Origin of the sequence: Nodosilinea sp. AN01ver1 (assembly GCF_050565655.1) — a bacterium.
GTDB lineage: Bacteria > Cyanobacteriota > Cyanobacteriia > Phormidesmidales > Phormidesmidaceae > Nodosilinea.
In genome coordinates this window covers 1-57,671 of the sequence record NZ_JBNXVS010000011.1, presented here as the reverse complement: position 1 = coordinate 57,671, position 57,671 = coordinate 1, and the positions used below count along the sequence as shown (strand labels likewise).

The following is a 57,671-nucleotide window of genomic DNA, read 5'->3' as shown; positions in this document are numbered from 1 at the left end:
ACTGACTATGCGCCTCAATCGCTCTCTAGCTACGGTTTTTGCCCTTGCTGCGCTGGTGCCGCTGACGGCTTGCGGCAGCAGCACAATGGACGCTATGCACACCGGTCACTCAGCCGGAGACGTGGCCGACAGCGACAGCATGCACGTCGACCACAGTGCAGGGCACCAGATGGATCTTGGCCCCGCCGATGCCACCTACGATCTGCGCTTTATCGACGGCATGATTCCCCACCACGAGGGGGCGCTGGTGATGGCCGAAGCAGCCCTGGCCCACTCGCAGCGGCCTGAAATTCGCCAGCTGGCCGAAAACATTATCGCGGCTCAGCAGGTCGAAATTGCTCAAATGCAGGAATGGCGGGCGGCCTGGTACCCCGATGCCCCTACTGTGCCCATGATGTACCACGCCGAAATGAACCACGACATGCCCATGAGCGAAGACATGCTTGCCGCCATGCGCATGGATATAGATCTGGGTAAGGCCGATGACGAGTTTGATCAGCGCTTTATCGACGCCATGATTCCTCACCATGAGGGGGCGGTGAAGATGGCGGAGGATTTGAGGGTCAAGACCACTCGCCCCGAACTGCTGACCTTAGCCGACGAAATTATCGCTTCCCAACAGGCCGAAATCGACCAGATGAAGCAGTGGCGACAGTCCTGGTACGGGCAGTAGTTGAGAGTGAGAAACCGGGTTTCTGCTGCGCTAGTTCACTGCTAGCCAGCGATCGCAACCAAGAAACCCGGTTTCTGCGGCACCACCCTACTCCAGCCACTGCTTGACGCGGGCCAGACTCTTCCAGTCGGGTTTGCGGGTGAGACCGTCGTCGATGCTGTCCATGACTTCTTTTTTGAGATCGTCGGCGACAGTCATCACCTGCCCGGCAATTTCAACATGCTCGCGCACGCCGGGCTTACCGGCATCGAGCATGGCTACCGCCAAATTGACCCGGCCCTGAGGGTCTTGGGGGTTGAGCTTGACGGCTTTTTGGGCGGCTTTGAGGCCGGCGTTGGGCTTGTCGGTGAGCAGGTAGAGCCAGGCCAGGCAGGCCCAGGCAGCCGCACTCTTAGGGGCGCGATCGCACACCTCTTTGAACACCGGAATTAGCTCAGCCGGGTCTTCGCCTTTTTTGTAGCGCTCGATGCCCTCATCAAACAGGGCTTCTACGGTTTGAGTCATGGTCGATCAATGTCATGGCCGAGATCTAGCTAACCACGAATGGTCGCTAGACGGGATACGAATGGGGAAGAGGGTCTGCGATCTACGGCGAACCGTGCACCATACACCGCGCACCGCAAACCGCAACTACGCCCCGAAGGATTTGCCGCAGCCGCAGGTTTGCACCGCATTGGGATTGGTGAACTGAAAGCCACCGCCAATCAGCGCGTCGCTGTAGTCGAGCATGAGGCCGTAGAGGTACAGCAGGCTCTTTTTATCGCAGATCACGCGAAAGCCGTCGTAGTCGTAGACTTCGTCGTGTTCGTTAATGTTGGCCGGGTCTTCAAAATCCATGGTGTAGGACATGCCAGAACAGCCCCCCTGGCGCACCCCCACCCGCAGGCAAAGCTCTTTGTTGCCCTGCTGCTGCTGAAGTGCCTGGACGTGCCGCAGGGCCGTCTCTGACATTAAGATTCCTCGGGTTTGTTCAGTGGCTTGGGCCATTGCAACCTTGTAGTTTTAGTGCGACAACATACCCTCATGATAAGCAGACTCGCCCCTAACCAGAGCAGGACCGCCCAAATTGTTTTGAAATCTAACACTTTCGCCGTCTGGGCTTAGTCGTTATCGCCCAGAATTTCTATAGTTTATAGCAGCCGTTGAGGACTTTGCCGAACCAGCGAATGGCCCTCAAACCGCTAATCCTCGGGTCAAGGATCGTCACGTCGAACCTGCGATCGCCTAAAAGCCCACGGGCAACGCAGGCGTTTGGCGATTAAACTTGTCTATGCTGACCACAGCTGCGCTCTAGCGTTAGCCAACTCCCCAAAGTCAGTCGGCAACAGCTCACCGCCTGTTTCTACTATTCTGGTTTCGCGACCCCTGTTTTACTACGACCTGGTTACCCTTAGCCCATGACCCGACTGAACCGCATCACCCTAGATCGCCTGAAGCGGCTGCCTCGCGTGGCCAGCGTGTGGGAGGGCGATCGCCGTTCGGTGGGCGGATTGATGGATGACGAGGGCGGCCTCAGACAGCGCCATACCGAAAGCAGCGACTGTATTCTCTGGGTCGATAGCAGCCACGGCGCGGTGCGGGGGCTGACCATTGTGCCCACCACCTGCGGCTACGAGCCTGTGGTGCGCACGCTGCTGCAGGCGATCGAGTCGCCCCAGGGCAACCTGGCCCCGGCCAGGCCGCAAAAGATTGTGGTCAGCGATCGCGAGATTCAGTTTTACCTGCGCGGTGCCCTGCAAGGGCTCGACATTGCGATCGACTACGCCCCCGAGCTCCCCCTGATCGACGAGCTGTTCAACGCCCTGCAGCAGTCCGCCGAGATGACCGAGGCCGAGCTGCCCCCCCGCTACGCCGAGGCCATGATTGACAAGGCGATGGAAATCTGGGAGCTGGCCCCCTGGAATAGTCTCAATGAGCAGCAGGTGCTGGCGGTCGAACTCAACGCCTGGGATATCGACACCCTCTACGTGTCGATGCTGGGCATGGGCGGCGTGGAGTACGGCCTGCTGATGTATCGCTCGCTCGACTCGCTAAAGCAGTTTCGCCAGCGGGTGCTGATGGGGCAGCAGTCGCCCAAGCAAATGCAGGAAGCGTTCTTAGAGCAGGACTGCCTGTTTCTCAACTTTGAACTGTTTGACGATGAACCCTTTGATACCGGGTTTCAGCCTGCGAGCTGGCTCGGGACGGCTCCAGAGGCTGTGCAGCCCGACTTTGGCAGCATTCACCCCCTGGAGGGCATGCGCAGCCAGCTGGCCGACGAAGAGGGGGCAACTTTTTTGGTGGCGATGGAGGCCATTGGGCGCTTTGTCACCCGCTACCGCGCCCAGCTCGAAAAGCCCTCCCTCAAAGCCCTCAAAAGCAGCTACAAAATTCCTAATCCGCAGAAAAATAGCGGCGGGTCGGTGCTGAAAGTGACCGTGCAAACCCTGCCTGAGGTCACGGAGGAACTGGCCGCCGAAACCGACGAGGCCCTGGACGAAGCGATCGGCCCCACCGGCCTGGTCAACTTTCCGGTGCTGCGCGACGACTACGTGCCCGAAGGGGCCATCATCATCCTCACTCAGTTTCAGCGGCAGATGCTCGACGCCCTGCACCGCGACCCCACCGTGACGTTTCATGCCCAGGAGTGGCCAAAGGCTCTGAATGGGGCCGCTGCTGCTTCCGATTTGCCGGTGGTGCTGATTCAAACCTCGCGGCCCAAGGCCAAGATCCTAATTCAGCAGCTGCAGCAGGCCCAGGGCGTGCGGGCGGTGTGCTTTAACCCCGGCAGCGACCCCTTTAGCGGCGAGGCCTTTGAGCTGGGTCTGCTGCAGACCGGCGATAGCGAACTGCATCTGTTTGCTGAGTACGAAACCAACGGCAGCGCCGATCGCCACCTGCTGGAGCGCTGGAACCAGTGGCAAAGCGACTGCAGCGGGGCCTGCGCCGTGGTCATTGCCAGCGGCATTACCGGCAACAGCAAGGGCAACCCTGGGGTAAAAGACATTTTGGCGGTCTTTGAGGCTCGCTGTAAAACGCCCAAAGAGCTGCACCTGCCGCCGCTGATGCTGCAGTATGCGGCGGAGTGGGAGATGGATTAGGGGAGTGGATGGGTGGATGGGTAAGTGGGTGGATGGGTGGATGGGTGAGTGAGTGAATGGGTGGATGGCAGCGTAGGGTGGGCAATGCCCACCATCACACCTTGTCCATAAATCGATCGCCTAGTGGCAGAGATTGCTTTGACAAACGGCTCCCTGAATTGCACCAGTGCCTTCATTACCCTGGCCAGTGAACGGTTTGAAGATTTAGTCGCCTTTTACGGTGCCCTGCTGGGTCAGGGGGCAGAGCTTTACCAGCGCGATCGCTATGCTGAGTTTCGGCTACCGGGGCTGCGGCTGGCGATTTTTAGGCCCAGGGCTGACCAGGCCGATCGCTTTAAGGCCTCTACCAGCGGGGCGATGAGCCTGTGTCTGGAGGTGGTGGATCTGACGGCGGCGATCGCGCACCTGACCAATCTTGGCTATCCGCCTCCCGGTCCGGTGCTGACGGCTTCCCACGGTCGCGAGGTCTACGTCTGCGACCCCGACGGCAATCGCCTGATTTTGCACCAGAGTTCTACCCTAAGATTTTGAGGAAACGTGGCAGTATTGAGAGGGATAGGCCCCCAGGGGCTGTTCCGCAGCGTATCGGCAGCCGTGGCTAGGTGGGCTAACCCATGAGACCCCAAGACCCCAACTTTCCTCCCGAAATTCCGCCCATTCCGCCCCCGCGTGACTCCGGTGGGGCAGAGGATGAACCCACGCTATCGCCGCCAGCGACTGGGTCTGAAGCGGCTGGGGAAGCCGTTGACGCAACCGATGGGGCTGTGGTTAGGGGGGATGGAGACGCGCCTGGCGAGCTGGAGCCGATAGTGGACTACCGCACCTCAGGCAAGGCGAGGGGTGGCCCTGGGCGCGAGCCTGAGGCCCAAAGCGGCGTTGGCGCAGCCTCTCCGCAGGAGAATCGCCCCGACACCTCCAACGCTGAGCCCTGGACCGACAGCGACCTGCAGGATGTGGAAGATCCGCTGCCGGTGCCAACGCCTGAGCCCGAGCCCACCTACATCGACCGGGGCCGCCGACCCGACCCGGCTACCAGCGGCCAACCCCCGCGCCCGATCGCCCCAGCCGAAGATGTTTGGGCCGATACCGGCATTCCCTACCAGCCAAAAGAACTGGGTGTGGTCGATCAACTGCTGCTGGTGCTGGCCGACGGCGTCAGGCTGTGGAAGAAAGGCTTGCGGTGGGTGCGATCGCAGCTGCCCCCCGACCTGCAGCGCCAGCTCTCCGACGGCGTGCTCACCGCCATTGCCCTGGGTCTGCTGATGCTGTTTTTGGCCCTGTGGAACCCGCTGGGCGCGGGTCGGGGCGACCAGGTAGCCGCAGAGCCCGGTACTGCGGCAGAAGCACCGGCCTCACCGATTGAACCCTACTTCCCTGAAGAGCCAGCGGTGGATTCAGGCTTGGACTCGGCGGCTGAACCCGCGCCTGTGGTCGAACCCACCCCCGAGCAAAACCTGATTGCCGACATTCAAAGCCGGGTCAGCCGCATCAGCCGCTCCTATGGGGCGGGGCTGATTCAGTCGGTAGAGGTGAACCTGCCGGAGAATACGCTAGACGTGAACGTGGCCGAAGCCTGGTACGGCCTGCTGGCCACCCAGCAAAACGAGATTGCCCAAGATATCTTTGCCCAGGCCCAGGGGCTCAACTTTGGTACCCTGCAGCTGCGCGACCCCGAGGGCCTGGTGGTGGCTCGTAACCCGGTGGTCGGCCCAAATATGGTGGTTTTGCACCGGCTGCGGTCGTTAGATGCCGACTGGCGGACTCAGTAGATGAGTGGATGGGTGGATGGGTGGGTGATGGTCCCTGAGCGGAGTCGAAGGGGGTGGGCGTGTTCTAGTCCCTTTCTCTCTACAGGAGATGCTAGCGCGTTGGCGAAGCTTGTCCACAGGACAAACGACTTCGTTCAGGGAGCGGAGGGGAAATTTTTTAGGGTGATGGTATGACCTGGCAAGGGGTAGGGCGGCAGGCACTGGCACTGGGCGGACTCAGTCTGGGAGCGACGCTGCTGGTGGGGCTGCCGGTACAGGCGGCGGAGGCGATTTTTTTTCGCTACGGTCTGGCTGAGCGATCGGTGAGCACGCGATCGCTGGAGACGCTGGTTGAAACCGGGCAGCTCACTGACGACCTGGCCTCCTATGTCAATCTGGTTGGTCTCACCGAGGCCGAGGTTGAGCAGCTGCGCCAAAACCTCGATCGCCCCCTGGAGGTCGATGGGGTGCTGCTGTCGCGCTTTCTCTACAGCAACCTGGGCGAAGAGCTGCTGGAGCAGGTGGGGGCCATTCTGCAAACGCGGGTGGGCGACAACGGCAAGCTGGCCCTGCGGGCGGCGCTGATTCAGGCGGCTACTTCGCCGGAGGGGCTGTCGGCCATTAACGTGGTGCGATCGCTGCCCACCGACATGCAGATCAACGTCAGGGATGCTCTGGCTGTGGCCGACGCCGTGGAGGGCGTTGTCAAAGCCACCAACGACTCCATCATTCAGCTGGCCGAGCTAACGACCCAGGCGTCGGCTCAAGAGTCGCCCATCGACTACGCCAATCTAGCCGACCTCACGGCTCCCGGCCCGGCCCAGGTGCAGATTCAGCGCTTCAACCTGACCGATACCCAGCGCCAGCGCCAGCTCTATATGGATGTGGTGCGCCCGCGTCAGTGGCGCGGACAGGCCCCGGTGATGGTGTTTTCCCACGGGCTATCGTCTAGCCCTGAGGCGCGGCACCAGTGGGCTAGCCACCTGGCGTCTCACGGCATTGTGGTGGTGCTGCCGCAGCACCCCGGCAGCGACACCCAGCAGGTAGCTGAGTTTCAGATGGGCCTGAGCGCTAACGTGTTTGAGCTACAAGAATTTATCGATCGCCCCCTCGACATTACCTTTGTGCTCGACGAGCTGGAGCGGCTTAACTCCACCGAGTTTGACGGTCGCCTCAACCTGGAGCAGGTCGGTGTGGGGGGCCACTCATTTGGGGGCTACACAGCGCTGGCCGTAGCCGGGGCCGAGCTTAACTTCGACTACCTGCAGGAGGTGTGCAGCCGCAGTTTTATCTATCTCAATACATCGCTGCTGCTGCAGTGTCAGGCGCTAGAGCTGCCCCGGCAGCCCTACAGCTTTCGCGACCCGCGCATTAACTCAGTGCTGCTGGTCAACCCGGTCAACAGCAGTGTCTTTGGGCCTGAGGGGTTGGCGGCGGTCAAGGTCCCAGTCATGGTGATCGCGGGCAGCCACGACCCCGCAACTCCGGCAGTGTTTGAGCAGTTTCGCACCTTTCCCTGGTACACCACCGAGAGCCGATCGCTGGCGCTAATCGAAGGACAGGCCCACGTAGACCTCTCCGCCCTCGACGCTGGGCTGTCAAACCTTCTGCTCTCTCTGCCGGGGCTAACCCTGGCCGCTCCCGAAGTGGTTGACCGCTACCTGAATGCCCTGAGTCTGGCCTTTGTGGGGCGCTACGTGGCTCGCCGCCCCGAGTACAGCCTCTACCTGCGATCGGGCTACGCCGCATATCTTAGCCAGAACGAGCCTTTTAAACTGTTTATGGTGAATGCGGGCATCGAAGTTGACCAGGAGCTAGTGGAACCCTTGGAGAATCAGCTCCAAGAGCTGGTTTTACCCAACGGTTCATCGCCAGTTCCAGCTGTCGAGCAACCGGGAGAGTAGTCAAGGCAGGGCGATCGCCGCCAATCCGCCATCAACAACTCAGGCAGGCGCTACCGCCAACCACAACCCATTATCATCGCGATGATGCCCCACCATGACGCCCTGCACACCGACCTGAGACCGCTCTAGGGTGCGAGTCGGGTGAGCCAAGTTGGCGGGTTCGAGCGTGACCTGGTTGTCGCCTTCGCTGTAGTAAACGCGCTTGAGAGTAGTCCCTTCGCCCTCAATCCAAATCACACTAATCCGACCGTGGGAAATGGCCCAAGCATCCTCAGTAAGCTGCATGACGACGATGTCGCCATCAAAAATTTGAGCATCCACCATGCTATCGCCACTGATTTTTAGAGCATAGTCACCCTCTTTATAACGCTTGCCCTCCAAGCGCACCTGCTCAAATCTTTCGGGATGCTCAGTGAGATAGCCTGCTTGAACGACGCCCTTTAATGGCAGTTCAAAAGATGTGATGCGAATAGCCCTTGCCTTACCGTACTGCTTCTCGATGTATCCCTTTTTTTCTAATCTGGCTAGCAAACTTTGAACCAAAGATCTGGAAGAAATTTTCAGATCCTCCTCAATTTCGCGAATGGTTGGATAAAACCCATTAAGAGCGTGCCATCGTCTCAGGCAATCGTAGACCAAACGTTCTGAGCAACAGAGACTCATAGCCAAAACCAAAGTAGTTCATTTGTATTAATTTACCACTCGGTAGTGGATGTATCAATAGGTCCATCTGTACGGAGAGCGCGTGATTCAAAAAGCCCGGTTGAGACAACTCAACCGGGCCTATGGGCTAATGCATTGCTGTGGTCAATCGCCGGGGCAAACCACAGGCAGGGCTAAATCTCGGCGACGGCACGCTCGATCAGGCGGCGGGCCAGGGTTTGGGTGCCGGTGTGCTCGTAGTACTTCACCGACATGTCGAGAAACGCGCCCAGGTAGTCGAGCTTGCTCTTAGAGCCTTCGATAAAGCCGCCCAGGTTATCGACCAGTTTGCTCTGGGTAACGTTGTGGTCGCTGACAAAGCGATCCATCCAGCCCTTGGTCGACTCAAAGCTCTCGGTGATGAAAGAGAGTTTGGCCTTGTCGTTACCGCCCGGAATTTCGGCCTTGACCCCCTTAAAGGTCTGGTTGTCGTCGAGATCGCTCGGCCCCATGCCCTTGATAGCACTAAGTGCCTTGCTCGAAAAGTCGGCCCCCAGGGGAATGATGCCGTCGAAGCTGACCAGCGCCGCCATCCGCACCAGCGACTCACTGCTGTAGTCGCCCAGGGCGGCGAGAAAGTCGCCCAGGCTGTCGCCGGGGATGCCGCTGATTTTGCAGAAGGCCACCACTTCGGTCACTAGCTTAACGGCCAGGTCGATAGTCTGAGCTTTTTCGGGCTTGGGGGAAAGGTTTTTAAGAAAGCCCAAAAAGGTATCCTGGCCGATGCGGTTGGCCAGCGCCGCCGCCCCCAGCAAGCCCGAGGCCGAATCGACGGTGTGGTAGAGCCAGAGGGCGCTCTGGTAGCCCTGCTTTTTGTCGTTAAAAAGGGCGATCGCGCGTTCGCCGATCGCCTGCACCATCGCCTCGTCGGTTTCGCCGGTCACGGTTTTGATCGTGTTGTCAAAGCCCACCAGGTTATTCCACTGGCCAGGGACAAAGGTATCGAGGGTTTTAAGCGCCCGCACGGTCAGGCCCCCGGTGGGGAGCTTGTCCACAATTTCGTAGATTTTTTTGCTCACAATTTACTCCTTATGTCTGCCCTAGGATCTGCTGTTGCCGTCATTGCTGCTGTGCCGACTCGCTAGGAGGCGGGTTGCAGAGTGGGATCGAGGCGCGGTAGCTTCACCCTGGGCAGCTTAAAGCCATCCTTAGGGCGGGCGGCGGTGGGGGCTTCGGGCAGGGCCACCGTGGGTTTGGTAACAGGGTTAATCGCCCCTTTGAGCTGAGCTAACCCTTCAAGGTCAAACTTTTGTAGCCAGGCCACCCGGTCTTCTCTAGTAAAGGCAGGGTCGCGGGAGAGCACCTTGACCTGGTAGCGGTCATTCACCAGTACCCCAGTGGCGGTAGTGCCCTGGTCTACCGCTGGAAAGCCGCTAACGGCTTCGGTGGCGGCGCTGTACTTCTCAGCCGAGCCCGGAATACTGGTGGTATCGCTGATGGTGAGCATGGCCAGGGTCTTGCCGTCCTGTTCGAGCTTGTACTCGGCGAAGCCCTTCTTCTCCTGATAGGGAATCACCTTATAGCCGTCCTGCTCGTCGGGAAAGAAGGCGTTGAAGGTACCGCCCTTTTCGGCTTTTTTATCGACCGCTGCCGGGGAACCAAAACCAGTGGTGTCTTTTTGCACCTGGTCGTACTTGGAGGGGCCGGACGAACAGGCGGTGACCAGCAACACCAGACAGACCATCAGGGGCGCTAGTCGCCGCAACCAGCGGGTAAAACTCATAACACTCTCCTTCACAGGCAAATTTGTAAGCAAACGATGACACGAGCCGGGGAATTGCCACGGTCTAGGTTGAGACCCTAATCTCGACCGTGGCACAGAAACATAAAGCTTTCGTAAGCAGCCATTATCCTTTACAGAATAGTAATCAAACGTAAGCGTCCCTGATTCTATGCTGACCGAGCGCAGGCCGGTGGCTGAGCGCAGGCCGGCGGCTGAGCGCAGTCGAAGCCCATGCACCGCAGCGTTCCAGGCCCTACAGCTAGCCTAAATTCCCAGGGCTGCTTTGAACTTGGCCAGGGCGGCGGCTTCCGATGCGCTGACTTTGTTGCTGCCCGTCCCAAATAGCCCTTCGCCAGCGGCTTCGGCCACGGCGGTACCACAGTCGTAGATGAACTGCTTATACTCGGCCACCTCGGCATCGCTGGCTTTGCCCGCCACCACGGCCAGGGCGGCATTGATGTCTGCGATCGCCTGATCGATCATGGCCCCAGACTTGACGTCTTCGGGCTTGATATCGGGCTTATCAAGCTTGAGGTCGCGACTCTTGAGGGTGGCCTCTGAAAAAGCCGCCTGAATCACGGAGTTGGTGGGGTACTTTTCGGCGGCCCCGGCAATTTGCTTTGACATGGCCGCTGCCTCGATCGCCGTAGACACAATGCCCATATCGACCATGGCCACCGAAAGCCCGGTCATCATTGGGGCTTTGACCAGGGTTTGCAGCTCTGTGGGAGTGTAGTTGCTCATGACTTACCTCAGGGAAACGAAAGGGTGTGCATCAACTCCTTAGCAGTCTAAAGGCTAAGCCACACCGCTAAGAAATCCATAAGGACGCGCCACAGAGACTCCGAGGCGTCAAGTCCCCCTAGGGGGGCTTGCTTACAGCGCTAATCCTCTGTAGGGTCTATATGACTTTCGGCCAGGGCCTATCCCCATCAGCCCTCAGATTGAGGATTTCTATGACTCAGCCCAGCAGTCCGCCCCCGAACCCGGATCCGCGCCAGCGCCAGATTTTGCCGGTTCTGCTCAAGGTCGGTGCAGGCCTGGGGGGGCTAGCCCTGATAGGCAGCGCGGCGGTACTGGTCTGGGGCGATGAGTTGCTGAACGATCGCCTGATTCCCTGGGTCGAGTCCGCCCTGGAAGAAAGCCTCGATCGACCCTTTGAGCTGGGCAATTTTGAGCGGCTGACCTGGAACGGGGTGCGCCTGGGGCCATCCCGGCTGCCTCCCACCGAGGCGGTGGCCACCGGGGCAACGGCGGAGGCGGTCGATGTTACCTTTAGCTGGCCCGACCTGCTGTTTAGCCGCACCCTGCGCTACAGCCTGACCTTCATTGAACCCGATATTGCCCTGGTGCAGGCGGCGGATGGCCGCTGGGTTGACCTCACCCTGCCCGACCCGGAAGAAGACAAAACCCGTGGCCCCATCGAGCTAGAGCTGGTAGAGATCCGGGCTCGGGACGGGCGCGCCTCTGTGTTTAGAGATTTGTCCCGCGACCAGGCGGTGGTCGAGGCCAAGGCCATTTTAATCACCGACCTGAACGCCAGCGCTGAGTTTATCAGCCCCGCCGAGCAAGACCTGCAGGAGATTTTATTTGAGGCCAGTGGCCGCATTGACGAGGGCGAGTTTGCCGTCGATGGGGAATGGCTGCTGCCGGAGCGGGCCTACAATATCGCCCTGCAGTCCAACAATTTGCCCACTGAAGGGTTTAACCTGTTTCTGCCGCCGTCGGTCGGCATTGTCGGCGGCACCCTGGACAGCAATTTGACGCTGGAGCTGCGATCGCAATCCGAGAGCTTTCTCACCGAGGCTCGGGGCACCGCCCGCCTGCGCAACGGCGAGGTGCTGGTGGCCCAGCTGCCCGCCCCCATTACCGATATCGACGCGGCGCTGCGCTTTCGGGGCGAGCAGGTGATGGTAGACAGGGCGCAGCTGCAATTGGGCAATGAAATTCCCCTGACCGCCGCTGGCACGCTCGACCTGGACGAAGGCTACGACCTGGCGGTTGAGATTCCGGCGGTGGCGATCGCCACCGTGACCGACCTGCTGGAGGTCGATCTCCCCATTGCAGCGGCGGGCGAGTTTGGCTTTGACGGCACCCTGACCGGCGACATTGACCAGCCCCAGCTGGCCGGACAGCTGCAAAACCAGGGCCTGGTACAGCTCGACGAGGTCACCCTCGAAACCCTGACCGCCAGCTTTACCGCCACGCCCCAGCAGGTCGACCTGCAAACCCTGCGACTGGTGCCCGTCGAGGGGGGCTTTGTTACCGGAACGGGCCAGGTCGATTTAGACGCCGAGGGCAGCCCCGCCTTTGACGTTGACCTCCAGGCCGACCTGCCGGGAGATGCTCTGGCCAGCAAGTATGGGCTGTCGCTGCCCAACCAGGCGGTCCTGGGCTCGGTTCTGGCCGAGGGCAATATCCAGGGCACATTCGAAAACCCGCTGGCGACGCTGCAGTTTCGGCTGCCCCAGGCCACCTACCCCGGCAGCGGCGAGCTGACCTACCGCAACAACACCCTGGTAGTTGACAACGCCCGGTTCCAGGTCGAGCAGGGCACCGTGGACGCGATCGCTACCGCCCGCCTCGATCGCGGCACCTGGACGGCCCAGATCAACACCACCGATCTGCCGGTGAATCGGTTCACCGACCGGGTGCAGGGGCTGCTGACCGCCGACCTGACCGCCGCTGGCCGCCTGGACAATCTATCGCTGGCCGCGCTACAGGCTAGCGGCACGGCCCAGATCGCCAATGCCCGGCTCACCACCTCCCCCGGTGCCCCCTCTCTTCTGGAGCCGGGCGACTGGACGACTGCCTTTCGCTGGGCGGGCAACGGCATTCAGGTGGAGCGGTTTTCGGCCCCTGGGGTTTCAGCCAGCGGGTTTGTGGCAACCAACTTTGGCGAGGCCAACCCGATTGGCCCGGTCGATTTAGATGTGCAGGTGAATCGCTATCGGCTCAGTCGCCTGGCTCAGCTAGCGCCAGCAGCGGTGCGCGATCGCCTCGACCCGTCGGGTTTGCTCAGCTTTGACGGCCAGCTGCGCGGCCCGCTCACCAACCTGCGCCTGGTCGGCAATGCCCAGGTGAACGACCTGGCCCTAGATACTACAGCCTTTGAGTCTCAGCTGTCGGGGCCAGTGAATATTGCTCTGGCCGAAGGGGGCACGATCGCGCTGCGGGGCGGGCAAGACCAGATTCTCGCCACCCTGGATGAGGATTTGCGGCCCAGCCAGTTCGACATTCGCCTGGGCGACACCGTTGCCGTGGGCCGGGTAGTCAACCAGCAGCTCACCGCCACCGTCGAAAACGTCCCCATTGATGCCTTTGGAGTCGCCCCCGTCGCCAATCTCGGCCCCCTGGGCGGCACCCTCAACGGCACTATCACCGCTGACCTGAGCGACTTAGACAACCTCTCGGTACAGGGCACCGCCAGCATTCTCAACCCCGCTCTCGATACCCTGGTCGCCGAGAGCTTAGAGGCCCAGTTTACCTACGACGATGGCCGCGTCGAGCTGGCCAATGCCGCCCTGGTCTTTGACGACAGCCGCTACCTGATCAGCGGGTGGCTAGACGATCTGGGCACCCCCACCCCCGAGTACTACGCTCAGATCGACATCGTATCGGGCAATTTTCAGGACCTGCTGGCCACTCTCAACTGGGAAACCTTTGCCGACATCGGCCTGCCCCGCGAGGCCGACACCGGGTTTGGGGCCGAGGTGCTCGACTTAAATGACGCCAGCTTACCTCCGGCTCCTTTTCTGGAGCAGCTGGAGGCCTTTGCCCTGTTTTTGGTCCGCTACGAAGAGCAGACCGACGACACCGAGCTGGCCCTACCCGCCCTGGCCGACCTGCGGGGGACGTTTAGCGGTACCGTCACCCTGCAGGGCGATGGTTTCTCCGCTGAAGCCCTTGAGGCTGAGGCCGATATTCAGGGCCAAAACTGGACCTGGGGCAACCTGATTACCTGCGACTTGGCGGGGGCAGCGGGCGCAGAAGAGCCGAGTGCCGTGGTCGAAACGATTGAGTTTGGCGAACCCCTCGACGCGGCGGGTGAATCGGGCGACCTGTGCAACCGCTTTACCCTGGCGGCCAGCTACGACCAGGGCAGCTTCGCCATCGACCCGCTGCTGTTTGAGGCCGACGACACGCGCCTTAGCTTTGTGGGCGACGGCAGCCCGCAAAATCTCAGCGGTCAGCTAGAGGCGAGCGGGGTGCCGGTGGAGCTGGCGGAGCTGTTTGTCGATATTCCAGTGGAGGCCGACGGCGACCTGGCGCTGACGGCTACCCTCGACGGCAGCTTGGCGAACCCAACCGCCGTCGGAGAGCTGGCAGTGGTCAATCCCAGCCTAAACGAACAACCCCTGGAGTCGGTAGCCTTTGACTTTGCCTACAACAACGCCCGACTGAGCTTTGACGGGGCGGCTGTGGTGGCTGCCCCAGCCGAAGTCACCGTTGAGGGAGAGATTCCTTACGCCCTGCCGTTTATGGACGTTGAGCCGGAGAGCGAGCAAATTAGCGTGCTGGTGAATCTAGAGGACGAGGGCCTGGAGCTGCTGAATGTAGTCACCGACGAGCGGCTGGGCTGGCAGGGTGGGCAGGGCCAGGTTAGCCTGCAAATTGGCGGTACTCTAGACGATCCGGCAGTGGCGGGACAGGCCGAGTTTCAGAATGGCACGCTGGTCAGTACGGAACTTTCAGAGCCGGTAACTGACCTGACCGGACGCATTCGCTTCAACCTTGAGCAGGTGCTGGTTGAGCAGCTACAGGCCAACTACGGCGGCGGCGAGATTGTGGTGACGGGGCGCTTGCCCGTTGGGGCACCTACTACCGCTCTGACGGCGACGAAGCAAGCGCCTGCGGCAGAGGGGCTGGCTGTTGCCCTCAACCAGGTCGAGGTTGACTACGAAGGTTTTGTGGAAGCGGAGCTGGACGGTAGCCTCTTGGTGGGCGGATCGTTGCTGAACCCGATTGTTACCGGGGCGGTGCAGGTGGGCGATGGCGTGCTGAGAGCTAACGACCTGCTGGGGCGGTTTGACTCTGTAGCAGAGGCCGATCTAGAGGTGCCGGAAGACGAGGAGGCAGAGCTGCTGGTCGCAGAACCACTGCCTGAGTATGTGGAGGAGTACCGAGCTGAGATCGACGGGTTTGACCTGCCAGAGGTAGATGAGGCCAGTCTGGATGGTCCCTTGAGCCGGGTCAGGCTGAGCGGCCTGAACCTGAACCTGAGCAATGATCTGGCGATTGTGGGGCAGCCTTTTTACTACATCACCGCTACGGGCAGTCTTGAGGTCAACGGTACGCTGACCGACCTGCGGCCCAGCGGGGTGATCACCCTCGATCGCGGCTGGATTAACCTGTTCTCGACCCAGTTTCGCCTGGTGCAGGATGCCGAAAATACCGCCACGTTTTTCCCCGAAGACGGGCTTGATCCATTCTTAGACGTACAGATGCGGGCCAGGGTACAGGATACTGACGTGGCCCAAATCACCGAGCTAAACCCGTTTAACAGCGCCGAAATTACCGATCCATCGGGCATTGCGGCCTTTGGCGAAGTGGAGTTTGTCTCGGTTTTTGCCACCGCCTATGGCTACGTCAGCGACCTGCAGGATAGCGCCACCCCCGGTCAGGCGGGCGAGCTGCTGACGCTGACCAGTCGCCCCTCCCGCAGCCAGGAAGATCTGCTCGCCCTGCTGGGCAGCAGCGTGGTCACCAATGTCTATGGCGCATCTTTAACGCAGCTGGCCGGGTTTGTGGGGGCAGGGTCGATCGCTACCTTTGGCGATCGCATTGCCGATGCCGTTGGCCTGCGAACGTTCAGCATCTTTCCGACCACCGACACGGCCACCGAAAGCACCGTGGGCATTGGCATTGGGGTCGAGGCCTCCTTTGCCCTGGGCGAAGACGCCAGTGTGGACGTGTTGGAAATTCTCAACAACAGCAAACCGCCTCAGTATGGGTTGTCGTACCAGCTGACCGACCAGATTCGGGCCAGAGGCACCACTAACTTTGCCGGAGACAACATTTTCACGGTTGAGTATGAGTCGCGGTTTTAGTCGGTGGTTGTGTCGGTTAGGGCCGCCAAAGCAGAAATAAGCCTACTTTTCAGGAAACTTGAAACCCTGACCGAGCTGTCATTTTGAACTTTGCATTTTGAACTCCGCGCGGCGGTACTAAGGCAGCCAATCAACGGCGTAGCGATCGCCCCGCTCAGCCAAAAACATCTCCAGCTGGTGCAGGGTCAGCGGTTCCGGCAGAGGATTTTTCCCCGGCAGCTGCTTCAAGTCGAGGTAGTGGCGAATGATCGAGGCATTGTCGCGCGGATAGCGGCGCTCATTCACTCCTAAAAACTGGCCCCGCCGCTGAGCCAGAGCGAGAATTTGCGATCGCCACTGGTCGATGGAGGCGATACCCAGGGAGTTGAGCCCGTTGGAAAACAGGGTGAGAAAAATATCGTTGTAGGGCCGGCTGGCTTTGAGATCGCGCCGCAGCAAATCGAGGGAGGTTTGGTCGTTAAATACCGTCCAGTAGGGCACCAGGCCCAGGCGCAAACTCCACCAGGGCTGCAGGTAGGTAAACGACTCGACCAGCAGGCGATCGCTGGGTATGCCCCGCTGGTCGTACCACCAGCGATAGAGGTCTGCCACCAGCGGGCTGAGCGCCTGCGGATCGTCGAACACGATGCGCTGTACATTGAGGCCGTGCTCTTCGGCAAAGGCCATGACATCGTCGCGCAGGGCGGGTTCAAATCCCCACTCAGCCTCGGGCCAGTCGCCATTGGCAGGGGGGCTGTGCCAGTGGCGATGCTCAGACCCCTGCCGCCGCAAAAAATCGGCCACCCTGGGGCTGCCCTCGATGTATTCGGCGCGGTGAATGCCGCCCTTGCCGCCGACCTGAAAAAAATGGCGATCGCTGACCTGAGTCGCGGGCCAGCTGTAGTTGCACTCCACCAGAAACAGGGTGCCCCCCGGCATCAGATTTTGCTTTAAAAACTGTCGGTAGGTCGCTCCCAACCGCCTGCGCTTGAGCCGAAAGTAGGCCACCCGCCCCACCTTGAGGCGGTCCTGGTTGGGGTCGTGCATCTGGTAAACCGACAGGTCTGGATTTTTGTCCAGCAGCCGCTGCACCCGGTCTTTGGCCCACTCCATCACCTGCTTGGGGTCGTCTTTGTCGCCCGAGTGGCGGGTACAGACCAGCAGGGTTTGGGGCAGCCAGGGCATCCCTAGGGCTGCGCACAAATGACTGGCCGCCCCGTTTGATGAGCCGATCATGACCGCCGGATATTGCCGCTGGGGATACAGGTTAACGGCCCATTCTGCCAGGGTTTCGGCCTGCACCCGCTCCAGCACTTTGGGTGCCGACGCATCGAGCCAGCCCAAAGTAGTAACGATGGAAGCGCGCCACCGATCGGGCAGACAGCCCAGGGCATCGGCCAGCTGCGCCGCGAATCGGGGGACTGGACCGCCAGCGGGCAGGTCTTTGCCTGTGAGGTAGCGCGCGATCGCCTCCAGCTCTTGGGTGGCCGAGTCTAGCCCAATCACGTACTGGGGTTGCATTCCGCGAGCAGCCAGCAGTCTATTGACGACCCGATAGGGAGAAAGAGGCACGAGTTAGCTCAGGGTAAAGAAAAATGTTTGCCCTATTCAACCGCAGCCGGGGCTGTGCCTCCATCTAGCTATGGGCAGAAGGGCGCGAGCAGGTTGTGAATTCTCTCCCCTGACGGATAAATGTCTCGCGCCTTTAGGCGACGTCTCTACTCCAGCCACCGACTAGCCTGTCACCAAGGTATAGCCACCGCTATATCTGTCGAGAGCTAATGGAAGGACTAAGCGCATGCGGGCTGCACTCAAACAACTCTGGCTGGGGCTGAAGTTTGTGCTACAGGCCCTGTGGTTTTTGCGGTACTCTCCCTACGCCATCTGGTACTCGTGGCAGCGCGATCGCCGCGATCGCCCCTACCAGCCCACCACCACTGCTGCGCCAGCCTCCGTCGGCAAAGGAATCCAGGCCACCCCCACCGATCGCGGTGCCCAGTTCGAATTTGAGCAGGCCAGCCTGGAGCTAGCGTTTCTAACCCCAGATTTTGTTCGCGTCACCTGGCAGCCGGGCCGTCTGCCAGTACCATACGCCCTGACCGATCGCGACTGGCCCCCCGTCGCTGTTGACCTGGCGGAGCAGGCCGAGGGCTGGCGGATCTCTAGCTCAGATCTGACGATCGCGGTGGGGTGGGATGGCGGCATTGCGATCGGCGATCGCACCGGCCAGATTCGCCAAGAGCAGCCCCCCCAGCGCCTGGGGGAAAGCTGGCAGCACACCGCCCTTCTGCGCGATGAAGAATGCCTGTACGGGCTGGGCGAACGGGCCGCCGCCTTTAACCTGCGCGCCCCCGTCACCCCAGAGCAGCCCAAAACCTACCAGTTCTGGAACTACGACCCCGGCAACATCTACCAGCCCGGCACCGACCCGATGTACATCAGCATTCCGGTGTATATGGGCCTGCATCGGGGGGGCAGCTACCTGGCCTTTTATGAAAACACCTTTCGGGGCGAGCTAACCCTGTCGAATAGTGCGGCTGAACCTCGCGCCACGGCCACTTTTGAGGGCGGTGCCCTGCGCTACTACCTGGCTGTGGGGGCACCGCCACTGCTCATGGAACGCTACACCGCGCTGACCGGGCGATCGCCGCTGCCGCCGCGCTGGGCGCTGGGCTATCAGCAGTCGCACTGGGGCTACCGCACCGAGGCCAACCTTCGCCAGGAGGTGCAGACCTTTCAGGCCGAAGACCTGCCCCTGAGCGCCATTCACCTCGACATCGACTGCCAGGTCAACCACCGCGCTTTTACCCTCGATCCCCAGCGGTTCCCCGACTTTCGGCAGTTCACCGCTGAGCTGGCCGCCGCCGGGGTGCGGGTGATTGCCATCAATAACCCCGGCATTCAGCACAACCGCCACAGCAATCTGTTTCTAGAAGGGCAAATTCTGAACGCCTTTTGCACCTACGCCAGCGGCGACCTGGTGGTGGCCCCCGTCTGGCCGGGGCGATCGGTGTTTCCCGACTTTACCAACCCGGTGGTGCGCGACTGGTGGAGTCGGCAGTTTGCCTACCTGCTGCAGGTGGGGGTGACCGGGTTTTGGCACGACATGAACGAACCCGCCGCCTTTGCCGCCTGGGGCGACCCTACCCTGCCCCTGTCTACCCGGCACTGTCTGGAGGGGCGCGGCGGCGACCACCGCGAGGCCCACAACGTCTACGGCATGCTGGAAACCCGCGCCGCCTTTGAGAGCCTGCAGCGCTATCGGCCAGCTACTCGGCCCTTTGTGGTAACGCGATCGGGCTGGGCCGGAATGCAGCGCTACGCCTGGACCTGGACGGGCGATATCGTTTCGACCTGGGAGGCGCTGCGCCAGACCGTGGCCACTATTCTGGGCCTGGGCCTGTCGGGGGTTGCCTTTTGCGGCTCAGATATTGGCGGTTTTTTGGGCAACCCCGGCGGAGAGCTGTACCTGCGCTGGTTTCAGATGGCGACCTTTACGGTGTTTTACCGTACCCACAGCGCCATTAGCGTGGGGCACCGCGCCCCCTGGACCTACGGCGAGCCCTACCTGAGCCTTATGCGCCGCTTTCTACGGCTGCGCGACCAGCTCATGCCCTACCTCTACACCCTGGCTTGGGAAGCGAGCGATCGCGGCTATCCCCCGGTGCGACCGCTGTTCTGGCTCGACCCCAAAGATGAAACCCTGTGGAACCGAGCAGACGCCTTTTGCCTGGGGGATGCGCTGCTGGTGTGCCCGGTGCTGGCTCAAGGACTGCGATCGCGCCCCTGTGATCTCCCCCCCGGTAACTGGTACAGCTGCTGGGATGACACCCACTGGACGGGCGGGCAAACCGTCGAGCTGCCCGCCCCGCTGGAGCAAATTCCGCTGCTGGTCAGAGCTGGCAGCATTTTGCCCCTGAGCGAAGGGGAAGACCTCACCCTGCATCTTTACCCCCCAGCGCTGGGTTCCCAAGGGGAAAGCCAGTATCGGCTCTACAGCGATGCGGGCGAGGGCTACGGCGACTCGCGCCTAGACCACTGGCACCTGAGCCAGCAGGGGCAGACCCTAACGCTCACCTGGCGATCGCAGGGCGACTACCCATTTCCTTACGGGCGAGTCAACCTGCACCTGCACGGCCCAGCGCTAGAGCAGGCCTGGGTTGATGGTCAGGCGGTGGCGGTGGCGGACCAGGTGCTGCCCGCCGCCGCCTCACAGGGGAAAACGTTCGAACAAGTCTGCCTCCAGATCAGAGCAGCCTAAACAAGACATCCCGCCGGGACAAACAATCGCTTGCCCCTACCCGCGCCATCAACCGCACCTTCAAAGTCAAGCTCAGCCTTGCTTTCGCCACTCTACCTGTTGTCCAACTCAGGCTGGTTGACCTAGGGTTGCTGGGACGCAGTCTCAAGCTTAAAGTAGGCCATGGACTGCTGCAGCTGCTCGGCCTGGGCGGCAATCTCGTGGCTAGAGGCGGCGACCTGGGCGGCGGCGGCGGCGTTGTGCTGGGTCACCTCGTCAAGCTGCACCATGGCGGTGTTGATCTGGGCAATGCCGTTGTTTTGCTCCAGGCTCGATCGGGTAATTTCGGCAATCAGCTCTGAAGTCTCCTGAATGCTGGGGACAATTTGCTGAAACAGGTCGCCAGTGCGTTTGCTGACCACCATGCTGCGATCGGCCAGAGCGGTAATTTCCTCAGCGGCGATGCGGCTGTGCTCAGCTAACTTGCGCACTTCCTTAGCAACGACGGCAAACCCTTTGCCCGCTTCGCCGGCTCGGGCGGCCTCCATGGTGGCGTTGAGGGCCAGCATGTTGGTCTGCTCAGCAATATCTTCGATGACGTTGATTTTGGCGATGATGTCTTGAATGACCTGCACCGTTTCGGCGACCGCCCTTTCGCCTTCGTCAACTTGGGCGACCGACTGAATGGCCGATTGATAGGTGTAGTCGGCCTGCCTGGCGTTGTGATTGATGATGGCGTTTAGTTCCTGAATGGCGGCGGTGGTCTGAACCACGCTGGCCGCCTGCTTTGAATTGCCCAACGACAGCCCCTGCGCCGCCCCGCTTAAGCAGTCAGACATCTCCAGCATGCGTTTGGCCGACTGCTGCTCGTCTTTGATAATGCTGGACAGGCGCGTGGTCATGACCTGCAAGGCCGTTAGCATTTGGCCAATTTCATCCTCTCGACCAACCGGAATGTTGGCCGACAAATTGCCTGCGGCTACTTTTTGGGCGATCGCCGCCGTGGTGACAATCGGCTTCGTAATCCGACCCGCCAGGTAGTAGGCCAGGCTGACCACACCCAGACCAATTAAGATGCTGCCTGCCAGAATGTAAAACGCCAGCCGGGAGGCAAAATCTACGGTGCTGCCCAGCTCACTTTCGAGGGCCACCAGCCCGTTTTGAGAATCGTTGAGAAAACTCTCAAGCGTATCGCTATAAGCGGTTTTTGTGCGCTGGTACTCAGGTCCATCCAGCAGGGCCAGGGCCTGTTCGGGCTGCCCCAGCTCCAGCAGATTCACAACGTCTGTTTCAAGCTCAGCCAGTTTGTCGTTAAGCCCCTTTTGCTGATCAAAAAGAGCCTGAATTTCGGGATCGACCGCGTTGGCCTGGGCGGCTATGATCAGGTTTTCCAGGGGGGCGAAATTGGCGTCGTAGCGCTCCTGCCACTGGCTGTCCTGGGTCAATACGTAGTTGCGCATCGACTGAGTTAGCACTTCGTCTAACCACATAATCTGCTGGGCGCGGGACAGCTGCTGCTGCGAGGCGCTGACCGACAACAGCCTGGTGCGAATTTGCCCGATGGCGAAGTACATTGTTGTGCCTATGCCAACCAGCGCGATCGCCCCGCCAAGGTACCCAACAAAAATGCGCGTGCGAATTTTGCTAGAAGCTAAGCGCTTGAGTAAAAACATCATGGCTACGGGGTGAGATATATGCACAGGCGGCTATGTCAGCTTTCCCGCTCTAACCCGCAAGCCAACGTTTTAGCCCCAGAGAGCTGGTTCGGGTCTCTGGGGCTAAAGAGCATCAAGAATTAGGCAAGAAAGCGATTCGAGAAGTCCGATCGCCCTATCTTGAGATACAGTTGCAGGTGAAATTGGCACCGCGCCCATGACCCTTCGCTCTCCATTTCGCCCTAAAAACTCTAGCGCTGCTGGCTCCGTACAGGTGTGGGTGGGGGCGCGTCCCCGGCGGCTGGGGCGTGGGCTGGTGCTGCTGCTGGCCCTGGGCAGCTTTGGGGCGGGGCTGGCGCTGCTGGGGCTGAGCTTTCGGCTGGGGCTGCGGCTGATGCTTGACCCGGAGGCGCTGCCTGAGGTTTTGGCGCAGTTTCAGCGATCGCAGCAGGTGGCCCTGCCCCCAGCGACCAGCCTGGAGGATCTGCGGCAGCAGGCCGAGGCGGCCCAGCAGCGCCTGGGCGAACCGCTGCCGCTGGGCGAACCCAAGTCTGACGGCAGCGGCATGCTGCTGGTGCCCATACTAGAAAATGCCTCAGGGGCCATTGCCTCGCTCACGCTGCTAGAGGGCAAGGACCGCGATGGCGAGCTGAGGGCGATCGCAACCCTCCCCATTCCCCCCCTTTCAAAAGACCTGGTGCTGGCCCCCTGGCTCAACAATTCCCAGGCTCCCGCCGCTGCGCCGTCTACGTTTGCCCTGACCCGAGTAGTGCCGCTACCCGCTCCGCCCGTGGCGACCGACGGCCTGTGGCTGACCCTGGAGGGCACCTGGCCGCAGCAGGGGCTGACCCTGCGCTACGGGCACCTGCTGCACTACGACCCTCAAAATCAGCGGCTGGTGCTGCTCAAGCCCTGGAGCAGCCCGGTCAACCGCCCTCCCCAGTGGGCCGACCTGGATGGAGATGGCCCCAGCGATTTGATGATTGACGAGACTGTGGGGCTGGAGACAGCGCTGCGGGGATGGCAGGTGATGGCGGGGGCGACACCGCGCCTGCAGCTGGTGTCGTGGGTGCGGGTGCCTGTAGATGCTGCGGCTCAGGCTGGGGCCTACCAGCAGGCGCTGCGCCTGGCCCGCAGCGGTCTTTGGGGCCTGGCCGCAACCTCTCTAAACCATCTCAAAGCCGCCCTGGCCGAAGGCTGGACTCCTGCCGCAGAGGCTCAGCTCAGGCTGGCTAAGCGCCATGCCACCATTACGCAACAGCAGGCCGACCAAGACTGGTCAACGCCGACCCAGCAGATGCTGGCCCTGCTGATTGATGGCCGCTGGGAGGCGGCCCTGACCCAGCTGGAAACGAACCCCGACCAGCTGCCGACTTTAATTAACCGACTGGCCACCGATCGCGGCCGCATGTGGAACCGCATTAGCGCGGCGGCGGCGCGACCTAACCCCGAACCAGCGGTCTATGTGTGGGGCGGCCTGGCCCTCAAAGCCCAGCAAAACCAGCCCACCAGTCTAGATGGTGCAACCCAGGACTGGCTGACTCGTCAGCCGGTGCCCGCCGCTACTCGCCAGCGGCTCAGTCGACTGCTGACCGCGCTGGCGAGCGCCCAAACCGTGGCCAGCCGAAACGCTGAGGCCGCCCGTCAGAACTCGGGCCAGGGGGCGATCGCGCCTGCTCAAACAGCGGCGACCGGGACGATCGCAATTGCCCCGCTGGAGGCCATTATGGGTCAGGCCAGACCCATTTCTCCGCCCCAAACCGGCTACGCCGCGCCGGGTCAGACCCTCGATCCTGCTTTGGGGCAGTGGTATGCCGTGGAGCTGCAGACCGTTCGCCAAAATCAAGCCTGGCGGCAGGGTTTTGCTACGCCCGCCGCGGCTGACCCCGCCGCGGTCTGGGCAGCGGTTCGCCCCGCTGCCCAGGCTTCGCCGCAGGTGCTGCGCTGGGTTACCCCTACCACCGGGGTGCCCAGCCCCCTCACCGTGCGGGGGCTGACTCTGGCCAACGGCAGTACCACCCTGCTGGCCACCGGCCCGGCAGTCACCGATTCTGTGCTGCCGCCGCTGGTATTTTCTCAGGGGGCGCTGACCTGGCTCGATGCCAGCCAGCGGCAAAGACCCGATGCGGAGGCGATCGCAACACCCGTGAGCACGGTGCTCTTTGGCAATCAGCCGCTGCCGACGGAGTTTGCCGGGGCGCTGACCAATCTGGCCCAGCACAGTCTCGACCTGACGGGCGACGGCCAGCCCGAGCGGGTGCTGACCTGGGATGACGCCGCCCTGGCTCAGCTGGCCCAGTGGCGGCTGACGGTGAACGGCTCGGCCCCCAAAACTGTGATTTTGAACGCAGACAATCAGGTGGTATACAGCGATTTGTTTGCGCCTCAGTCGCTGGTAGCGCTCACTAATCCAGCCGACGGCGCGATCGCGCTACTGGTGCACCGAGCCGGGGGCTACGAACTGCTGAGCTGGAACGCCGCGACCAAGCAGTTTGAGTAAAGCGGCATCGCTGAGGTAACACCAAAGCGCGAGGCCCGAGCGCTTTGCGCCCCTGTAGCTCCCCACAATTAAGCCTTTCAAACCCTAATCTGAAGCCGCTTGCTCACTAATCCAGTGGTGGGCGATCGCGTGCTCTATGGCCACCTGGGTTTCGGGAAACACGACGAATTCACAGCCCGCGGCCCTGACCTGCTGGGCGATTATGTCTAAATCGTGCTGTCGCTTGGCGTCGTTGGGGGTGACGTTGCGAATATAGATAGCCAGAATGCGATCGGGATAGTCTTGAAGCAGCCGTTGATAAATCCAGGCGTCTTTTTGGCCGCTGTCGCCAATCAAAATAAACGGCAGGGGATCAAGAGAATTTAGGATTGGCGTAATTTGCTCTACTTTGTGGCTGGTATGGTCAAAAGACAGCAGGTTGGCGGGCGACAACTCGATATCTCTAAGCAAAATTGAGCCACAGGGGATGTGGTTGAAATCCATGAACTTTTCAAACAGATCATACATATTCCAGGCGCTGCTGGAGACATAGAAAATAGGGTTTCTGTTGGCACCGCCAGGCTGCCCCTGCTGAAGGGCTCGATAAAACTCTGCTACCCCAGGAAACGGGCGGCGAGTGCGTTCGTTGCCAAGATAGGCAATGCGGATCATTTTGAGCAGATCGGTGGCCGCTGTGTGCATGATGGTGTCGTCAATATCGCTGATCACGCCAAACTGGGCGCGCTCCGATACCACCATAATTTCGCTATTTACTTTAATGGGTTCTGAATGCTGCGGCAGCGGTTCGAGCAATTCTAAGGCGATGGGTTGCCAAAGCTGACTATTTTTCTGAACGGCTTCAACAGGTCGATCAGAGAGTTTAAATTCAACGTTGAAATACCCCTCATCGTCAGCGACAACCTCTTGCTCAGCGTTGCCAAAATACGCTCGCAGACGCGCTCCTTCAACCTCGTCTGACTCAAAACGCCGATACATATTGCGGATGTTTTTCCAAACGGAGGCGTTTTCCTCGCGGAGCTTGATGCCCTGATCCTGCAGCACGCGTCCCCTAAGGTGCAGATGATCGGGGGTGCCATAGCCGCGGTAGGACATGATGCCGATCGGATCTTCATCTAGCCCCAGCAGGTCAGAAAGCTTCTCTTTAACGGACCCCTGAAGCTCGTCGAGGTGACCCAGCGCGGCTGAGATTAGACGAATACCCTGCATATCTGTGCTACCTCAGCTCTACGCCTATTGAGGCCAACGTATCGCAATTTTTTCCCTTTAACCTCTTCCTGCCTGAAGATATTGACTCCAGCTTTTAAACCTAGCGCTGCACAAATCACCTATGCCGTGAACCTGATTGACTGACAAAAGTTCTAGTGTAGGTTGGCGTTGAGCGGAGCGTTCGCAAAGCGTCTCCACAGGAGAAAACCCAACACCAGCAACGGTTTTGTTGGGTTTCGCTGACGCTAACCCAACCTACAGCAGGATAAGGGTTTCAAAAGTTTTGTCAGTCAATCAGGCCGTGAGCACGGCACTCCTAACGATAAAAACAGCCGGCATCGCTGAATTGAAGCATAGGTTTGGGTCGGGGCAAACAGCCATTTTCCCCGACGAGAGACATTGCTGTTTTAATTCATACCTTTATTCAGCAACGCCAAATAGCCATAGCCGTTCCCCGATCGAGGTCGATAGGACGACGATTTCCAGGGCAAGTTCTTCAAGTGAGTTACAGCGACGATCGCATACGTTGTGAAGAATTTTGTCGCCGCCCTGATCGAGTGGCCAGTTGGCAGAAACAGATGGCTGTACCCTGGCGCAGACTGCTCTGCGATCGCTCGTTTAATCCGACAGCGATAAACCTCTTGGTATACTGGATAACATTTTCTGTGACACAAGCGATAGGCTGACCTGACTATGCCCCAACCCCATGCCCCTCGACCGTTAGTACCCCTTGCTCAAGGCATAAAGGCGCTGGGGCTGCTAATTTTGGCCTCAGGCTGCTCGGCCCTGCCTGAGCTTGGGGCGATCGGTGCGTCGTCTGAGGTGGACGACGCCAACCAGGCCTACGCCGCCCCGACCGCTGCCGCTAAAACGCTGCCCACCGCCACCGTGGTCTCGGTGGGCGATGGCGATACGCTGCGGGTGCAGGGGCAGGGCGGCCCGCTCACCATTCGCCTGGCCTGTGTGGATGCGCCCGAAAGCAGCCAAGCCTTTGGCCCCGAGGCTTCGCTGCGGCTGCGACAGCTGCTTTCGACCGGGCGGCCAGTGGAGGTGCGGGCGATTGAGCGCGATCGCTACGATCGCACCGTGGCCGAAATCTACAGCGGTGGCCAGTCTGTAGGCCTGCAGCTGGTGCGCGAGGGCTACGCTGTCGTGTATGAGCAGTATCTGGATGGCTGTGCAGCCACCGCCACCGACTACCGGCAGGCCGAAGCCGCCGCCCGCGCCGCCCGCCTCAATTTCTGGAGTCAGCCCAACCCCACCCTGCCCTGGGACTTTCGCCGGGGTGCGGCATCGCCGGGTTCCCCCCCTCCTCAAACACCGACGGTGACATCGCCGCCCGCGGCCCCGCCACCCGCGGCGGCTCCCAGTCGCTTGCCCGCCTGCACCTCCAGTGACTGCGACTGCGGTGACTTTGCCACCTGGGAACAGGCCCAGGCTGTGCTCAACGCCTCCCCCGGCGACCCCCACCGCCTGGATGGCGACAGCGACGGCGTGGCCTGCGAAAGCCTGCGCTAGTTGCCTCACCGCGATCGCCGCCAGTTAAACCAGTTCTCGGCCCAGTCGCGCCGCCAGGTACCGGGGTGCCAGCGCTGCTGCTGCCAGGTGCTCACCATTAAGGGCAGAATGGCCGCCAGGCTGTGGGGCAGCGTGGGCAGGCGCTCAAGCTGGGGGAGCGCAGTGCCCTGCTGCATAGCCAGGGCCAGGGTGTGAATGAGTTCGCTGGCCCCAGGGCCGCAAATTTGAGCGCCCACCAGCTGCCCATTGGTCCGCACCACCCAGCGGCAAAAGCCGGTGATGTCATCGCCCTGGTGGGCTTTGAGCAGCTGGCCAAAGGGTACTTGCAGCACCGTGACCTCGCTGCCGTACCAGCGACGGGCCTGGGTGGCACTCAGGCCCAGGCGGGCGTACTCGGGCGTGGTGTGCAGCAGAGCGGGCCGATCGCGAAGGGATAGCTTGCGCCACGGCAGGTAGAGCAGGTTGCGCAGGGCGATCGCCACGTCTTGGTGGTCGGTAGTTTCGGCCCAGTAGCCGCCGATCGCAGGGCCGCAGGCAAACACGCGGGGGTGGGCCGTCGCCAGGCGATCGTCCACCGGCAGGGCCGTAGTGGTGCCGTGAACCGTGCGGAGCCGAATGCCAATGCTGGCCAAATTGAGGCCTGCTAAAAGCGGGTGGGGTGCAGTAGCAAGAATTAGGGCCTGAGCGGCGATCGCGCCGCCGTCGCTGAGCAAGAGTTCGACGCTGTCTTTGTGGCGAATGGTTTCGATCTGACTGCCCAGCTTCAGGACAACCCCCGCCGCCTCTAGCAGAACCTCGATGAAGGCAGACAGGTCGGCGTCTTCGGTAGGTAGTAGGGTGCTCCCCCGGCTAACCAAAGTCGTGTGGGTACCAAGCCGCGCCAGGGCCTGGGCCAGGGCGATCGCCGCCCCGCTGCGCCCCAGCACGATCGCGCTTTTCGGCAGCGTCTCCAGCTCCAGCAGGCTATCTAAGGTGAGGTGCGGAGTCTCCGCCAGACCCGGAATATCGGGCACAGTGACCTCAGTGCCGGGGGCCAGCAGGTAGCCGCGCGACGTGAGCCGTCGGTTCAAAGTCGTCACCGCCAGCCGGGGCCGAGGGCTAAACTGCCCCGGCTCCAGCACTACATCTACGCCACCGGTCGCCAGGCGATCGAGGCCAAGCTGAGGGTAGGCCACCGCCTCTAACGCCCTAACCTGATGCTTCAAACCATGCCACTCGGTCTCTGGGACTGCCGCCGCCATCGTCGTGAGCAAAATCTGACGACGAATGCACCCATCTACCGACCCCAGCGGCTCGACCAGCGCCACCCGCGCCCCCTCTCTCGCTGCCAGCGCCGCCGCCTCGCGCCCCTGCACCGTGCCGCCCAAAATCACCGCATCATAGTCAACGGCCATGATCTCCCCGTCGTGATGTCTCCATGAGTTTAGCGGGGAAGGGGTGGGGGAAGTGAGGAGGGTGAGGGAGGTGAGGAGGGTGAGGAGTTCAAAATGCAAAATGCAAAATTTTGCATTCACCCACACCCACCCACTCCCCTCCCAACCTAAACTCTGAGTAAAGTTTTTCCACCGTCCTGATGGGTTGCAATCAGGCAGGTAAGATCTGAAACGAAGCTGCATGGGCGCACTATGACCGGTACTACCTCGATTCGCGAGTCGAGCCTAGCGACAGATTTTGCCAACTTTGCCCCGCCAGAAATTACCGGCGATCGCGTGCTGGCCGCGATTGATGTGGGCACCAACTCAATTCACATGGTGGTGGTCAAAATTCAGCCCGACCTGCCCGCTTTCACCATTGTCGATCGCGAAAAAGAGACCGTGCGCCTGGGCGACTTTAACGAGGCAACGGGCGGGCTGTCGGAGGCGGCGATGGAGCGGGCGATTGGGGCACTGAAACGGTGCTGTGCGATCGCGACCAGCCTCAAGGCCGAAGACATTGTGGCGGTGGCCACCAGCGCCGTGCGCGAAGCCAGCAACGGCCAGGCGTTTATCGAGCGGGTCTATAACGAAGTCGGCCTGGCCATCAACCTGATCTCGGGTACCGAAGAAGCCCGCCGCATCTACCTGGGCGTGCTCTCGGGCGTGGAGTTCAACGGCGAACCCCACGCCATTATCGACATTGGCGGCGGCTCTACCGAGCTGATTTTGGGCACGGGTGAGCCCCACCGCTTTCTCAGCAGCACCAAGGTGGGCGCGGTGCGGCTGACCGCTCAATTTGTCTCTACCGACCCGATTTCAGAGCCAGAATTTAGCACCCTGCGGGCCTACGTGCGGGGCATGATCGAGCCCAATACCACCGGGTTGAAGTTTCACCTCCAGCCCGATGAACCGATTCAGCTGATGGGGACATCGGGCACGATCGAGTGCCTGGCGGCTCTGGTGGCTAGCGATCGCCTGGGTCTGGTGCCCGACCCCCTCAACGGTTTCCAGATCACCTACGAAGAAGTCTCGCGGCTGGTCGAAACCCTGCGCCAGGCCACCTACGCCGAGCGCCTAGAAATGCCGGAAATGTCGCCCCGACGAGCTGAGATCATCGTGGCGGGGGCGGTGATTTTACAGGAGACCATGGGGCTGCTGAATGCCGATCGCATCACCATTTGCGAGCGCGCCCTGCGGGAAGGGGTAGTCGTCGACTGGATGCTCACCCACGGTCTGATCGAAGACCGCATGCAGTTTCAGAAGTCGGTGCGGCAGCGCAACATTCTCAAAACCGCCAAAAAATACAAGGTGCACCTCGATCGCTCCCAGCGCGTGGCCCAGTTTGCGATGGATTTGTTTGAGCAGACCCGAGGCAGTCTGCACACCTGGGGCAATTTAGAAAAAGAGCTGCTCTGGGCCGCTGCCATTCTGCACAACTGCGGTCACTTCGTCAGCCATTCGTCGCACCACAAGCATTCCTACTACCTGATTCGCAATGGCGAACTGCTGGGCTACACCGAAACCGAGCTAGAGGTGATTGCCAACATTGCCCGCTACCACCGCAAGAGCGCCCCCAAGAAAAAGCACGACAACTACCGCAGCCTGCCCACCCGCTACCACCGCCAAACGGCTACCCACCTCAGCGCCCTGCTGCGGGTGGCGGTCGCCCTCGATCGCCGGGGCATTGGCGCGGTCGAGGGCATTGCCTGCCAGTTCGATACCGACGCCAACGTGCTGAATATGGACGTCATCCCCGCCCACCCCAACGATGACTGTGCCTCAGAACTGTGGAACCTGAACTACAAAAAAGACTACTTTGAGCAGGTCTTTGAGGTGAAGCTGCTGGCCCGTCTGGTGCGCTGAGCTAGCCTTTTAATGGAGCTTAAGGCGATCGCCGGGGAGGAGCCTCGGGGACTTCGGCCCTGGGCAATATCTCTGGAAGCGCCTCAGGAGCGGCTTTGAACGGGGTTTCGTCTAGCGGCGGGGCGGCGCTGGCGGGCAGGGTGCGATCGCCAGTTTGGCCATTATCCTCAACCAAACCGGGGTCAAGGTGAGCTAGGGGCTCCTCTGGGCGGGGACGGCGCTGCTCGGGTGGTTGAGCTCGCGGCGGGGGCGGGGTTGGGCGGTTGAGCTTGCTCTGCGATCGCGGCGGCGCATCGTTAGTCCAGGCTCGCCAGGCGGCTCTGGCTCCGGTCAGCAGGCTCTTGGTGCCCGTATTCAGGCGCTTGGCCCCGTGCTGGGCGGTGCTAATGCTCTGGTTTACCTGCTGCGCGACCTGGCCGGCGCTCTGCACCCCTTCGGTGACGTCATCGGTCAGCTCCACAATTTCTAAACCGGTGAGGCGAATGGCCTCCAGGGTGGGGGGCAGCTCACGGCCCAGGGTGTCAAAAAACTTTTCGGCGCTGCGGGCAGCCCGACCCAGCTCGCGCATGGCGGGGATAGCCACCATGAGCACCGCCGTCAAGCTAATGACGACCAGCAAAAACGACAGGGCTAGCCAAAACAGCGGGTCGGCCAAAACAAATGCTCCTACTCCTGCCTCCTACTCCTGCCCAGAGCCGTTGGTGGCTATGGGGGTAGCACTCAGCTGCTCGTACTCCTGGCGGCTGGCCTCTTGCCCGGCGGCGATCGCCTCCCGCAGCCGGGTTAGGGTGTGCTCCCAGTTGACCAGGGCCGTCTCTGAGAGGCGATCGGCCTGGAGGTGCACCGAGGTCGAGAGATCTTCTACCAGCTCAGGCAGGGCATCGGCAGACTTTTTGAGAATGCGACGGGTTTCGCGCCCGGTACGGGGGGCAACCAGCAGACCAGCCACTGCGCCCATGGCGGCCCCCAGCATCAGCCCGCCAATAAACCCTCCAGATTGCTTGTCGCTCATGGTGTTTTTTGTCCTGTGGGTAGCCAATCCGTCGTCCTGTCCATCGCCACACTATCTACTGACAAGCTGACAATGGCCTCAACCATTCTACTGGTGAGGGCTGGGGCAATCCTATCGTCTTTTGGAAAGAGCCGCTCTAATCTTAGGGCTGGGGCGACGGCCCCGCATTCTCAGCCAGCGATTGGCCATGGGCAAAAGGCCCACTACGCCCATTACCTGCTCTAGGCGCAGCAGCTGAAACTGAAGCAGGCTATAGCTCTGCCGCAGGTAGGCCGTCCCCGACTGGCCGCGCAAAATCGCGGGGGGAATAACCGCCGGATTGAGAATGTTGTGGCCGTTGCGCTCCCAGTTGACCAGGGCATCGGCCACGGCCCCCAGGGTTTTGCTCAGTCGCCACAGCCGCCAGGCCACGTAAAAGCAAAACAGCGCAATCACTAGATTTAGGCTAACGGCAACCGCAATCACAATTTTCGCCCTATCCTTTTAACTTGGCTAGATCATAACGGTATTTTGGCATAGCGACATTTTTAACCACCCGCCATCATTAGTGCTGTCGTTAGGACGTTTTTCCGTTGGACACCATCGCTAAGACCCTCGATGTTGACCCGAGTCGTGGGGTAGACGAACCCTCGGGTCGTCCTCACCTACCCCACAAAACCCTGACGATGGCGCTGGGCTCGGCCCAAGGCGACACTCTAATCAAGCTGGCTCCCGGCACCTACAGCGCCGCTACAGGGGAACGATTTCCCATTACGGTGCCCGACGGAGTGATGATTGCCGGGCAGGAGGTGACCCAGGGCCAGGAAGTTGTGATTGCGGGAGGCGGGGCCGGGCCGGGGGGAGCCTCGGTAGGGCTGATTATTCAGGGCCAGAGCCAGCTGCGCGGGGTCACGGTGCAAAATCCGCAGGGAATTGGGATTTTGGTTAACTCCGGTGCGCCTCTGGTGAGAGCCTGCCGCCTGAGCCAGTGTGGGGTGGGGCTACAGGTGGCCAGCACGGCCCTGCCCCTGGTGAGCAACACCCGCGTGGAGACCTGCGGCGATCGCGGCCTGAGCTTTGTCGACCAGGCTCGCGGCGAAGTGCAGGACTGCACCGTAGAGCGCTGCGGCACCGGCATCTACATCGGGCAAACGGCAGCACCGCTGATTCGCAGCTGCCAAAGCTCCAACAACCAGATTGGCGTGCAGGTGGCAGGCTCGGCCAGCCCGGTGCTGCGGCAAACTCGGCTGGGGCAAAACCAAACGGGCCTGGTGGTGCAAGATGCGGGCCGCCCCGACCTGGGCCAGCCCGACGATCCGGCGGGCAACATTCTGCGCTACAACCGCCAGAGCGACTTGCGCAACGACAGCCGTCAAAGCCTGCTGCTGCTGGGCAACGATGTGATCCCTCAGGGGCTGGTGGGGGCCGTTACCCTGGGAGCCAGCCAGCAGCCCGACCCCGCCGCCGTACCGCCGCCGCTGCTCGATCGCCCGGCCTCTGGCGAAGCACCCGATACCCCCGGCATTCTAGAGGAAGTCTTGGCTCCCTCAATTGATGTGCTCCCGGCTCCGCCACCCGCCCCTTTGACCCGCAGCCGGTTTCGCGATCTGGGCCACCACTGGGCCACCGCCTACATTGAGGCCCTGGCCGATCGCGGCCTGGTTAAGGGCTACCCCGACAATACCTACCGCCCCGAAGCTCCGATTAACCGGGCTCAGTTTGCCGCCCTGGTGGCCGCCAGCTACAGCAATCCCCCGGTGCGAGGCTCGGTTAACTTTGTGGATGTGCCCCCCAGCCACTGGGCGGCCAGCGCCATCGACCAGGCCCAGCGCCAGGGCTTTTTGGGCGGCTACCCCGACCAGACCTTTCGCCCCGACCAGGGCATGGTGCGGGTGCAGGCGATGGTGGCCGTGGCAACAGGGCTAAAGCTGCCGCCTGCCCCCGCGAGCACCCTGGGGGTCTACCGCGATCGCGCCCAAATTCCCAGCTACGCGATCGACGCTCTGGCCAGCGCCACCCAGGCCGGATTGGTAATCAACTACCCCGATCCGGCCCTGCTGCGCCCCCTAGAAACCATGACCCGCGCCGAAGTGGCCGTGCTGATCTACCAGGGGCTGGTGACCCAGGACAAAGCCCCTCGACTCAATACCGTTGCTACCCCACCCCCTACCATGCCCCAAGGCTCGTTTCCCGATATTCAAACCCACTGGGCGCTAGATTTCATTCAGGGTCTGCTGAGCCTGGGCCTGGTGCAGGGCGATGATGCCGGCCGCTTTAACCCGGCCCAGCCCATGACCCGCGCCCAGTTTGCCGCCCTGGTCAACCGCGCTTTTGCCCCCGCCCCCCGTCGCCCGGCCCAGACCTTTCGCGATGTGCCTGCTAGCTACTGGGGGGCCAGCGCTATTCAGACCGCCTACCGGGGCGGGTTTCTCTCAGGTTTCCCCGACCAGACCTTTGGGCCAGAAAACCCCCTGCTGCGGGCTCAGGTATGGGTGGCGCTGATCTCGGGGCTGGCGCTGCTGCCAAATGCGCCCGGCAACCTGGCGCTGCTGGGGCTTTACCGCGATCGCGCCCAAATTCCTGACTATGCGGTAAATGCGATCGCCAAAGCTACCCAGCTCAACCTGGTGGTCAACGTGCCCGACATCGCTCAGCTGCACCCCAACCGGGTGGCCAGTCGCGCCGACGTGTGCGCGGCGGTGTATCAGGCGCTGGTGCTGCAGCTGCGGGCACCGCGGATTGATAATCCGTTTATTGTGAGGCCGTAGGAGAGCAGGAGGGTGGCGGTCCCTGAGCGAAGTCGAAGGGGAAGTGGCGAGTGGGAGGGTGGATGGGTGGGTGAGGAGGTGAGGAGGGTGGGGGAGTAATAACAAATCCGAATTTCAAAAACCCTGGATCGAAATAGGTACCCCGTAGGGGCAAATGGTGGTTGCCCAGCCCAACAGGGGGTAGCCAAGGCGGCTGGCTCTCCCCGTGCCTCCCCTCCATCTATATTAGGGTGGGCACTGCCCACCACCTACCTCTGGCCATTCACTCCCAGGCTTTCTCCCTTTAGTCAGCCATCCAATTCGCCATGCCATTCTCCTCTAGCCCCACCACCCGGCAATTTAGCCTCCGCAAATCTGCCCTCGCACCCTACCTGGGGCTGAGCCTGTGGGTCGGCATTTTGCTGCTGCTGCGCGGCCCGCTGCAAAGCCTGATGCCCCACGACGAGGGCTGGTATGCTCAGCAGGCCCGGTGGATTGTGGAAACTGGCGACTGGGTTACGCAGCCGTGGTGGGGTGCCCCGGTGCACGATCGCATGATGGGCATTCAGTGGCTGATCGCGTCCTCCTACAAGCTGTTTGGGGTGAGCGAGTGGTCGGCCCGGCTGCCGGGGGCGATCGCCTCATGGGGAGCAGTCATGCTCACCTACGCGATCGGCCTGCGGTGCCTGACCCCGGCGATCGCCCTGTGGGGCGCAGCCATTTTGGCGGCCACCCCGATCTGGATGCAGGCCTCGCGGCTGGCCATTCAGGATGTGCCCCTGACGGCGCTGGAGCTGCTGGGCATCTGGGCGCTGCTGCAGGCCGAAACTCAGCTCCAGCAGCGGGCCTGGGGGTTTCTGGCGGGCTGCACCGTGGGGCTGGGCTTTATGCTCAAGAGCATTATGGTGATTCCGGTGGTGATGGCTCTGGGGCCGTACCTGGTGCTGGAGCACCGCCGCCACCGCCACCTGCTGAATCCGGGACTCTACTTGGGTTTGGTGGTGGGTATGGTGCCCGCGATCGCCTGGCTGGCCCTCAGCGTGCAGCGCTACGGCACCCTGCCCCTGGAGCGCACCTTTGGCCTGCTGGTCAACCTGGCCCAGGAAGACTTTCACAACGTCGGCCCCCTCTACTATTTCTGGAATATTCCCCTCAACGCCTTTCCCTGGCCGCTGCTGGCGGTGCCGGGGGTGTGGCTGGGGTGGCAGTCGCCCTACCCGCGCAAGGCCCTGTGGCTGGGGTATCCGCTGGTGCTGTTTACCCTGCTCACCCTGTTTAAGACCCGCACCTGGTACTACCCGCTGCAGCTGCTGCCCTTCGTGGCGCTGCTGGCGGCCCTCACCCTCACCACCCTGGGGTCGCTCTACCAAACCGGGCGGCGGCGGCGACTGGTGGCGGGCCTGACCTATGGTCTCGCCAGCATTGGCGCGGTGCTGGTGGGGGCCGGGATCGTGGTGCTGCTGCGCCCTCAGTGGATTGCTGTGGCAGACCTGTGGCGCTACGCCCTGCTGGCGATCGCGGCGGGGCTGGGCTGGCTGGTGCCTCTGGGGGTTTACTGGCGCTCTAGAACTCGATCGCGGCGGGCTGAGTCGGCTCCGCTGTGGCAGGCGGGGTGGCTGCTGGGGCCGTGGCTGGCGATCGCGCTGCTCTACACCACGGGCCTGTGGGGCAACTACAACCCTGATGTCAAGCTGGCGCTGACCACGCCTCCCCTCCAAGCAATTGTGGCGGATAACCCAGTTCACATCATTGTCAACAGCATTAGCCTCGGTGACGAAGATGCAGTGCTGATTACCTTTTACACGCCCCAGCCCGGTGTCGCAACCGACAGCTGGCAAACCCTGGCTCCGGGCAGCTACGCCTGGGTCGCCGTGCCAGACCTGGGGACGCTACCCGCCGAGACGGTACGCCTGGGCCAGGTGCGCGACTGGGTACTGGTGCAGCTTCCTTAATCTTTGGTTGAAGTCTCCGTAGAGCTGGCAAAGCGAAGTGTTGTATTAGATACCACTAGGGCAATCTAGGGGGAAAGGTCAATCGCTGGTCACAGGCCGGACGTTGGCCTGCATTTTTTATCAACCTCGGAGCACTAAGCCATGGCTAAGTTTGGAGTGAAGATGACGGCAACAGTGGCGTTGGGCGCGATCGCCGTGGCGACGACGGCCACCATCGCCCAGGCACAGTCTCGCGTAGACTGGCTGCACCACGGCGAGACGATTACCTACAACGGCTACCTACTGGCCGAGGAGTCCGTTTTTGCCAGCTGCGACAACGACTGTGCCGACCTGGATATATTTCTCTACGACGCAGTCAGTGGTGAACTGGTAGCGTCAGACACTCTCGTCGATGCGGTCCCTGTAGTGGTCTCTCCCTACGAGGGCGATTTCTTGATTGAGGTGGTAATGGCCAGCTGCAGCCTTGAGCCCTGCGAAACCTGGACCGATTCGGACGCTGGGTTTTAGGCCAGGCGCGATCGCCCGATTGGTCTAAATTAACCGTTTCGCTAACCCTAAAAGGGCTCGGGCAATGGTCTGAGCCTTTTCCGTTTAAATCTGGCAGCCATACCACAGTCAGGTCTGGGCCAGTCTGCAGCCTGCTACAGGGCTGATGCATCGCTCAGGGGCAGCGCCGATTCAGCCGCCGTACCCTCTGTCGCCGGGGCAAATAGGGCCTGGAGCGCCTGGTCGAGGGTGGGTTCCATCACCACCTGGTCGCGGTAGGCGATGATTACGCGGGTGAGTTCGGGCAGCTTGCTGTCTTCGGCCTCCAGGTACAGGGGCTGTACATACAGCAGCGCCTGCTCCACCGGAATAATCAGCAAACTACCCCGGTTTACCCGCGACCCCTGCTGGTTCCACAGAGAAATTTGCTCAGAAATAATTGGGTTTTGGCTAATGCGGGCTTCCACCTGCTGGGGGCCAAACACCAGACTTTCTCGCGAAAACTGGTAGACCAGCAGCTTGCCGTATTCGTCGCCGTCGCAGCGGGCCGCCATCCAGGCGATCAGGTTTTGTTTGTTGACCGGGGTAAAGGCCGACAGCAGCACAAACTCAGCGCTGCGGCTGGGGTTGGCCGTGGCGTCGATGGCAGACAGTTCCAAAATCAGGTAGTGGGGCGGCATCGCCTGGCTGGTGGGCAGCGGGCCGGGCAGGCTGGAGTCAAATAGCCAGTTGTTGACGTTTCCTTCGCCCCCTTCGCCATCACCTAGATCGCCGTCCACCTGGCGAATCTGTTCGGGAATTTGCCACAGGTCTTCTTTGTTGTAAAACACCTGGGCGTCGCTCATGTGGTAGGTGGCATACTGCTGGGTCTGCACCTCAAACAGATCGTTGGGGTAGCGAATGTGCGATCGCAGCTCTGCTGACATGGCCTCCAGTGGCTTAAACAGGCTGGGGTAAATGCGCTGGTAGGTTTCGATGATAGGGTCTTTGGGGGTGGCCAGATAAAAATCGACGCTGCCGTTGTAGGCATCGACCACCACCTTGACCGCGTTGCGAATGTAGTTGAGATCGCCGCTGGGGGTGGGCTCGCTGTAGGGGTAGTAGCGGCTGGTGGTGTAGGCGTCGATCATCCAGTACAGGCCGCCATCGGCAATCACCAGGTAGGGGTCCTGGTCGTAGCGCAAGAAGGGGGCCAGGGTCTGTACCCGCTCGGTGATCTGACGGCGAAACAGAAAGCGGCTATCGGGGTTAAACTCCTGGCTCAGCAAAATTTGCCAGTCGCCAAAGTGCCAGGCGTAGAGCAGGCGCTGCCAGAATGCCCCCATCGGCAGTCCGCCGCTGCCCTGGTAGGTGGTGTAGATGTTGGCTTCTTCTTTGGGATAGTCAAGCTCCTGGGCATTGGTGTTGACAAACACATCGATGTCGGTGAGTTCGCCAAAGTAGATGGCCGGGTTGTCGATAGGAAAAGCCGCCGCCGCCGCCGGACTGGTAGCCCGAGGCGGAATATCCTGAATGAAAAAGTCGGGCAGCCCCACCCGCGTCACTACGTTTACCGGGCTCAGGGCCAGGCCGTAGCCGTGGGTGTAAAAGAAGTGATCGTTAACCCAGGTGCGAGCCCGTTCGGGAATCAGCGAGTAGTCGAGTTCGCGGGCCGAGTGCATCACCTGGCGCAGGTCGCCGTCGATGGTGTAGCGATCGACATCGACGCTGGGAAACTGGTAGTAGGGGCGAATTTCCTGCAGCTGGCGGTAGGCTGCAAGCAGCGGTTCGTTATCCCAGAGACGAATGTTTTTGAGGGTGGCGGTATTGTTGGTCAGGCTCTCAGCGGTCAGATTGTCTTTGACCTGAAAAGATTGGACATCGACCTCGCTGAGGTTGTAGCCCTTTCGGGTAAAGGCAATATTGTGCTCGATGTAGGGGCGATCGCGCTCCAGCTCGTTGGGCAGTACCGCAACGCGCTGCACCAGGTCAGGGTAGAACACCCCCGCCCCCAGAGCCGCTAGCCCGTAGCCACCAAAGATCAGCAGCAGCCCGGTCACCTGCCAGGGCAACCAGCGCCACTCGGCCTTGGCCTGAGCCGCCTTGAGCGCGACCAGCGCGGGGCTAAAAACAGCCAGATAAAGCAGCGCCAGCGCCCCCACCCAGGCCAGGCCCGCCAGCAAAAAGTCAGCGGGCATTTGGGCGTGTACGTCGGTGTAGTTGGCCCCCGCAAAGGAGCCCCGATTGGAATACATCAGGGTGTAGCGGGCCAGCCAGTGGCCCAGCCCCTGAAACAGCATCAGCACCCCTCCCAGGCCCAACAGATGCCGCTGGACCTGCTGGGGCAGCAGCGGCTGAGCGGCAACAGGCTGCCGCCGCAGCCGGAACCCGTAGCAGAGAGCCACCAGCCCGGCGGTAAGCACCCCCACCCAAAACCCCCACCGCTGTAGCTGCAGCAGCAGCGGCAGGCTAAACAGGTAAAAGCTAATGTCGTGCTGCAAAATGGGGTCGGCAAGACCTACCGGCTGCTGAAACAGCACTACCAGAAAGGTAAACCAGTGGGCCATCGCGATCGCGGCCACCGACCCGCTGACCAGCACCACCAGCAGCCTGCGCCAGAGTCGCTTGATATAGGGCGGCCAGGCCAGCCGCAGGTTTAGCCCCAGCCACAGGGCCATACCCAAAAACACCACCAGCCCCAGCCCCCACGGAGCCGCCCGGTTGATCCACCACACCTGAGCGTAGCCCAGGTGAGAAAACCAGTTCTCGTCAATCCACAGCCCCACCCCCAGCTGCAGCAGTACCCCAACAATCAAGAGACCGAGCAGGGCGATCGCGGCAGAGGCCCAGTTTCGGGCCGGAGATGGACCATCAGCAGTCATAGGTCAGGCGAGAATAAACGATGCTGGGCTCTAAATTAGTCGGACGCATCACGCCCCATCAAGGCTTTAAAGGGTAGCCATAACTATAGGTAGGCGATGTGGTAATTCGGTGTTAAACCTGTGTCGTACCAGCCTACAGTTGCCGACTTTCCATCTCTACCAGCTGACGAATCTCGCCGAGGGCACTTTCAGGAATGATGCCTTCCGAGACTAGCTTTTCGAAGACCTCCTCTTCGCTGATGTGGGCGGCGTGGTTCGCCACCTGGGTTTGGAGGGCAATGGCCAGCTCGTGGCGACTGGTACCCATCACCGAAAGCTGGTGAAAGGCTCGCTTACTCTTGCTGTGGTAGAACTGGATGCAGTCTTCGGCGATAATCGGCTCGACCGCCTGTGCTGCCTCCAAATGCTCAATGCGCTGGGCCACCTTACGGCTGACATAGGCGGTGGCAGCATGGTACTCATAGCGCACCATTGAACGATGCCGACGGCGTTTGCGACACCAGTCACGACCGGCCGCAAATCGCTGCAAATGCTTCACCGCAAAATGTTCTAAAGGAGACTCGGTGGCCCACATCGGCGGCATCTTGGGCGGAAGTTTGTTGGCCAGCACGTCATCCCGCTTGGCCTCTACCAGCAGATTCAGCTTACGCAGCACCGCCTCCGATAGCAGTCCCTGGTCGTAGAGATCGCGATAGGCCTGCTGTTCTATCTCTAAACCCTGCAGCCAAAACACCTGGCGGCCCAGGCCGGGGTTGGTCTTCAGTTCGTTCCAGATTAGGGTAACTTCGTCTTCAGCCCGAGCTAGAGCCGTTTGGTAGTCTTGGCGCAGGGTGTGAATCACCGCTTCGTCAAATAGGCCCACGGCATCCAGCTTGTGCAGATACCGCAGCACCTCGCGCTTGGCCAGCACCGTCGCCTGCGCCTTGCCGAGCGACTCTAAAATCGGCGGCTCATCTAGCTTCAGAAAGTGGATCACTTTGCCGGTGGTGGTGCCGCTGACCAAAATCGTAAATAGCGCCACCCCCAGAGTCATGGCAATAATCAGCTCCCGGTTGGGAAAGTTGTTGGGCAAGCTAAGGGCCAGGGCCAGCGCTACCGCACCCCGCAGGCCACCCCAAAAGGTCACCACCTGAAAGCGCCAGCCGATGGGTTCTGTCTTGCGCTGCAGCCAGTTAGAAACGGGTGTTAACCCAAACACCACCACAGCTCGGGCCAAGACCGCCATCACGATGGCCCAGCCGATCGACTGCCAGAACCCCACGTCGCTGACTCCCAGCTTAAAGATGAAGCCAGCGGTGGTAATGCCCACCAGCAGAAAAATCAGGCTGTTGGCAATAAAGGCGGCATACTCCCAAAACTCGTGCAGATAGCGGCGCACGTCTGGATTGAGGCGTTGGTCTACGTAGAGCCCAACGATAATACCGGCAATCATGACCGCAATGACGCCAGATACATGGAAGAAGTGATCGGCGGCAATAAATGACGCATAGGCCACGATGATGGTGACGGTCATTTGAATCAGCGGATTGTGGCGAGCCTGAGCGATGGAATAGGCCATGATGGTGGCGATCGCCGTACCCACCAGCAGCCCTCCCCCCAGCACGACAAAAACATTGACCGACGCCTGCTCGACGGTATCTACACCAAACTCGCGAGCGGCTACAGCAGCCAGCACCAGGTCGAAGAGTACGATGGCGGTGGCGTCATTCAGCATGCTCTCTCCCTCTACCAGCATCGTCAGCCGTTTGGGAACGCCAAAGTCTTTAAAGAGAGCAATGACGGAGACGGGGTCGGTGGCCGAAATTAAGGCCCCAAATACCAGCGCCCCGCCCAGCGATAGGGGGGTCAACCAGGCCAGACTGCCGCCCACTATCAGTGCAGAGACAAGTAACCCCGGTCCTGCCAGAATCAGAGCCGGGGTTAGGGTTTTGAGCAGTACTCGGTTGTCCAGATTCAGGGCCGATTCAAAAACCAGCGGCGGCACAAAGATGTAGAGAATCAGGTTGGGCGAGAGGGTCAGAACGTTGAGGGTTTCAAAGGGTAGGTCGGTTGACGTCAAAAACCCCAGGCCTAACCCAATGATGACCAAACCGATGGTGTAAGGAAAATTGAGGCGTTTGAAAGTCACTGCTCCCAGGCAGGCTACCAGGAGTAGGAGCAGAATCTCGATCTGAGCGGTCAGGAGCGGATTGTGCAGGCTATTCATTGAACCATTGCGCTTTGTTAATCGTGTCTATGACGTAGTGCAACACAGCGTCCCGGCGATCTTTCCCTAAGGAACACAGGACAAGCCAGGAAACCTCTTGGCTTTGTGAGGGTTCTATCGCAACAAGGTTTCCGGTGGTGGGCTGGACAGCACTGGACGGCGCTGATTGCCCCACCAGCTTTTGCCCCGGACCAAGCATGTGCTGGAACCCTCGCGTGAAGATTTGTTGCTATACGACTATGGGCTAGAGCCTAAAACCGCCGTATAGCAAACCTGTGTCAGAGCTGTGACAATGCATTCTGGGGCGCAGGATCCCTAGGGGTAACGTTCCCCTCTCACCCCTGCGCGTTGAGAGGCTGGTTGAAACAAGCGTTACAACAGGATTAGTGATACATCTATGCCTACAGTTTTATACTTGCGGGGTTGGCGCTTCCACTTTTACTCAAACGAAGGAAGTGAGCCCATCCACATTCATGCCCAAAAAGGGGAACGAGACTGTAAGTATTGGCTAGATGTAGATGCCTATGAAATTCGCGAAGCTTATACTTACAATCTGTCAGCGCGAGATACTAGAGAAGTCCGTAAAATTATCTTGCAACATTTTGATGACATCGTAGAGGCTTGGGACTCTGCTTTTGGAGGTAATCATGACTAAGCAGCATGAGGTCGAGAGCTTAGCGTTTGATGGTGACTGGATGACCTTAGGCGTAGATCAGCGAGTTTATCGACTGCCGCTAGCTCAGGTTTCAAAACGGCTACTACAGGCGTCCGCAGCAGATCGCAACATCTACCGCATTGCGCCATCGGGCTATGGCATTCACTGGCCTACTCTAGATGAGGACTTGTCGATTAACGGATTACTAAAGTTGGCAAAGGCTCAATCACAAGCTCTAGAAACTCATTGACCCGCCGTTGTGAATCAGCCAGCCGATGCCGAGATGCCAGTGGGGTGCTGCTCTAGTACCTTGGCCAGGTACTTGCCCGTGTAGGAGCCGGGCACCTGGGCCACCGCTTCGGGGGTGCCCACCGCGATCAGCTCGCCGCCGCGATCGCCCCCCTCCGGCCCCAGGTCGATAATCCAGTCTGAGCAGCGAATCACATCCAGGTTGTGCTCGATGGTGAGTACCGAGTTGCCCTTATCCACCAGGCGCTGCACCACGTCCAGCAGCTTGTGTACGTCGTAGAACGACAGGCCGGTGGTAGGCTCATCAATTAAGTACAGGGTTTTGCCGGTAGAGCGGCGGGCCAGCTCCGAGGCCAGCTTCATGCGCTGGGCCTCGCCGCCGGAGAGGGTAGGGGCCGTCTGCCCCAGGCGAATGTAGCCCAGCCCCACATCGACCATGGTTTGCAGCCGGGCCTGGGCCTGGGGAATATTTTCGAAAAAGGCCAGGGCTTCTTCGGCGGTCATGTTTAGCACATCGGAGATGTTCTTGCCTTTGTAGGTGACTTGCAGGGTATCGCGGTTGTAGCGCGCCCCCTTGCACACCTCACACTGCACGTACACATCGGGCAAAAAGTTCATTTCGATCACGTTGACGCCCTGGCCGCCGCAGGCCTCGCAGCGCCCACCTTTGACGTTAAAGGAGAACTGGCCCGCCTTGTAGCCCCGCGCCTTGGCCTCGATGGTTTCGGTGAACAGGTTGCGGATGACGTCGAAGACGCCGGTATAGGTAGCGGGGTTGGAGCGGGGGGTGCGGCCAATCGGCGACTGGTCGATCACGATCACCTTGTCGAGCGCCTTCAGCCCGTCGAGCTTGTCGAGGTGCTTGGGGAAGGGCACCTTGCTGCCGAAGTGGTGCTGTAGGGCGGGGTAGAGCAGCTCGTTGATCAGGGTCGATTTACCCGAGCCGGAGACGCCGGTCACGCAGACCAGCTCACCCAGGGGAATTTCGATATCCAGGTGCTTGAGGTTGTTGCGGTGGGCGTTTTTGAGGGTCAGCGATCGCCCGTTGCCCGGTCGTCGCTCGGCTGGGGTAGGGATAGATACGCGCCCCGACAGGTAGGCCCCCGTGAGGGAATCTTTGGCGGTCATCAGAGTTTTGAGGTCGCCCTCGGCCACAATCGAGCCGCCGTGGATGCCCGCTCCTGGCCCAATATCTACCAGGTGGTCGGCGGCGCGGATCGTGTCTTCGTCGTGCTCGACCACGATCAGGGTGTTGCCCAGGTCGCGCAGGCGGGTGAGGGTGTTGAGCAGGCGATCGTTGTCGCGCTGGTGCAGGCCAATGCTGGGCTCATCCAGCACGTAGAGCACGCCCGTGAGACCGGAGCCAATCTGGGTGGCCAGGCGAATGCGCTGGGCCTCGCCGCCGGAGAGGGTCATGGCGGTGCGGTGCAGGGTGAGGTAGTCTAGCCCGACATCCATCATGAACTGGAGGCGGGCGCGAATTTCGCGCAGTACTAGAGCGCCGATCTGGAGCTGCCGGGCCGAGAGTTTGGGGGCGTCGCCCTCTTCGCCCACCAGGGTGCGAATGCGCTTGAGGCACTCGCGAATGGAGACATTGGTGAGGTCGCTGATCGAGTGGGGGCCAATGCGCACGGCGTTGGACTCGGGCTTGAGCCGGGTGCCGTGGCAGACCTCGCAGGTCTGGTCGATCAGGTACTTTTCTAGCTTTTGCTTGTGCAGCTCAGAGGTGCTGTCTTTGTACTGGCGATCGAGGATGGGCAGCACCCCCTCATACTGGCGGTGGTAGCCCTTGCGATCGCGGTAGCGCGAGTCAGACTCTATATAAATTTTCTCCTCGCTGCCGTGGAGCACGATGTGCTGCTGCTCGGGGGTGAGCTGATCCCACCGGCTCTGGATCTCGAAGCCAAAGGCCTGGCCGACGCTGTAGAGCAGCGAAAAGTAGTAGGTGTTGTCTTTTTCAGACCAGGGGGCGATCGCGGCGTACACGGGCAGCGACGGGTCGGGCACCACCAGATCGGCAGAAAAAGTGCGCAGACTGCCCAGCCCGTGGCAGTTGGGGCAGGCCCCGTAGGGCGAGTTAAAGGAGAACAGCCGGGGCGATAGCTCCTCCATGACCGCGCCGTGCTCGGGGCAGGCGAAGTTTTCTGAAAAGACTAGTTCTTTGGGCAACCCGTAGCTGCCCTCGGCCTCGGCGGCCTGGGGCAGGCGATCTGAGATCGATACTACATTGCTGCCGGGAGCCGGGGCCTCGGCGGTTTGGGGCTTCTCGGCCAGAATTTCAATCACCGCGATCCCCTCCGATCGCTTCAGACAGGTGCGCAGCGAGTCGGCCAGGCGGTCCTCCAGCCCTTCTTTTTTGACCAGGCGATCGACCACCACTTCAACGTTGTGGCTGTAGTTTTTGTCGAGTTCAATGTTGTCGGTCAGCTCGCGCAGCTCACCGTCCACCCGCACCCGCACAAAGCCCTCCGAGGCCAGGCTGGAGATCAGCTTTTTGTGGGTGCCCTTTTTGCCCCGCACCACGGGGGCGAGGATCTGAAAGCGGGTGCGATCGGGTAGCTCCATAATCCGATCGATCATCTGGTCGATAGACTGCGGGGAAATGCTGCGATCGCAGTGGGGACAGTGGGGATCGCCCGCCCGTCCGTAGAGCAGGCGCAGGTAGTCGTAGATTTCGGTGACCGTGCCCACGGTGGAGCGGGGGTTGTGGGAGGTCGATTTTTGGTCAATGGAGATGGCCGGGCTCAGCCCCTCGATCGCGTCCACATCGGGCTTGTCGACCTGGCCGAGGAACTGGCGGGCGTAGGCGCTCAGCGACTCGACGTAGCGGCGCTGGCCCTCGGCAAAAATGGTGTCAAAGGCCAGGGAAGACTTGCCCGAGCCCGACACTCCGGTAAACACAATCAGCTGATTGCGGGGAATCTCCAGGTCCAGGTTCTTGAGGTTGTGCTGGCGCGCCCCGCGAATGCGGATCACATTGTCGTCGATGGCGGCGTGGTGGTGGGCCAGACCTGGGCTGGAGCTGTCGGTGCGGGCGCTGCTGCCATTTTGAGAATGAGCACCACCCTTGCTGGACGCTTGGCCTTTTTTAGCGGCGGCGGTTTTCTTAGCAGAAGCGTCCGATTTGGGCATGTCTGGGGGCTTAGTGACAACGCATGTACCAATTTAACATTTTTAAATACTTGTCAAGGTTAGAACAACCTGGCGGTCTCAGGCGCTGCCCCAGCGCTGCCCATACCCAGCCAAAAGCCTGCCGAAAATTCGGCAGGCTTTTAGGGTTTTGTCGATTGGCACGGGCGATCGCCCGTGCCCGCTGCAATTAACCCACGATGGCTGGGGCTGCTACCGGCTCAAAGCCGCGATCGCGCAGATGCGCCTCCCAGCTCCACCGCAGCAAAAATGCCTTGGCAGCCGCATAGCCTGACCTGTACAGGCTGTCTTTGTCGGCATTGGTCAAATCGAACTGGGTGGCCGAAATCTTGCCGGTAGCAATATTAATGATTCGGCCCATCTCGTTCTTGCGAATGTGGTGATTGTCGCGGGCTACCTGCATGGTTTCTACCATGGCCCGCAAAATTCCCAAAGCGCCTTTGACGGGTTTTGCAGACTTGGGGTTGCTGGGTTTGCACTCCTCCACCGTCTCCATCAGCCGAAAGCCGAACGTGGGGCAGCAGGGCCTTTGGCCGGGTTCAGCATCGTAGATCCACAGCGGAAAATTGCTCAGCAATCCGCCATCGACGATGGTGGATTTTTGCAGCTGCCCTGGCTCAAAAAACAGCGGAATGCTCATCGACAGCCGCACCGCCTCCGCCACCGAAAACTGGGTAGCTTCCTGACCATAGAAGCGCAAATCGTCTGGCAGCACCCGCATTTCTTGGCAGCTAATGTCTGAGACCACTACTTTTAGATCCCGCTTTTGGTGCCACGCCAGGTCAGCGGGCTGCTTCTGCAAAAATGGGGCAAAGGTGGGCAGCTTCTGGTCCAAATGCCCAGACAGCCAGGCCTTAAACGGCTCCGCTGAATACTGGCCACTGCGTCGAGCGATCAGCAGGCGCAGCAGCATCCAGTGAAATTGCTTCATGTCGTCTGAGGGCGACCCATTCCAGATCAGGGGGCTGGTCTTTTGGCTGAGAATTTGGCCCTGGTAATCGAGGGGGCCGAGCACGTCCTGCTCGAGCTGGTCAACGGTGAACCCCGCCGCCACCATCGCTGCGGTAATGGCCCCAGCAGAGGTGCCCGCGACCTTGCGAAAGTTGATGCCCGCGTCGGCAAAGCAGCGTAGCGCGCCTAAAAAGGCCGTTCCCTTGACGCCACCGCCCTCAAAGACGGCATCGACGTAGTAGCCGCGATCGCTCGCCATCGGTAAATTGCGCTGAATACTGGCCATTTGCTGAGGGTCTAAACGGAGATCAGGATCTTGCTTAAAAACGGCAGAAGGTTCCCAAATCGTCATGGTGGAGGCTCCCTGAAAGATTGGTTATGGAGTGCTTCAGAAAAAGCCGCGCCCATTCCAGAAAATAGCCGCAGCGATCGACTGAGCAGCACCGTTGCAGCAGTCAATTTAGTTAGATCACTTTGATAAGTGAAATTCTCCAGTAGTGGCATTGCACTGCAATGCCCCTACGCCAAGCCCGTCCTAAACCCAGTCGACGTTTGCAATCCAAGTCGGCGCTATCCCTAAACCAGATCAAGCCGATAGTTAAAGACTGCAAGCCTTAAAACAACAAGTGTTAAAGCAACAGACTTGCCCATCAACTCTATCAGCAGACCGCCGTGACGGCCCACAGGTTCCAGGCCCTGCCCAGCCTACCGGGCCGCTACAAATCGCTCCCGAGCCACGTTTCGCAGCCGCTGAATATCTTCGCGGCGGCAAATTGAGAGGGGCACGGTACGCTTAATCTCATCCAGCAGCAGGGCGGTATCGGCAGGGCGATTTTCGTGCAGGGCGTGGTAATAGGCGGTGATCACGGCCTGCTCAATCTCAGCGCCGCTAAAGCCGTCGGTGGCGACGACCAGCTCCTCCAGGTTAAAGTTCTGCAAGCCCTGCTGGCGGCGCTCCAGGTGAATGTGCAAAATATCGCGGCGCTCATCGGCCTCGGGCAAATCGACAAAGAAAATTTCGTCAAAGCGGCCCTTGCGCAGCAGCTCGGGCGGAATGGCTGAAAGGTCATTGGCGGTGGCGACCACAAAGATTTCCTGGGATTTTTCCTGCAGCCAGGTGAGAAAGTAGCCAAACAGGCGGCGGCTCAGCCCCCCATCGGCCTCGCCGCTGCTCTGGCCCAGGCTCTTTTCGATCTCGTCGATCCAGAGAATGCAGGGAGACATGGTTTCGGCCATGGTGACGGCGCGGCGAAAGTTTTTGTCGGACTCGCCAATGTACTTATCGTAGAGGCGACCGGCATCGAGCTTGAGCAGGGGCAAATTCCACTGGCGGGCGATGGTTTTGGCCGCCAGCGACTTGCCGCAGCCCTGAATGCCGACGATCAAAATGCCTTTGGGGGCGGGCAGGTTGTACTGGCGGGCCTGGGGCGTAAAGCCAACTTTGGCGTAGCTGAGCCAGCGCTTGAGGCCCTCAAAACCACCCAGCTGGGCCAGGTTGGTTTCGGGCGGAAAGTAGTCGAGCAGTCCCTCTTCGTGGATGACGCGGGCCTTACGCTCCAGCACGCGCTTGACATCGTCGGCGTTGAGCCTGCCGTCGTGGAGGGCGGCGTAGGAGACCACCTTGCGGGTCTGGCTCAGGGTCATGCCCTGCAGCGCTTTGACCAGAGCGTGAATGTCTTCAGGGGTCAGTTCGACCTTAACGCGCCCCTTCAGCAGTCGCACTACATCGGAGACGGCCCCATACAGCTCTTCGGGTTCGGGCAGCTTGATGTCAAAGTAGACGGCATCGTGGGCCAGTTCGGGAGGTAGAGCATGACCGCTGCCGCTGATTACCAGCGTTGAGCGGTGGTGGGAAAACTGATCGGCGACTTCCCGCAACAGCCGCGCCACCACCGGATCTTTGAGGTGGTGGGCAAAGTCCTTGAGCCAGAAGATAGCCTTAAAGTTGAGATCCTGGATATGGCGCAGCATGTCGGCGGGTTCGGCGGTTTTGGGCAGCGCCTGACCGCGCTTGCTGCCGGGGGGCGCGTACTCGTTTTGCCAGCGGTTGTCGGGGCTCTCAGGCGATCGCATCAGCCCCTGGGCAATGCTCCACTCGAACACCGCCATCTGCATATCCCGACAGGCTGCGCTGATTAACCCCTGCACCCGCTCCTCCTCAACGGTGTCGATGACGATTACCGGGTGAAAGGAGGTCACCAGGGTTTGAAAGTGCTGCACACTGGCTTTAAAGGACATGGCTGCCGAAAGTAACGCTAGGGCTAAGGTGCCCGCTTCTGCCTACAGTTGCTGCATGGCAGATTCCGGAGGCCCAGTTGAGCACCCTAGTCGAGCACGTCTATGCCCTGGCGGGCGTAGCGAATGCGCAGCTTGAGTCCCAAGTTGATTTGCTTCATCACCCAGTAAAGGCTGCTCAAGATGACAAAGGTGACGAATATAACAGCGACAGGACGCTTGGAGGTGAGGACGTCGAGGGTATCGGTCAGCACGCTGCTGGGGTCGACCACCAGGTCCCAGCTGTTGAAGCGCAGAAAGCGCCCCAGATAGATTCCCAAGGCGCAGAGTGCGTGAATCAGCAGTTCCAGCGGTAAAATCAGCGCCCTGGCACCATGGCGATTGAGATAGATAGCCAGGTTGAGAATAGAGATAACGTAGGCCTCAAATCCCAGCAAAATGGCGACTGTGTGCATGGGAATAAAAACCAGAGCTACAACCCAAACCTCAGTTTGCCCCAAGCTGGTGCCTCGAATCAGGTGAATGATGTCGGTGAGTACGTAGGGCGCATTGGGCAAAAAGGCAAAAAATGTCACCAGCCCAACCCACCACAGCCAGCCCTGCATCGTCTGCTTCTTCTTGAAGATTTTGATGCTGAGGAGGGCCGCTAGGGCCACCACCACGAACAGCCACAGCAGCCTGAGCTGAGCGGTAGGGCCACCCTCAATCGCAATACTTAACCAGCCCTGCACCATTCGGGGAATCCGGGGCAGCAGCCCCACGGCCCCAATACCGCCAACCAGCAGCCAGGCAACCAAAAACCACTTTCGGGAAATATCCTGACGACGAAACAGACCAAAGCTGAGCAGCAGTGGAATAAAAGCCAGAAATAGGTTCCACAGAATCCAGCCGCTGTAGACGTTGTTAAAGGCGCTAGCGATATCGAGCAGGAGCCATCTCATTGGGTTTCAACTCCTAAAGCAGAATTTAATTTAACCCAATCTAAATCTTCAAAGGGCACTGTGTCCGTTCCTGAATAGTGGAGGACAATTTGCGAGCGTTCGCTTGAGAAATTGTGCCCATTGCCCAGCAGCACCCGCGCTATAACAATGAGAGCCTTCTTACCCGCACTGCCATGCCAGAACCTTCTCAACGCCAGGGCAACACCACCGAGCACCTGCTGACGACCCCCCACGGTAGCCAACCCTACACCGCCTCGGCCCAGTGGCAAACGCTCTACGAAAATGACAAACCCGTGGCGGAGCTGTTCCACGTGGCGTACACCATTGCCGACCAAGACCCGGCCCAGCGGCCCATTACCTTTGTGTTTAACGGTGGCCCTGGGGCGGCCTCGGCCTATTTGCATATGGGAGCCCTGGGACCGCGCCGGGTGGTGTTTAACCCCGACGGCAGCCTGCCGCGTCCGCCAGTGCAGGTGGTTGACAATGGCGAAAGCTGGCTGAGCTTTACCGACCTGGTGTTTATCGACCCCCTGGGCACCGGCTTTAGCCGCATGCTCACTAAAGATGCAGAAAAAGCCGAGAAATCCGACGACAAATCGGCTGAGAAGCCCGGCGATAAACCCGATGACAGCGCCGACAATAGCGCCAAGAAATTCTGGACGGTCGATCGCGACCTTAACGCCCTGGGTGAATTTATTCAAGCGTACCTCTCGACCCACCACCGCTGGCTGTCACCTGTGTTTATTGCTGGCGAAAGCTACGGCGGCTTTCGGGTGGCGAAGCTCTGCCGCAGGCTGCAGCAGGACTACGGCGTGGGCCTGTGCGGGGCGGTTTTAATCTCTCCGGTGATGGAGTTTATGCTGCTGGAGGGCAACGACTACAACCTGAGCGGCTGGGCCACAGTGATACCGTCGATGGCGGCGACGGCGGTTTACCACGGTCGGGTAGACACTACCGACAGCCCCGCCGCCCACGGCGCTAAGGCCGCCGAGTTTGCCCGCAAAACGCTGATTCCGCTGCTGGCCCTGGGCCGCACCGCCGCCGCCGCAGACCAGCAGCGCGTCTTTGGTCAGCTGGCCGAGCTGATTGGCCTGCCCGCTGAGGTGGTACAGCGCCACCGGGGCCGCATTGATATTGCGGTGTTTGCCCGCGAGCTACTGCGCCACCAGCAGCGCATTCTGGGCCTCTACGATGGTTCGGTAACGGCGATCGACCCCTTTCCCGATCGCGTGCTGCACGAGGGCACCGACCCCACCCTGGAGGGCATCGATCGCCTGTTTACCGGCGCGATCAATAGCCACCTGCGCTCTACCCTGGGGGTCAACACCACCCTGACCTACAACCTGCTCAGCTTTGAGGTGTTCAAAGCCTGGGAGTTTTTGCCCGAGAGCGACTACCGGCAGGGCTTTGTGGGCTCGGTGGATGACCTGCGGGTGGGTATGGCCCTCAACCCCTACCTACAGGTCTACATCACTCACGGCATCTATGACCTCGTAACGCCCTACTTTTCGTCGAACCACCTGGTCGACCAGATGGCGCTCAACGATGAGCTGCGCCCCAACCTCACCCTGCGCCATTTTCAGGGGGGGCACATGTTCTACACCTGGGATGAGTCGCGGCGACAGTGGTTTGACGATATGCAGCGCTTCTACCACCAGGCGACCGGGAAATAGAAAAAAACCGACAGACCCGTGAGGGCATGTCGGTTGGTTGTGTGTTCCCTGTAGATGACTCGGCTAAAGTTGAGTCAACCTTAGTATCACTGGAAGGTTCCTGAAAACCTAGCCAATTTGTCACACTCGATTGTGAGATTGATCACAAGGTTAGGCAATTTGACGGATGCCGCAGCAGCAGCGGGTTTGCTAGCGGTAAAGACTCCTGACGAGTAGATTGCACCGGGGCCGCTTTAGGGCAAGAATTAGGTGGCACCAGGGCTACGGCAACGCTAGGGGAAGACAGACATGATCAATTCATCGACAGGGGCGGCCGCTATGGGCCCGGCAGAGGCCCTGGCCAGCATTGCGCTGGTGGCGATCGCCGCTGACGGCTACCTGGCCGAGCGCGAGGGGCAGGATATGACGATGCTGCTGTCGCGCATGGCGCTGTTTAGCAGCTACTCTAGCGAAGCCCTCCACCGTCTGTTTGACAATTTGCTCGCCCGCCTGAAGCAGGAGGGACCAGGGACGCTGGTGAACCAGGCCAAGGGGGTGCTGCCCCCAGACCTGCGAGAAACCGCCTTTGCGATCGCCACCGATCTGGTGCTCTCCGATCGCACGGTTACGCCCCAGGAGCAGTCTTTTTTAGAAGATCTCTGCGTCATTCTAGAGATTCCCAACGCGACGGCCCAGCAGATTGTGCAGGTGATGACGATTAAGAATCGCGGCTAGGCGCGATCGCCAGGCGTTTTCCTCACCGTTCTTCAACGCCTGCTTCAGGCAGGCCCAGCCAAAAAAACAGGGCCGGGTGCCCCCAGCCCTGCAGCGCAGGAACATCTTCAGTTATGGCAAGGCTAGTATCCCCAAACGGGCGCAGCTGCAAACACGACAAGCCTGTAAGGGCCACATCCTAGCAACCGCGCGCAGCTCCTACTGGCGGTTCCTACCAGCAGAAAGATGCAGCCGCTCTGGGTACGGGTTATCCTTGGATCAACTTCGTATTTGTAGAGTTTGGAGATTTGTCTTATCGCTAAGAAGCAGAAAGCCGTTGTTAACCGCGACATTAGAGACCCCGAGGTTCTGCTGATCACTCAGACGGGTGAAAACCTGGGCGTGATCGACACCCGAGATGCCCTCAAGATGGCCAAAGAGAGCAAGCTCGATCTGGTGGTCGTCTCTCCCAGTGACGATGGCCCGCCCGTGGCTAAGATTATGGACCACGGCAAGCTCCAGTATCAGCAGAACAAGCGCCAGAAGCAGACCTCGCGTCCTTCTGTGAAAGAAGTTAAGTTTCGCCCCAATATTGGTGAATCTGACTACGCGCTGCGCATTAAGCGGGCCGCTCAATGGTTAGACAAGGGAGATTCTGTCAAGTTTCTGGTCAGGCTGCGGGGGCGAGAGCATCAGCATCGCGATCGCGCCACCGACTTGCTCAACCGGGTGGTAGAAGACCTGAACGAGGCAGGCAAGGTTCAATCCTTAGACAGCCGTGCGCTTACCCTCTTCCTCTCGCCTTCGTAAGAGAGCGTTATCAGTAGGCCCGCTGCACGACCGCTGTTGCAGCTGAAAGACCTCTGGCATCAGGGGTCTTTTGCTATACCCATTCCAGGGTCCGCTATAGTGAGTTTTTACCGTCGGGAGAGCTGTCGATGGGTGCCAGCAGCACGGTCGTTGAGATTTTGTCGGTCGAAGAGATGCGCCGTACCCTAAACCGGCTGGCGTCGGAGGTGGTAGAGCGAGGGGGCGACCTGAACCGCCTGGTGCTGCTGGGCATCCACACGCGAGGGGTGCCCCTGGCCCACCTGCTGGCTCAGCAAATTCAGCGGCTGGAGGGGGTAGAGCTGCCGGTGGGGGCGATCGACATCACCCTGTACCGCGATGACCTAGACAAAATTAGCACCCGCACCCCGGCCCGCACCGAAATTCTCTTCGATATCACCGACCGGGTGGTGGTGCTGGTCGATGACGTGATCTTTAGCGGTCGCACCATTCGCGCCGCCCTCAATGCGGTGATCGACTACGGGCGGCCCAGCGCCATTCGCCTGGCGGTGCTGATCGATCGCGGCCACCGCGAGCTGCCCATTCACCCCGACTTTGTGGGCAAGGTGCTGCCGACGGCCAAGGATGAGTCGGTGAAGGTGTTTCTACAGCCTGTGGACGGGCGCGACGGGGTGGAGCTGCTGAAGGGGTAGAGTTATTACGTTGGGTGTGCGATCGCAGCCAACTCCGGCATTCTTGCCTACGATAGGGGGCGTTGATTTCGCCATACGCGCTGTGACTGTACTGCCTGTTGCCCATGAGACCCAGGCCCGCAAGGCCGATCATCTGCGCATTTGTTTAGAAGGGCCGGTGCAGTGCGCCCAAATTACCACGGGGCTAGAGCGCTATCGGTTCACCCACTGCTGCCTGCCAGAGCTTGACTACCAGGATATTGACATCAGCACGACGTTTTTGGGCCATCCGCTGGGGGCACCGCTGCTGATTTCGTCGATGACCGGGGGCACCGAGGCGGCCCACCAGATCAACCGGCGGTTGGCGGTGGTGGCCCAGCGCTTTGGCCTGGCGATGGGGGTGGGCTCTCAGCGGGTGGGAGTCGAGAATCCGGAGCTGATGGAGACGTTTGCGGTCAGAGCGCTGGCCCCCGACATGCTGCTGCTGGCCAACCTGGGGGCGGTGCAGCTCAACTACGGCTACGGGCTCGACCAGTGCCGCCGCGTGGTCGAAAAGCTGGAGGCCAATGCGCTGATTTTGCACCTCAACCCGCTGCAAGAGGCGGTGCAGACCGGAGGCGACACCAACTTTAAGGGGTTGCTGGGCAAAATTGAGCAGCTCTGCGCGGCGCTGCCGGTGCCGGTAATCGCCAAGGAAGTAGGCAACGGCATTGCCGCCCCCCTGGTGCGGCGATTGATCGAAGCCGGAGTCGCGGCGGTAGATGTGGCCGGGGCCGGGGGCACCTCCTGGGCGCGGGTAGAGAGCGAGCGAGCGCTAGATGCCCACCAGCGACGGCTGGGCCAGACCTTTGGCGAGTGGGGCCTGCCTACGGCAGACTGCATTGTGCAGGCGCGGCAGGTGGCCCCCACCCTACCGTTGATTGCGTCGGGGGGGCTGCGCCACGGGCTGGATGTGGCCAAGGCGATCGCCCTGGGGGCCGACCTGGCAGGACTGGCGATGCCGTTTTTGCAGGCGGCCAGTGACTCGGAGGAAGCCGTGGCCGCCCTGGCGGAGGTGCTGATTGCCGAGATCAAAACGGTGCTGTTTTGCACCGGGCAGGGCAGGCTGGCGGGGCTGCGGGAGCCGGGAGTGCTGGTTGACTGATGAACCCGCCCTAGGCAACTACCTCCTTAAAGCTGGGCCGATCGCTGACTAAAGTCCACCAGTCGTTGAGCTTGGGGGTTTGGCCGGTAGCGGCTTTCAGCTCTGGGGTTTTAGACAGGTAGAGCATGACCGGCATGAGATAAAAGTCGGCCAGGGTAATGGCTTCGCCCAGCAGGTAGGGGGTGCAGGGGGCGATCGCCTCGATTGCTTCTAGGGCCGTTTTGGCCTTGGGTACGGCGGCGGCGACGGCGGCTTCGTCGGTTTGGCCGCCCTGGCTGGGCACAATCAGCCGCTGAATGGTGATGACGCCAATCGCCGGGCCGTAGAGGTAGCTGTCTACGATCGCCATAATTTGGCGCATACGGGCCTGGCCCAGGGCACCTGTGGGAGTAAAGCCCCGGTTGCCTACCACGGTATCGAGGTATTCAACGATGGCGCAGGTTTCGTAGAGCGTTTCCCCGTCCATTTCTAGCGTGGGCACTTTACCGAAGGGGTTTTTGGCCAGGTACTCGGGGGTGCGATCGCTAAAGATATTGACTGTTTTTAGGTCGTAGGGCGTGTTGGTTTCTGCCAAAATCATTCGCACCGTGCGAACGTAGGTGCTGATGGTGGGGCCGTAGAGCGTAAATTGCGTCATTGGTGTCAATCAGTAAGTATCTGGGCTGGGGCAGCCTTTACAACTTACCGCGATGCAAGTTTCTACCACAAGGACGATAAGGCACCTGCGATACTGCTGGTAGGGTGTGATTAAGTTCTGTTGAGCTGATGATCTTCTGACGTTCTTCATATGGCGCTATGCATTGCGCTAGAGGTTGTGGAATCCTATGAAACCTAATGTTTTAACCTTTGCAGGTAGTCTTGGTTTAATGGCTGGCGCAATCCTGTGGTCAAGCCCCAGCCAGGCCCAGGGGTTTTGCTACTTAGTTAACTCAGAGGGTGAGGTGGTCAACCTTGACGACCTCTGCGCCAGCGACAACGACGCGCAGCCGGTGCAGTCACAAACCGAGGCTTCTGGGGTTGGCGAGGCCGCTACTGAAACCCAGGAAGGCACCTCTTCGGGGAACAGAAGCTACACCATTACCGGGCCTGGCGTGGTGCCCGGTTCCAGTGCTACCCCGGCTAGTTCAGCCGCAGACCAGCCAGGCGCTGCTGACGAATCGGCAGAAACGACGCCAGAATCTACCACCGATCCGGCGGGTGTCGATGGCGCTGCGACTGAAGCTGAGGCCGGAACCGAACCCAGACCTGAAGAAAACCGCCTCGATATTCCGGTTAGAGAAATTGAAACGCCTCAGATCCCCACTCCCCAGACCCAGCCGCCTCGGGTCACGACTCCTGAGGCGCAAGATCCGACAGTCGATACCACAGACACTACCGATGGGACCGATCGCACTGTCGTTCCGACTGAGGATGCTGACGACTAGAGGGTTGCAGGGGTGCGTTGCTGGATCGTGCTAGCGCTGCCCTAGTGTGCTTAGCATTAGCGCCAAACTCACTACTGAGGTGAAATCTTGGCTCGCAGTTCGGTTTTAATGCGGTTCAAAATCGAGTCTTCGTCAAGGCCGTCGAGAATTTCGGTGATCACGGCTCGTGGCCCCTCTGGTCCCCAGGTGGCACCGTTGGTGAGGTAGGTTTTGGTAATTTGGCCGATGCCGTAAGTGGCCAGACCCGCTACCCCGCCCTGGGCCAGGGCTACGGGCACGTAGGGGGCGAGGGACAGACCGCCCGTGGCGATCGCAGACACCCCCAGCACCCCCTTCAGCGAGCTGAGGCCGAGGGTGATCACCAGCTCGCTGACGGTAATGCCGCCCAGGCCCAGGGCGATCTGCTGGAGCAGCTTGAGGGCGGCGGGGCGGGTCATCGGCAGACCGTAGAGCCGAGACAGGTTGAGAATCAGCATGACATCGACCACGGTACCGCCCACCAGGTCGGCCACGGTGACGGGGTTGAGGGCAACGGCAACGGCTTTGATCAGAGTGGCGTTCCAGATCGTGTCGTCGGCAATGCGATCGCAGATCTGCTTTTTGCGGGCCAAAATTTCGGCGCTCACCCCTTCGGCATACATCAGGGTGTTGAGGGCGACCAGGGCTTTGCCCTCGCGGTGCAGAATGTCGAGGATTTTGAGCTTGAGGTCGTCCACCTGGGGCCGATCGCGCACGGTCTGGTAGGTGACGGTGCCGTCAGGCTGGGGGGTAGCCTGCACCGCCAGGGGCGAAGCGGCGGCCATCACGATTTCGTCGGGCGAAATCAGGTCTTGCAGGCGGCGATCGCGCAGGGTTTCGTAGAGCACCTGGCGATCGGCCTCGGGGTACTGGTCAATTTTGTTGAACACCAGCAGCATGGGCTTGCTGGCCTGGCGCAGGGCTTGCAGGGCCTCGTACTCGGCGCGGGTAAGGTCGCCCGCAATCACAAACAAAATCAGATCGACCTGCTCGGCAATGCGGCGGGCCAGGGCGGCGCGATCGTCGCCATCCACCTCGTCAAGGCCGGGGGTGTCGATTAGCTCGATGCGCGACTGGCCCAGGCTCTTGAGCGAAACCCGCAGCAGGTCGGGGGTGTCCTCCCCTAGAGACTCCTGGCTGACCTGCCAGCGGCTGCCCTCCACCACCTGGGTCACCCCGTGGGTGGGGCCAGTGGTAAACACCGCCTCACCCAGCAGCGCATTCAGCAGCGACGACTTGCCCCGCCCCACCAGGCCAAAGGCGGCGATGTGCACCACCGTGTTCTCTAGCTTATCAATTAGGCCCCGCAGGTTTTGCAGGGCGTCTTCGACCCCGGCCTGCTCGCGGGGGGTGAGGTTGAGCCGCTGCACCAGATTCCCCAAAGCGGCCTGGGCGCGGCGGTAGTTGAGGTCGTCCTGCAGGTCGTGAAAGTCGAGGACTAAATCGCCCAGTTCGGTTTCAACCTCTTCCCAGGTGGCGGGGTCGGCGGCAGGCAGAGCGAGGGGCGTGCCCTGCACCGTGGCGACCAGTTCACCCAGTTCGGCCTCGACCTCTTCCCAGGTGGTGTCGGGGGCAGGGG

42 protein-coding genes are annotated in these 57,671 nt (G+C 60.7%); 21 read left to right on the top strand and 21 right to left on the bottom strand.

From position 1 onward, the window contains the following. The first annotated feature begins 7 nt into the window (after nt 1-7). Nucleotides 8-673, top strand: a complete 666-nt coding sequence (locus ACQ4N7_RS11285; RefSeq protein WP_430711703.1) for a DUF305 domain-containing protein — start codon at nt 8-10, stop codon at nt 671-673. Between the two features lie 87 nt (nt 674-760). Here ACQ4N7_RS11285 and ACQ4N7_RS11280 read toward each other — a convergent pair whose 3' ends face one another. Continuing rightward, nucleotides 761-1,177, bottom strand: a complete 417-nt coding sequence (locus ACQ4N7_RS11280; RefSeq protein WP_430711702.1) for a tetratricopeptide repeat protein — start codon at nt 1,175-1,177, stop codon at nt 761-763. A gap of 126 nt (nt 1,178-1,303) precedes the next feature. Next, on the bottom strand, nt 1,304-1,660 hold the full coding sequence (locus ACQ4N7_RS11275; RefSeq protein ID WP_106869245.1) for a HesB/IscA family protein: 357 nt from the start codon (nt 1,658-1,660) through the stop codon (nt 1,304-1,306). Nucleotides 1,661-2,070: 410 nt separating this feature from the next. Here ACQ4N7_RS11275 and ACQ4N7_RS11270 point away from each other — a divergent pair, with 410 nt between their 5' ends. The 4 genes from ACQ4N7_RS11270 (at nt 2,071) to ACQ4N7_RS11255 (ending at nt 7,405) form a co-directional block, all read left to right on the top strand. Beyond that, nucleotides 2,071-3,753 carry a DUF6930 domain-containing protein gene (locus ACQ4N7_RS11270; protein WP_430711701.1) on the top strand — a complete coding sequence of 561 codons (1,683 nt, stop codon included), beginning with the start codon at nt 2,071-2,073 and terminating at the stop codon, nt 3,751-3,753. 138 nt (nt 3,754-3,891) lie between these two features. Next, nucleotides 3,892-4,284 carry a VOC family protein gene (locus tag ACQ4N7_RS11265; protein ID WP_430711700.1) on the top strand — a complete coding sequence of 131 codons (393 nt, stop codon included), beginning with the start codon at nt 3,892-3,894 and terminating at the stop codon, nt 4,282-4,284. Between the two features lie 83 nt (nt 4,285-4,367). Further along, nucleotides 4,368-5,522 (top strand): hypothetical protein, encoded by a 1,155-nt coding sequence (locus ACQ4N7_RS11260; RefSeq protein WP_430711699.1) that lies wholly within the window; start codon nt 4,368-4,370, stop codon nt 5,520-5,522. A gap of 170 nt (nt 5,523-5,692) precedes the next feature. Next, nucleotides 5,693-7,405, top strand: coding sequence for an alpha/beta hydrolase (locus ACQ4N7_RS11255; protein WP_430711698.1), 1,713 nt, complete (start codon nt 5,693-5,695; stop codon nt 7,403-7,405). A gap of 39 nt (nt 7,406-7,444) precedes the next feature. On the opposite strand, the gene lexA is transcribed toward ACQ4N7_RS11255, so the two are convergent. The 4 genes from lexA to ACQ4N7_RS11235 all read right to left on the bottom strand — a co-directional run bounded on the left by lexA (nt 7,445) and on the right by ACQ4N7_RS11235 (nt 10,574). Continuing rightward, nucleotides 7,445-8,068: a transcriptional repressor LexA gene (gene lexA, locus ACQ4N7_RS11250; protein WP_430711697.1), complete on the bottom strand. Its 624-nt coding sequence runs from the start codon at nt 8,066-8,068 to the stop codon at nt 7,445-7,447. 173 nt (nt 8,069-8,241) lie between these two features. Next, nucleotides 8,242-9,126 carry a hypothetical protein gene (locus ACQ4N7_RS11245; protein WP_430711696.1) on the bottom strand — a complete coding sequence of 295 codons (885 nt, stop codon included), beginning with the start codon at nt 9,124-9,126 and terminating at the stop codon, nt 8,242-8,244. 62 nt (nt 9,127-9,188) lie between these two features. Further along, the gene (locus tag ACQ4N7_RS11240; protein WP_430711695.1) at nt 9,189-9,830 is read right to left on the bottom strand and encodes a hypothetical protein; all 642 of its coding nucleotides are present in this window, start codon (nt 9,828-9,830) and stop codon (nt 9,189-9,191) included. Nucleotides 9,831-10,094: 264 nt separating this feature from the next. Then, nucleotides 10,095-10,574: a hypothetical protein gene (locus tag ACQ4N7_RS11235; RefSeq protein ID WP_430711694.1), complete on the bottom strand. Its 480-nt coding sequence runs from the start codon at nt 10,572-10,574 to the stop codon at nt 10,095-10,097. A 212-nt stretch (nt 10,575-10,786) separates the two neighbouring features. On the opposite strand from ACQ4N7_RS11235, the gene ACQ4N7_RS11230 reads away from it, so the two are divergent. Further along, nucleotides 10,787-15,880: a translocation/assembly module TamB domain-containing protein gene (locus tag ACQ4N7_RS11230; RefSeq protein ID WP_430711693.1), complete on the top strand. Its 5,094-nt coding sequence runs from the start codon at nt 10,787-10,789 to the stop codon at nt 15,878-15,880. A gap of 117 nt (nt 15,881-15,997) precedes the next feature. Here ACQ4N7_RS11230 and ACQ4N7_RS11225 read toward each other — a convergent pair whose 3' ends face one another. Continuing rightward, nucleotides 15,998-17,431, bottom strand: coding sequence for a hypothetical protein (locus tag ACQ4N7_RS11225; RefSeq protein WP_430711692.1), 1,434 nt, complete (start codon nt 17,429-17,431; stop codon nt 15,998-16,000). Between the two features lie 226 nt (nt 17,432-17,657). On the opposite strand from ACQ4N7_RS11225, the gene ACQ4N7_RS11220 reads away from it, so the two are divergent. Next, nucleotides 17,658-20,120, top strand: a complete 2,463-nt coding sequence (locus ACQ4N7_RS11220; protein ID WP_430711691.1) for a TIM-barrel domain-containing protein — start codon at nt 17,658-17,660, stop codon at nt 20,118-20,120. 122 nt (nt 20,121-20,242) lie between these two features. Here ACQ4N7_RS11220 and ACQ4N7_RS11215 read toward each other — a convergent pair whose 3' ends face one another. Further along, nucleotides 20,243-21,772, bottom strand: coding sequence for a methyl-accepting chemotaxis protein (locus ACQ4N7_RS11215; RefSeq protein ID WP_430711690.1), 1,530 nt, complete (start codon nt 21,770-21,772; stop codon nt 20,243-20,245). Between the two features lie 199 nt (nt 21,773-21,971). Here ACQ4N7_RS11215 and ACQ4N7_RS11210 point away from each other — a divergent pair, with 199 nt between their 5' ends. Continuing rightward, nucleotides 21,972-24,254: a hypothetical protein gene (locus ACQ4N7_RS11210; RefSeq protein ID WP_430711689.1), complete on the top strand. Its 2,283-nt coding sequence runs from the start codon at nt 21,972-21,974 to the stop codon at nt 24,252-24,254. An 84-nt stretch (nt 24,255-24,338) separates the two neighbouring features. Here the strand turns inward: ACQ4N7_RS11210 and ACQ4N7_RS11205 are convergent, their stop codons facing one another. Next, complete coding sequence (locus tag ACQ4N7_RS11205) at nt 24,339-25,460, bottom strand: App1 family protein (RefSeq protein WP_430711688.1); 1,122 nt, start codon at nt 25,458-25,460, stop codon at nt 24,339-24,341. Nucleotides 25,461-26,153: 693 nt separating this feature from the next. Here ACQ4N7_RS11205 and ACQ4N7_RS11200 point away from each other — a divergent pair. Beyond that, nucleotides 26,154-26,978: a thermonuclease family protein gene (locus tag ACQ4N7_RS11200; protein WP_430711687.1), complete on the top strand. Its 825-nt coding sequence runs from the start codon at nt 26,154-26,156 to the stop codon at nt 26,976-26,978. 5 nt (nt 26,979-26,983) lie between these two features. On the opposite strand, the gene ACQ4N7_RS11195 is transcribed toward ACQ4N7_RS11200, so the two are convergent. Next, a complete protein-coding gene (locus ACQ4N7_RS11195; RefSeq protein WP_430711686.1) occupies nt 26,984-28,372 on the bottom strand; it encodes an FAD-dependent oxidoreductase in 1,389 nt (462 codons plus the stop codon). Nucleotides 28,373-28,603: 231 nt separating this feature from the next. Here ACQ4N7_RS11195 and ACQ4N7_RS11190 point away from each other — a divergent pair, with 231 nt between their 5' ends. Continuing rightward, the gene (locus ACQ4N7_RS11190; RefSeq protein ID WP_430711685.1) at nt 28,604-30,256 is read left to right on the top strand and encodes an HD domain-containing protein; all 1,653 of its coding nucleotides are present in this window, start codon (nt 28,604-28,606) and stop codon (nt 30,254-30,256) included. A 19-nt stretch (nt 30,257-30,275) separates the two neighbouring features. Here ACQ4N7_RS11190 and ACQ4N7_RS11185 read toward each other — a convergent pair whose 3' ends face one another. The 3 genes from ACQ4N7_RS11185 to ACQ4N7_RS11175 form a co-directional block, all read right to left on the bottom strand. Beyond that, on the bottom strand, nt 30,276-30,911 hold the full coding sequence (locus ACQ4N7_RS11185; RefSeq protein ID WP_430711684.1) for a DUF948 domain-containing protein: 636 nt from the start codon (nt 30,909-30,911) through the stop codon (nt 30,276-30,278). 24 nt (nt 30,912-30,935) lie between these two features. Next, a complete protein-coding gene (locus ACQ4N7_RS11180) occupies nt 30,936-31,268 on the bottom strand; it encodes a YtxH domain-containing protein (RefSeq protein ID WP_194054785.1) in 333 nt (110 codons plus the stop codon). Nucleotides 31,269-31,379: 111 nt separating this feature from the next. Further along, complete coding sequence (locus ACQ4N7_RS11175; protein WP_430711683.1) at nt 31,380-31,733, bottom strand: hypothetical protein; 354 nt, start codon at nt 31,731-31,733, stop codon at nt 31,380-31,382. Between the two features lie 107 nt (nt 31,734-31,840). On the opposite strand from ACQ4N7_RS11175, the gene ACQ4N7_RS11170 reads away from it, so the two are divergent. The 3 genes from ACQ4N7_RS11170 to ACQ4N7_RS11160 all read left to right on the top strand — a co-directional run bounded on the left by ACQ4N7_RS11170 (nt 31,841) and on the right by ACQ4N7_RS11160 (nt 36,453). Next, nucleotides 31,841-34,015, top strand: coding sequence for an S-layer homology domain-containing protein (locus tag ACQ4N7_RS11170; RefSeq protein WP_430711682.1), 2,175 nt, complete (start codon nt 31,841-31,843; stop codon nt 34,013-34,015). Nucleotides 34,016-34,320: 305 nt separating this feature from the next. Next, complete coding sequence (locus tag ACQ4N7_RS11165) at nt 34,321-35,946, top strand: ArnT family glycosyltransferase (RefSeq protein WP_430711681.1); 1,626 nt, start codon at nt 34,321-34,323, stop codon at nt 35,944-35,946. Nucleotides 35,947-36,087: 141 nt separating this feature from the next. After that, nucleotides 36,088-36,453 (top strand): hypothetical protein, encoded by a 366-nt coding sequence (locus ACQ4N7_RS11160; RefSeq protein ID WP_430711680.1) that lies wholly within the window; start codon nt 36,088-36,090, stop codon nt 36,451-36,453. Between the two features lie 134 nt (nt 36,454-36,587). Here ACQ4N7_RS11160 and ACQ4N7_RS11155 read toward each other — a convergent pair whose 3' ends face one another. Both ACQ4N7_RS11155 and ACQ4N7_RS11150 read right to left on the bottom strand, forming a co-directional pair. Then, nucleotides 36,588-39,293 (bottom strand): UPF0182 family protein, encoded by a 2,706-nt coding sequence (locus ACQ4N7_RS11155; protein WP_430711679.1) that lies wholly within the window; start codon nt 39,291-39,293, stop codon nt 36,588-36,590. Between the two features lie 133 nt (nt 39,294-39,426). Further along, nucleotides 39,427-41,499: a cation:proton antiporter gene (locus ACQ4N7_RS11150; RefSeq protein ID WP_430711678.1), complete on the bottom strand. Its 2,073-nt coding sequence runs from the start codon at nt 41,497-41,499 to the stop codon at nt 39,427-39,429. 397 nt (nt 41,500-41,896) lie between these two features. Between ACQ4N7_RS11150 and ACQ4N7_RS11145 the strand changes: the two genes are divergently transcribed. After that, nucleotides 41,897-42,154, top strand: a complete 258-nt coding sequence (locus ACQ4N7_RS11145; RefSeq protein WP_278003475.1) for a DUF4160 domain-containing protein — start codon at nt 41,897-41,899, stop codon at nt 42,152-42,154. Continuing rightward, nucleotides 42,147-42,404 (top strand): DUF2442 domain-containing protein, encoded by a 258-nt coding sequence (locus ACQ4N7_RS11140; protein ID WP_430711677.1) that lies wholly within the window; start codon nt 42,147-42,149, stop codon nt 42,402-42,404. Before ACQ4N7_RS11145 ends, ACQ4N7_RS11140 begins: the two co-directional genes overlap by 8 nt. A gap of 14 nt (nt 42,405-42,418) precedes the next feature. On the opposite strand, the gene uvrA is transcribed toward ACQ4N7_RS11140, so the two are convergent. The 4 genes from uvrA to ACQ4N7_RS11120 form a co-directional block, all read right to left on the bottom strand. After that, nucleotides 42,419-45,535, bottom strand: coding sequence for an excinuclease ABC subunit UvrA (gene uvrA / locus ACQ4N7_RS11135; protein WP_430711676.1), 3,117 nt, complete (start codon nt 45,533-45,535; stop codon nt 42,419-42,421). A 187-nt stretch (nt 45,536-45,722) separates the two neighbouring features. Further along, nucleotides 45,723-46,856, bottom strand: coding sequence for a patatin-like phospholipase family protein (locus tag ACQ4N7_RS11130; RefSeq protein ID WP_430711675.1), 1,134 nt, complete (start codon nt 46,854-46,856; stop codon nt 45,723-45,725). Nucleotides 46,857-47,209: 353 nt separating this feature from the next. Continuing rightward, entirely contained in the window at nt 47,210-48,742 is a 1,533-nt protein-coding gene (locus tag ACQ4N7_RS11125) for an AAA family ATPase (protein WP_430711674.1), read from the bottom strand. Nucleotides 48,743-48,828: 86 nt separating this feature from the next. Further along, a complete protein-coding gene (locus ACQ4N7_RS11120) occupies nt 48,829-49,680 on the bottom strand; it encodes a DUF1361 domain-containing protein (protein ID WP_430711673.1) in 852 nt (283 codons plus the stop codon). A gap of 173 nt (nt 49,681-49,853) precedes the next feature. Here ACQ4N7_RS11120 and ACQ4N7_RS11115 point away from each other — a divergent pair, with 173 nt between their 5' ends. The 5 genes from ACQ4N7_RS11115 (at nt 49,854) to fni (ending at nt 54,650) form a co-directional block, all read left to right on the top strand. Then, the gene (locus ACQ4N7_RS11115; protein ID WP_430711672.1) at nt 49,854-51,353 is read left to right on the top strand and encodes a S10 family peptidase; all 1,500 of its coding nucleotides are present in this window, start codon (nt 49,854-49,856) and stop codon (nt 51,351-51,353) included. A 288-nt stretch (nt 51,354-51,641) separates the two neighbouring features. Continuing rightward, nucleotides 51,642-52,067 (top strand): tellurite resistance TerB family protein, encoded by a 426-nt coding sequence (locus ACQ4N7_RS11110; protein WP_430711671.1) that lies wholly within the window; start codon nt 51,642-51,644, stop codon nt 52,065-52,067. A gap of 279 nt (nt 52,068-52,346) precedes the next feature. After that, nucleotides 52,347-52,856: a translation initiation factor IF-3 gene (gene infC, locus ACQ4N7_RS11105; protein WP_430711670.1), complete on the top strand. Its 510-nt coding sequence runs from the start codon at nt 52,347-52,349 to the stop codon at nt 52,854-52,856. A gap of 128 nt (nt 52,857-52,984) precedes the next feature. Further along, entirely contained in the window at nt 52,985-53,527 is a 543-nt protein-coding gene (gene pyrR, locus ACQ4N7_RS11100; RefSeq protein ID WP_430711669.1) for a bifunctional pyr operon transcriptional regulator/uracil phosphoribosyltransferase PyrR, read from the top strand. A gap of 82 nt (nt 53,528-53,609) precedes the next feature. Continuing rightward, entirely contained in the window at nt 53,610-54,650 is a 1,041-nt protein-coding gene (gene fni / locus ACQ4N7_RS11095) for a type 2 isopentenyl-diphosphate Delta-isomerase (RefSeq protein ID WP_430711668.1), read from the top strand. 10 nt (nt 54,651-54,660) lie between these two features. Here the strand turns inward: fni and ACQ4N7_RS11090 are convergent, their stop codons facing one another. Beyond that, a complete protein-coding gene (locus tag ACQ4N7_RS11090; protein WP_430711667.1) occupies nt 54,661-55,287 on the bottom strand; it encodes a glutathione S-transferase family protein in 627 nt (208 codons plus the stop codon). 229 nt (nt 55,288-55,516) lie between these two features. Here ACQ4N7_RS11090 and ACQ4N7_RS11085 point away from each other — a divergent pair, with 229 nt between their 5' ends. Beyond that, nucleotides 55,517-56,074 carry a hypothetical protein gene (locus ACQ4N7_RS11085; RefSeq protein WP_430711666.1) on the top strand — a complete coding sequence of 186 codons (558 nt, stop codon included), beginning with the start codon at nt 55,517-55,519 and terminating at the stop codon, nt 56,072-56,074. Between the two features lie 71 nt (nt 56,075-56,145). Here ACQ4N7_RS11085 and ACQ4N7_RS11080 read toward each other — a convergent pair. Continuing rightward, nucleotides 56,146-57,671, bottom strand: a 1,526-nt coding sequence (locus ACQ4N7_RS11080) for a DUF697 domain-containing protein (RefSeq protein WP_430711665.1), incomplete at its 5' end; no start/stop codon positions are given.

Excerpts from the sequence above, each read along its gene's own strand:
- ACQ4N7_RS11160 (WP_430711680.1), top strand. The coding sequence starts at position 36,088 with ATGGCTAAGTTTGGAGTGAAGATGACGGCAACAGTGGCGTTGGGCGCG.
- ACQ4N7_RS11215 (WP_430711690.1), bottom strand. The coding sequence starts at position 21,772 with ATGTTTTTACTCAAGCGCTTAGCTTCTAGCAAAATTCGCACGCGCATT.
- ACQ4N7_RS11255 (WP_430711698.1), top strand. The coding sequence starts at position 5,693 with ATGACCTGGCAAGGGGTAGGGCGGCAGGCACTGGCACTGGGCGGACTC.
- ACQ4N7_RS11275 (WP_106869245.1), bottom strand. The coding sequence starts at position 1,660 with ATGGCCCAAGCCACTGAACAAACCCGAGGAATCTTAATGTCAGAGACG.
- ACQ4N7_RS11240 (WP_430711695.1), bottom strand. The coding sequence starts at position 9,830 with ATGAGTTTTACCCGCTGGTTGCGGCGACTAGCGCCCCTGATGGTCTGT.
- ACQ4N7_RS11125 (WP_430711674.1), bottom strand. The coding sequence starts at position 48,742 with ATGTCCTTTAAAGCCAGTGTGCAGCACTTTCAAACCCTGGTGACCTCC.
- ACQ4N7_RS11235 (WP_430711694.1), bottom strand. The coding sequence starts at position 10,574 with ATGAGCAACTACACTCCCACAGAGCTGCAAACCCTGGTCAAAGCCCCA.
- ACQ4N7_RS11090 (WP_430711667.1), bottom strand. The coding sequence starts at position 55,287 with ATGACGCAATTTACGCTCTACGGCCCCACCATCAGCACCTACGTTCGC.
- ACQ4N7_RS11270 (WP_430711701.1), top strand. The coding sequence starts at position 2,071 with ATGACCCGACTGAACCGCATCACCCTAGATCGCCTGAAGCGGCTGCCT.
- ACQ4N7_RS11180 (WP_194054785.1), bottom strand. The coding sequence starts at position 31,268 with ATGAGCGACAAGCAATCTGGAGGGTTTATTGGCGGGCTGATGCTGGGG.
- ACQ4N7_RS11200 (WP_430711687.1), top strand. The coding sequence starts at position 26,154 with ATGCCCCAACCCCATGCCCCTCGACCGTTAGTACCCCTTGCTCAAGGC.
- ACQ4N7_RS11230 (WP_430711693.1), top strand. The coding sequence starts at position 10,787 with ATGACTCAGCCCAGCAGTCCGCCCCCGAACCCGGATCCGCGCCAGCGC.
- ACQ4N7_RS11260 (WP_430711699.1), top strand. The coding sequence starts at position 4,368 with ATGAGACCCCAAGACCCCAACTTTCCTCCCGAAATTCCGCCCATTCCG.
- lexA (WP_430711697.1), bottom strand. The coding sequence starts at position 8,068 with ATGAGTCTCTGTTGCTCAGAACGTTTGGTCTACGATTGCCTGAGACGA.
- ACQ4N7_RS11120 (WP_430711673.1), bottom strand. The coding sequence starts at position 49,680 with ATGAGATGGCTCCTGCTCGATATCGCTAGCGCCTTTAACAACGTCTAC.
- ACQ4N7_RS11210 (WP_430711689.1), top strand. The coding sequence starts at position 21,972 with ATGACCCTTCGCTCTCCATTTCGCCCTAAAAACTCTAGCGCTGCTGGC.
- ACQ4N7_RS11195 (WP_430711686.1), bottom strand. The coding sequence starts at position 28,372 with ATGGCCGTTGACTATGATGCGGTGATTTTGGGCGGCACGGTGCAGGGG.
- pyrR (WP_430711669.1), top strand. The coding sequence starts at position 52,985 with ATGGGTGCCAGCAGCACGGTCGTTGAGATTTTGTCGGTCGAAGAGATG.
- ACQ4N7_RS11145 (WP_278003475.1), top strand. The coding sequence starts at position 41,897 with ATGCCTACAGTTTTATACTTGCGGGGTTGGCGCTTCCACTTTTACTCA.
- ACQ4N7_RS11110 (WP_430711671.1), top strand. The coding sequence starts at position 51,642 with ATGATCAATTCATCGACAGGGGCGGCCGCTATGGGCCCGGCAGAGGCC.
- ACQ4N7_RS11165 (WP_430711681.1), top strand. The coding sequence starts at position 34,321 with ATGCCATTCTCCTCTAGCCCCACCACCCGGCAATTTAGCCTCCGCAAA.
- ACQ4N7_RS11285 (WP_430711703.1), top strand. The coding sequence starts at position 8 with ATGCGCCTCAATCGCTCTCTAGCTACGGTTTTTGCCCTTGCTGCGCTG.
- ACQ4N7_RS11085 (WP_430711666.1), top strand. The coding sequence starts at position 55,517 with ATGGCTGGCGCAATCCTGTGGTCAAGCCCCAGCCAGGCCCAGGGGTTT.
- ACQ4N7_RS11205 (WP_430711688.1), bottom strand. The coding sequence starts at position 25,460 with ATGCAGGGTATTCGTCTAATCTCAGCCGCGCTGGGTCACCTCGACGAG.
- ACQ4N7_RS11140 (WP_430711677.1), top strand. The coding sequence starts at position 42,147 with ATGACTAAGCAGCATGAGGTCGAGAGCTTAGCGTTTGATGGTGACTGG.
- ACQ4N7_RS11150 (WP_430711678.1), bottom strand. The coding sequence starts at position 41,499 with ATGAATAGCCTGCACAATCCGCTCCTGACCGCTCAGATCGAGATTCTG.
- ACQ4N7_RS11220 (WP_430711691.1), top strand. The coding sequence starts at position 17,658 with ATGCGGGCTGCACTCAAACAACTCTGGCTGGGGCTGAAGTTTGTGCTA.
- ACQ4N7_RS11190 (WP_430711685.1), top strand. The coding sequence starts at position 28,604 with ATGACCGGTACTACCTCGATTCGCGAGTCGAGCCTAGCGACAGATTTT.
- uvrA (WP_430711676.1), bottom strand. The coding sequence starts at position 45,535 with ATGCCCAAATCGGACGCTTCTGCTAAGAAAACCGCCGCCGCTAAAAAA.
- ACQ4N7_RS11155 (WP_430711679.1), bottom strand. The coding sequence starts at position 39,293 with ATGACTGCTGATGGTCCATCTCCGGCCCGAAACTGGGCCTCTGCCGCG.
- ACQ4N7_RS11130 (WP_430711675.1), bottom strand. The coding sequence starts at position 46,856 with ATGACGATTTGGGAACCTTCTGCCGTTTTTAAGCAAGATCCTGATCTC.
- ACQ4N7_RS11280 (WP_430711702.1), bottom strand. The coding sequence starts at position 1,177 with ATGACTCAAACCGTAGAAGCCCTGTTTGATGAGGGCATCGAGCGCTAC.
- ACQ4N7_RS11115 (WP_430711672.1), top strand. The coding sequence starts at position 49,854 with ATGCCAGAACCTTCTCAACGCCAGGGCAACACCACCGAGCACCTGCTG.